We start from the raw sequence: 53,821 nt of genomic DNA, 5'->3' as shown, positions 1-53,821 counted from the left end.
GCTCGACCGCCCCGCGTCCTCCCGGACGAGGGGCGGTCCAGGTTCTTGCTTCAGCATCGGGTACTCCGAAAACCGGTTCCCACTTTTCGGCCCGATGCTTTGCCCTCGCTCATCCCGTGATGCTTTCGAGCCCGCACCATTCGGCAACGAAGAGCGCCATGGCGCCGGTGATGCGCTTCACCGAAGCCAGGCTGACGCGCTCGTCGAAGGCGTGGATGTTCTCGCCCATCGGGCCGTAGCAGAGCGCCGGAATCTTGTCGTAGAGCGCGTGGACGCGGGTATCGAGATAGGCCGCGGTCATGAAGCTCTTGAGCGGCTTGCCGAGCGCCGCCTCATGGGCGCGGGCGAGCACGCCCTCGGCCTCGCTGCCGGGCTCCAGCACATAGCCCTCGGCCCAGAAGCCGTTGAACGTCACCTTCGGCGGGTTGTTCGCGAGGAAGGAATCGCCGCGCGCGGCCTCGCGGATGCAATCCTCGATGCGCTGCGCCGTCTCCTTGGCGGTGACGCCGGGATAGAGCCCGACGCGGCAATCGACGCGGCACCAGCACGGCACGGAAGAAGCCCAATCGCCGCCCTCGATCTTGCCGATATTCAGGTTGATCGGATGCGGATCATCCTCGAAATGCTCGCGACCGGCCTTCTCGCTATTGAATTGCTCCTCGAGCTTGCGCAAAGCCGCGACGACGCGATAGGCGGCGTCGATCGCATTGGCGCCGGTACCCATCTCGCGAACATGGGCGGGGATGCCGCGCACCTCGAACTGGAACCAGAGCACGCCGGCATTGGCGCGGGCCAGCATCTCGTATTCCGGCTCGGGGATCAGCGCGGCCTCGGCGCGGTAGCCGCGCAGATGCGTCATCAGCGCGCCATTGCCGGTGGATTCTTCTTCGACGACAGATTCGACATAGACCGTCGCCGCCGGCTGCATGCCGATGCGGCGCAGCGCATCGAGGCAGAAGAGATTGGCGGCGGAGCCGGCCTTCATGTCGGCGCTGCCACGGCCATACATCCAGTCGCCCTCGATGACAGGGTCGAACGGCGGGTGCTTCCATTGGTCGAGGGGGCCGGCCGGGACGACGTCGACATGGGCCTGCAGGATCAGCGAGCGACCCTTCTCCTCGCGGGGGCGATGGATGCCGACGACGATCGGGGCTTCGGAATGCGTGTCGGAGAAGGGCGCGCCGCCGGGATGGGCCGCGATCGCCTCCCTGTCCATGGCGAAGCGGTCCATTGTGAAGCCGCGCTGCTTCATGGCGCGGAAGATGAAGTCCTGGACCGTGTGCTCCTGCCCGCGAGTCGAGGCGAAACGGACCAGCTCCTGCGTATAGGCGACCTGCTCGTCGAAGCCCGCCTCGACGGCGGCGAGGATTTTTTCGCGAAGGGCGGGATCGAGAGGCATGGGCGGGTCTCCTTTAGGCCAAATCCGTCATGCTCGGCCTTGTGCCGAGCGTCCACGTCTTGCGACATGGATGAAGGGAAAGACGTGGATGGTCGGGACAAGCCCGACCATGACGCGGAGCGTGGTTCACGCCATTAGTGCCCGAAGCGCCCGCCGCCCGGCACCGCCGCCAGCAGTTGCCGCGTATACGCGTGCTGCGGGTCGGCGAAGATCGCCGCCGTCGGCCCGCTCTCGACGATGCGCCCGCGCTGCATCACCGCGATGCGGTCGCATATCTGCGCGGCGACACGTAGATCATGGGTGACGAAGAGGATGGCGAGGCCGAGCCGGGCCTGGATGCCCTTGATCAGCTTGAGAATCTGCGCCTGCACGGAGACGTCGAGCGCCGAGACCGCCTCGTCCGCGACCAGCACGTCCGGTTCGAGCGCCAGCGCGCGGGCGATGCCGACGCGCTGGCGCTGGCCGCCGGAGAATTCATGCGGATAGCGGTCGATGGCGTTGGCGGAGAGGCCGACGAGCTCCAGCAGTTCCTTCGCCCGCGCCAGCGCCTCCTTGCGCGGTGTGCCGTGCGCAACCGGGCCGTCCGAGATGATGCGGCCGACGGTCTGGCGCGGGTTGAGCGAGGCGAAGGGGTCCTGGAAGACCATCTGGATGCGCTTACGCTGGCGGCGCAGTTCGGCGGCCTTCAGCTCGGAAAGGACGAGGTCGCCGAGCGCGATCCGGCCACGATCGGGCTCGATCAGGCGCAGGCAGCAGCGCCCGACCGTCGACTTGCCCGAACCGGACTCGCCGACGAGGCCGAGCGTCTCGCCGCGGACCAGCGCGAAGGAGATGTCGTCGGCCGCCTTGACCTCGCGCGCGACGCCGAAGAGCGAACGCTTGCGATAGGTCTTGCCGAGCCCTTCGACGCTGATCACCGGGGCGGTATCGGGCAGCGGCGGAAGGACGGCCGGCGTGAGTGACGGTACGGCAGCGAGAAGCTTCTGCGTATAGGGATGGGTGGGAGAGCCGAGCACCTGATCGGCCGTGCCCTCCTCGACCAGCACGCCCTTCTCCAGCACGGCGATGCGGTCGGCGATCTCGGCGACGACGCCCATGTCATGGGTGATGAAGAGCACGGCCGTGCCGTGGCGATGGCGCAGATTGTCGATCAGCTTGAGGATCTGCGCCTGCGTGGTGACGTCGAGCGCAGTGGTCGGCTCGTCGGCTATCAGGAGCTTCGGTTCGAGCGCCAGCGCCATCGCGATCATCACGCGCTGACGCTGGCCGCCGGACAATTCATGCGGATAGGCCTTGGCGAGGCGCGGCGGATCGGGCAGGCCGACCTCGGTCAGGAGCTCGAAGGCGCGCGCACGCCGCGTCGCCTTGTCGTGCAGGCCGTGCGCCTCAAAGGTCTCGACGATCTGGTCGGAGATGCGCATGACCGGATTGAGCGAGGTCATCGGCTCCTGGAAGATCATGCCGACCTCCCGGCCGCGCATGTCCTGCATCGCCTGTTCGTCCAGTTTCAGGATGTCGCGACCGGCGAGCCGGATCGCGCCTGCGACCGGCTTCACCGCCTTGGGCAAGAGGCCCATCACGGCATGGGCGATCATCGACTTGCCGGAACCGGATTCGCCGACGACGCAAAGCGTCTCGCCGGGCTGGATAGCGAGGGTGACTTTCTCGACGGCGTTCGGGCGGTCGGCCATTGCCGGCAGCGCCAGCGTCAGCCCTTCGATGGAAAGCGCGGGAGCAGTCATGCGCGCCATCATTCCCGCCCCCTGGCCAGACGCGGGTTCAGGGCATCGTTCAGCCCCTCACCGGCGAGATTGAGCGCGAGCACCGTCAGGAAGATCGCGAAGCCCGGGAAGAACGAGATCCACCAGGCGTCGAGCAGGCGCGTACGGCCGGCACCGACCATATAGCCCCAGCTCATCAGGTTGGGATCGCCCAGGCCCAGGAAGGAGAGCGAGGATTCCAACAGGATCGCCGAGCCGATCATCAGCGAACCCATGACGATGATCGGCGCGATGGTGTTGGGCAGGACCTGGCTGAAGATGATCCGCGGCGTCGACTGGCCGATGGTGACCGCCGCCTGGACATATTCGCGGCTTCGCAATGAGAGCACCTCCCCTCGCACCAGCCGTGCCACAGGTGGCCAGCTCACCACGCCGATCGCCAGCACGATCGAACCGAGCTGCGGTTGCAGGATCGCGACCAGCACGATGGCGAGCGCGAAAGACGGAATGGTCTGGAAGAACTCGGTGAAGCGCATCAGCGCGTCATCGACGAAGCCGCCGGCATAGCCGGCGATGGCGCCGAGCGGCACGCCGATCACCAGCGCGACCAGGGTCGAGACCACGCCGATCATCAACGAGACGCGCGCGCCATGGACGAGGCCGGCTGCAAGGTTGCGGCCGAGCGTATCGGTGCCGAGCGGGAAGCGCTCGTTGGCGAAGGGCGCGAGGAAGGGCCGCGCCACGGGGCGCCAGGGCGATTGCGGATAGAGCGTCGGCGCCAGGATCGCGAAGGCGACGACGGCGAGCAGGATGACGATGCCGATGACGGCGCCGCGATTGCGGACGAAGCGCTTGAGGAAATTCATGCATGCGCCTCGATGCGCGGATCGACGATCCGGTAGACCAGGTCGGTCGCGATGTTGAAGCAGACGACCATCGCCGAGGAGACGAAAAAGACGCCAAGCAGGACTGAATAGTCGCGCTGGACCAGCGCATCGAACATCAGCCGGCCGATGCCGGGCCAGGCGAAGACGGTTTCGGTCAGGACGGCGCCGCCGACAAGCTGGCCGGCCTGCAGGCCCGCCAAGGTCACCACCGGCAAGATCGCGTTGCGGGCGACATGGCGGCGCCAGACTCTGGCCTGCGAGACGCCCTTGGCGCGCGCCGTCTTGACGAAATCGGCCCCTGCGACCTCCAGCATCGAGGCACGCATCATCCGGGCATAGAGCGCGGTGAAGAACAGGCCGAGCGTGAGCGAAGGCAGGACGAGATGCTGGCCTATATCGAGGGCGCGGGCGAGGCCGGTATAGTTCGCGCCGATCGTCTCGTAGCCGACATTGGGCACCATCCCGAGCTTCAGCGCGAAGACGATCTGGCTCATCAGCGCGATCCAGAACAATGGCGTCGCATAGAAGATCAGCGCGAGCGCGGTGATCAGGCTGTCCGACCATTTGCCGGCCCGGCGCGCCGCGAGCGCGCCCATCGCCGTGCCGACGACGAGCGAGACGAGGAAAGCCGCACCGGTGAGCAGCAACGTCGCGGGCAGCCGCTCCATGATCAGGTTGAGCACCGGCTGCTGCTGGCGGTAACTGAAGCCGAGATCGAAGGTGAGATAGCCCTTCAGGTAAAGCCAGAGCTGCATCAGGAAAGGCTGGTCGAGGCCGAAGCGGGCACGCAGCTGTTCGAGCAATTGCGCGTCCGCGGCGCCGGCCTCACCGGCGAGCACCTGCGCGGGATCGCCAGGCGCGGCCCGGATCAGCAGGAAGTTCAGTACCGCAATCGCGAAGAGGACGATGACGCCCTTCACGAGCCGGCCGGCGAGGAATTGCGCGAGGTTCATTCAGGACTTTCGTGAAGCCTGTCATCCCGCGCACGCCGCGGCGCGAAGTGCCGCCGCGCAGACGCGGGACCGTCATCAGGACAGGGCGGCCTTGCAGGCTAACCCCGATACGATCCCGGATCGCCGCCTTGCGGCGCCCGGGACGACGCACCCTTTCGAGCTCGCCTCACTCCTTCCAGGCGTCGCGGAAGCCGTCGTCGACGCCGATGCCGGTTGTGACGAGGTTCTTGACGTTGCAGCGGTAGATGGTCGGGAAGTCCATCTCCAGCAGCCAGAGCACCGGCACCTCGTCGACCAGCAATTGCTGGACCTTGGTATAGAGCTCCTGGCGCTCCTTGTCGGTCGGCGCGATCGCCGCCGCGGCGAAGAGCCTGTCGACCTCGGGATTCACATAGGCGCCCTGGTTGCCGAAGGGGTTGCCCTTGACGATGTTGGTCGAGATGTAGTTCCGCGCCACGCCGATGGCCGGGTCGCCGAGCTGATAAAGGAAGTTGAAGGTCAGGTCGAAATCGCCGTTCGAGGCCTTCTGCGTCCAGCCGGGCACGTCAGTCGTCTCGATGGAGACGTTAATGCCGGCATCGGCGAAGTTCTGCTTGATCGCCTCGGCCCAGCGATTCCAGGTCTCGCCATAAGGCAGGGCCAGGATTTTCAGCGGCTCGCCCTTGTAGCCGGAGGCCTTGATCAGCTCCTTCGCCTTGGCGACGTCGTAGGTATATTTCGGCACATCGGCCGAATAGAACCTGGTCTTGGAGGAGATCGGCCCGGTCGGGAGCTTTCCGAGCCCGTCCCAGACGACATCCCGTCCGAACTCGCGGTCGATCGCATACATCATGCCCTGGCGGAACTGCTTGTTGGCGAGCGGCCCGCCCTTCGCGACGTTGGCAGTCAGCCAGGCATGGGGAGCGAACATCTCCCACCCCTTGGTCGTCACGCAGGTATCGGGCAGCTTGGAGAGGCGCTTGACGTCGTAGACATCGACCGAGCCGCCGGTCAGCACGTCGACCTTGCCCGTCTCGTAGGCAACGGCACGCGCGGCTGCATCGGGAATGATCTGCCAGTAGATCTCGTCGAGGTTCGGCTTGCCCTTCAGCCAGTAATCCTCGTTCTTGACGAGGTGGATATAGGAGCCCTTCTTCCACTCCTTGAACTTGAAGGGGCCAGTGCCGATCGGCGTGTTGTTGGCGGGATTCGCGCGATAATCCGTGCCGTCATAGATGTGCTTGGGGATCATCGGCGCGGAAGCGACCTCCTGCGTCATGATCATCGGGCCGAAAGGCTGCTTGAGCGTGATCTTGACCGTGAGATCGTCGACCTTCTCGATCTTCTCGACCTGGGCGTTGACGGTCGGGCGCCAGCGCGGATGGACCTCGCGCAGGAACTTGTCGAGCGAGAAGACCACGTCGTCTGCGGTAAACGGCTTGCCGTCATGCCATTTGACGCCTTCCTGGAGCTTGAAGGTGTAGGTCTTCGCGTCCGGCGAGATCTCCCAGCTCTTGGCGAGCGAGGGCTGTGGCTCGAGCTTCTCGTTATAGCGCAGCAGCGACTCGTAGATGTTGCCGGCAACCATATTGGTCGGGCCGTTCTGGTTGAGGCCCTGCATCAGCATCGGCGGCTCGGGCTGGACCACGACATGGACCGTCCCGCCCTTCTTCGGCTCCTGGGCCACGGCAGCGCCCAGCACGAAAACTGACGCCGCCAGCGCCAGGCTCAACCGCAATCCACTCATCCCACGCACCATCTGCTCGTTCCCCTGCCTCGTACCGAGATCATATCGTTTGAATCGGGCCTCATAGGACCGGACCGGTACCATCGCACCCGATCATGCGTCTCTTGGCAAGCGCCGCGCCAACTGACCCGCGCTTTAGTGGAGCATGCCCGCGAGGGCACCGCGCATCGAGGCGCTGGAGATGCCGAACAGCCCGGCATAATGCGACTCGAGATCGGTGATCACGAACATCACGGTCGAGATCGAGACGATGCCGATCGCCAGGACGATCGCGGCCAGGCGCCGGCGCGGGATCTGCAGGCCGAAGCTCAGGAAGACCAGCATCAGCCAGAAGGTCAGAACGCTGGTGAACAGTGGCGAGACAGGGCCACGCACATCCTCGATCACGGCCCAGCGCCGCTGCTGCACCTGCTGATAGACCGACCGGCATTCGGTGGCGACATTGACATGGAACGTGTCTGCGGGAGCCAGGCCGTTGATCGCCCGGCCGACCCGGACGATCAGGGCGCCAAGGGACGGATCGGCGCCCTCGCGCGCCATGGCGGCCGTTTCCGGATAGGAGACGCCAGCGGGCTTCTGCTCGTTCGGCCAGGTGCTGGCGATCACGCCGGCGGTATAGCTGCGCAGGTCGAGGCGGATCGAATCCGCCTCCGCCCCGTAACCGCGCAGGCATTCGTCGAGCTGGGCAAGCTGGGCGGCATCGGCATTGCGGTCGCGATAGGCGGTATCGAAAGCTCCCTTGACGCTGGAGAGCTGCAGGCTGAGCACCAGCGCGGCAAAGGTCACGAGCAGGCTCGTCACGAGCCGGATCGCCTCCAGAGTGCGTTCGGAGAGATGCTCCTCGGACAGCCAGTCCCGCAGCTTGACGCCAAAGATGGCGCTGCCGCTCATCAGCGCGCAGAAGAGGAAGGCTGCCAGTGCCTCGGCCATGGTCGCGTTTGACTCCGGGCGGTGCGGTTGCGCCCGCATGCCGGTCCAGAGGGCGTGGGATAGTGGATCATGTCAACGGTACGGCAACGATCTGCGCCGCGGAGGCGGCGTGCTCAGCGCAGGTCTTCGACATAGGTCGCAACGAAGCGGACGAGCTCGCTCTGCCTGGCCGTGCCGGTTTTGGCGAACAGGCGCTGGAGATGGGTCCGTGCGGTAGTCGGTGCGATGCCCAGCCGCTTGGCCGCGATGATCGTATCGAGCCCCTCGACCATCAGGGCGAGCATGCGCTCCTCGGTGGGCGTCAGGCTGCAGGCCTCGCTGACACGGGCGACATTGCGATCGATCGCGGTTTCGGGGTCGTCCACCGTCAGCACGAAGAGTTCGATGCTGGCGATATGGACGGCGTCGACCGCGACCTGCCGCCCGTTGCGCAGCACCAGCGGCAGCCGCGTCTCACCGGCCGTGCTGCCACTGCGACAACGCTTCAGCCAAACCTGCAAACGCGCCATGAAGTCCTTGTCGCTGGCCGTGAAGCGGTCGAGACCGCCCAGCCCGTCGCGGGCGAGCGCTTCCGCGCCGCGGTTGCCAAAGCGCTGGTTCAATTCGGCATCGATGACAAAAACCGGCCTGGAGGCCTTGCCGAACGCATCGGGGCCCATGTCGTGGCGCGGCGGAAACGGGGTGTAGCTCGTCCTGCCGACAATCGAGACGTGAAGCGACATTGCAATATCCATCCCTGCAATCAACGCATCGCCGCATCCTGGCGCCTGGGAAACCAAATTTCGGGCAGATGCGGCTCCGTTCCTCTTGGTCGCGCGGGATCGCGAGCAGGTTCAACGCCTCGTTTTGGCCTGCTATTGGATATCGGACCGAACGCTCGGGATGGCAGCTGCCTACACTGGTTGTCAGGCGGTGAGCGTCAGCCGGTAGGTATAGGTATCGCCGCGGAACAGGCCCTCGACATATTCGAGCATGTCACCGTCGGCGCCATAGCTGCGCCGCTTGATCAGCAGGCAGGGCGCGGGAACCTCGAAGCCGAAGATCGCGCATTCTTCCTCGGTCGGCGCTGCCGCCTCGATCGTCTGGTCACAGCGTGTCAGCGGCAGACCGAGCTCGGCGAGCCGGGCATAGACCGAGCCCGAAAGATCGCTCTCGGCCAGCTCCGGCGCGCGCTCGAGATTGTACCAGGCGACCTCGCGCGACATCGGGATGCCGTCTCCCGAGCGGATGCGGACCAGCTTCAGGAAGCGTGCATGCGACGACAAGCCGAAGATCGAGGCGATCGAGCGATCGGTGACCACGGAGCGCTCGACGATGCGGGAGGACGGTACCCGGCCGAGTTCCTGCATCTCCTCGGTGAAGCCCTTCAGCCGGTCCATGCCGGAATGCAGCCGCGGCCCCGTGCCCTGGACGATCGAGCCCAGGCGCCCCTGCGCGCTCAGCAGCTTGCGCTCGCGCAAGGCGTTGTAGGAGCGCTGCACGGTGGCGCGGCTGATCCTGAGCCGCTCGGCGAGTTGGCGCTCGGCGGGGAGCGTCGTGCCCGGTGGCAAAGTGCCGTCCCCGATCAGTTGAGACAACTGGTCTTCAAGCTGCTGGTAGAGCGGCTTGGCGGTATCGGTGCGCAGATCCAGCAGATTCTGGAAGGGCGGCTTTGGGAACGGCGGTTTAGGCACTGTCATCGTTTGCATGAGCGTGACACAACCCGCGTAGCAGTTCGTGAATGGGAAAATCAAATTCCATGACCGGCAAATCGATATTCGTGCTCGGAAGCTTCGTTGTCGCCTGTTCGGCGAAGGTCCCCCGTTTCCCGCGTCCGGGTGAGTCGCTGGCTGCCGAGACCGTGACGATCGAACCCGGCGGCAAGGGGCTGAACCAGGCGATCATGGCGCGCCGCCTCGGCGCCGAGGTCGACGGCCTGCTCGCCGTCGGCGACGATCTCGCCGCCGCCTTCGCCGCTCCGGCGCTCGAACGCGCTGGATTGCCGCCCTCGATGCTGATCCGCCTTGAAGGCAGCACCGGCAGCGGGATCGGCTTCACCGATGCGACCGGCGAGACCTGCCTCGCCGTCGCTTCCGGCGCCAATCTCGCCCTCACGGCCGAACATGTCGGCGAACGGGCGCAGGCCATCGCCGATGCGGCGCTGGTGACGGCGCAGTTCGAGATCGCTGATGCGCCGATCGAGGCGGCCTTCGCATTGGCGCGGCAAGCCGGCGTCCCGACCCTGCTCAACCCCTCGCCGTTCCGGCCGATCCCCGCCGCGATCATGGCGCTGGCCTCGATCCTGATCGTCAACGAGACCGAGGCCAGCGCTGTCGCAGCCGCGCTCGACCGAGACGAGAACGAGGCAGCGGATCCCCGACGCTTCACAGGAGAGCTCGGGCCGGCTCTGCTGGAACTGGGGCCGCGGCTCGTCATCCTGACCCGGGGTGCGGCTGGGGCCGTTGCCGTGACAGCTGACGCTTCTCCCGTGTCGCAGGAGGGCTTTCGGGTCGAACCCGTCGATGCGCTGGGAGCCGGCGATGCCTTTGCCGCGACGCTGGGCGTCCGACTGGCGATGGGGCTGCCATTGCCGGCCGCACTGCGCGAAGCGGCCGCCGCCGGCGCCCTGACCACCACCCGGCAAGGTGTTTTCGACGCGCTGCCGACCCTGGCCGCCATCGAGGCGTTGACAGCGGATAAAGCCGGCTCGGACCCGTAAAAATGTTTGGAATGTTTTTGGACTTTTCCTGAGCAACCCATGCTGCTAGCTTCGGTGGTGCGTTTCACGCACGCGCCTTTCGTCGCCAGCCGGGATTTCTCATGCCGCGCCCCGATGTCGATACCGTCATGTCCGCGATCGACCGGCTGCTCGCCGGGGCGCTGGATGGGGAGCAGATGCAGGCCGCCGCGGAAACGATGCGGCAGCTGTTCAATGGCTCGAAGGCCTGTTTCGCCGGCTTCGGCCCCAACCCCGAGGACTGGGTGTCCTATGCGACCAATCCCGATCCGGCATTGCAGGATCGCTGCTTCGGCGAGCTCGCTTCCGATTTCGTCGAGATGGGCGGCGCGCTGACCAATATTCCGCTCGGCGTCGTCTACCACGATCACGATGTGTTCGGTGCGGACACCCTGCGCAGCTCGCGCGTCTGGCAGGAATGGATGCGCCCGCAGGACATGTATGGCGGCATGGCCTGCCGGCTCGCCAAGAACGGCCCGGCCTTCTGGTTCTTCGACGTGCAGCGGGGCCGACAGCAGGACGGTTTCGATGCCGAGGATGTCGCTCTGCTCGAAAAGCTCTACCCCATCCTGCGGCGTGTCGTCGAATTGCGCCGCCATATCGGCCAGATAACCATCCAGCGGGACGAAGCGCGCGGCGCGCTCGACCGGATCGCGATGGGGATCGCGATCCTCGATCAGGACATGCGGATCGCCTACGCGAACGAGGGTGCAGACGAGATTCTGGCCGATCCCGATAGCGCGCTCGGCCTGCGCCAGGGCCGCCTCTTCGCGCGCCAGCCGGCCGACCAGCGTCAGCTCAAGCAATTGGTCGAAAGCACGCTGCGGACCGCGCAAGACCCCCTCGCCCATCATCAGGCCAGCATGATCCTGCATGGCGAGGACGGCTCTCATTCGCTTTCCGCCTGCGCCATGCCAGCGCCCCCCTCGGTGACACAGACCCAAACGACCGGCAGGGTCCTGATCGCGCTGCGGCGCCTGGAAACGGCGACCAACCTCGTCGCCTGCGCACGTCAGCTCTTCGATCTCACCGATACCGAAGCCAAATTCGCCTCCGCACTCGCGAGCGGATCATCCCTGACCGAGGCAGCCGAAGCCCAGGGCGTCCGGATTTCGACCGCGCGCACCCATCTGGCGCGCATCTTCCAGAAGACGAACACGCGCCAGCAAAGTCAGCTCGTTTCACTGTTGCGCAGCGCGGCGCTCCCCCTGCGGCCGCGCTGAAACTTCGGCGTCGAGGCCGAATCGGAGCGTGCTCGCGCGCCCGATATCCCCTTCGCCAGGCTACGGAGGGAGGCTAGATCAGCACTCGGAGTGCTTTCGTCATCCAAATGACGGAGATCGATCGGCAATCATCGCGCAAGCGGCGGAAGGCTTGGGCGCCGCTGGTACGCGACGCCCGGATAGGCGCGATGCGTTTGTGCTATCGCGCAGCCGCGCTATTCGCCCGGCTGCGGGCCGTCATAGCCCCCGATGATGACGAGATCGGACTGGCCGGCGCTGCTCAGATGCTTCACCGCCTCCTGATACTCAGGCGAAGCGTAGCAAGCGCGAGCCGTCTCCTCGTCCTTGAACTCGATGACGACGTTGTGCTTGCGGCCCTCGCCGCGGGCGAGCTTGTACTCGCCGCCGCGGACCAGGAACTTCGCCCCATATTTGGCAAAGGCCACCGCGTTGAGTGCGCGATACTTCGCGTAGGCCTCGGCGTTCTCGACGTCGACGCGCGCGATCCAGTAGCCCTTGGCCACGACTCAGGCCCCTTCGACGGCGACGAGATCGATCTCGCCGGCACCTTCGCGCAGCTTCCGCGCCTCGGCATATTCGGACGAGAACAGATAGGCACGGGCCGAGGCGAAGTCGTTGAACTCGATGATGATATTGCGGGCGCGGCCCTCGCCCTCGCCCACAGTCATCTGGCCGCCGCGCACGATCGGCGTACCCCCATAGATCTTCATGACCTCGGAGGCCTTGGCGGCATAACCCGCCCATTTCGTGGCGTCGGTGACCTTGGCACGGCCGATGACATATCCCTTGGGCATGGTCTTATCCGTTATTTGAATCGTGTCCGGGCCGAGAGCTTACGAAGCCGCGACGATCTCGTCCATGACGGCGCCCGCCGCCGCACGCGGGTCTGCCGCGCGGATGATGGGACGCCCGACGACGAGATGGTCGGCGCCGATGCGGATCGCCTCAGCCGGGGTGAGCGTGCGCTTCTGGTCGCCCGCCGCGCTGCCCGAGGGGCGGATGCCGGGCGTGACGATGACCATGTCCTTGCCGATGACCTCGCGCACGATTTCCGCCTCGGCGGCCGAGCAGACGATGCCGTCGATGCCGGCCGTGCGGGCCTGCTCGGCCCGCAGGCGGACGAGGTCGCGCACCGCAAGCCCGTAACCGGCATCGCGCAGGTCGCTGTCGTCATAGGAGGTGAGCGCGGTGACCGCCAGCAGCTTGAGGGCGGCATCGCCGCGCCCTTCGACCGCGCCGCGCATGGTCTGCGGATAGGCATGGACGGTGAGGAAGGTGACGCCGAGCTTGGTCAGCGAGTCCACGCCCTCGGTCACGGTGTTGCCGATGTCATGCAGCTTGAGGTCGAGGAAGACCTTCTTGCCCTCGGCGACGAGCTGGCGCGCGAGATCGAGCCCACCGGCGAAGGCGAGGCGGTAGCCAATCTTGTAGAAGGTGACGCCGTCGCCCAGCGTCGAGACGAGGCGATAGGCATCCCATACAGTGGGTACATCGAGGGCGACGATCAGGCGGTCGCGGACATCGTTGATCTTTTGCATCGCGTAATTCCCTGAGTTTCGAGGGAAGGCGCACGATTCGACACGGGATGCAAGGGCGAGAGCCTCTCCGGCGAGAGGTAGAACATCCTTCTACGCATCGGCGACTTGTCGAGAAATCTATTCCCGCTTTCGGGCCGATCCTCTAGGCGTCGCGCTCCGCTTCCTCGGAGACGCCGACCATGTCCCTGGCTGCCCTGATCGGGTTCCTGCTGCTGACCGGCATGGCGGCCTATGTCCAGACGCTGACCGGCTTCGCATTCGGGCTGATCGCGATGGGCGGCGTCGGGCTGACCGGCCTGCTCTCGCTGCCGGACGCGGCAATGCTCGTCAGTGCGCTCACGCTGGTCAATGCGGTTCAGATGCTGCTCAAGGGCTGGCGCGATGTCGACTGGCGCAAATTCGGGTTGGTGCTGGTCGCGAGCTGGCCCTTCGTCTTCATCGGCTTCCATCTGCTTGAATGGCTCGCCGCGAGCCGCGCCGATCTTCTGCGACTGGCGCTGGGTTTCGTGATCATCGTCTCCAGTCTGCAACTGGCGCGGAAACCGGAACCGCTCAAGCAACCATCCGGAGCGCCGAGCTACCTGTTCTTCGGCAGCATCGCGGGATTGATGAGCGGGATGTTCTCCACTGGCGGCCCGCCGCTGGTCTATCACTTCTACCGCCAGCCGATGCCGATGGTCGTGGTCCGGGAAACGCTGGTGACGATCTTTGCGCTGAACGCCCTGTTCCGCACCGGGCTGGTCATCGCCACCGATCAGATCCCCGCGCCATCGACCCTATCGGGGCTCTTCGCCATCCCGGCGGTGATGCTGGGCACGCATCTGGCTAGGCGCTACCCACCGCCGCTCACTCAGGCCGCGATGCGGCAGATCGTGTTCCTGCTGCTGTTCCTGTCGGGCGTATCGCTCGGCGCGCCGGCGGTCGCTCACATGCTGAAAGGCGCCTTCTGAGGCCGTTGGCCTCAGAACTGCGGCTCCTCCGGGACCTGCGCCGCGAAGACCTGCTGGAAGACCTGTGCCCAGACGTCCGGCGGCTGAGCGCCCGAGACGGCGAGCTTGCCGTCGACGATGAAGAAGGGCACGCCGGTGACGCCGACCTTGCGGGCGTGATCCTCCAGCCCGATCACGGTCTCGCGCAATTCGTCATTGGCGAGTTCGTCGCGGGCGGCCTGTTCGTCGAAGCCCTGCTCGACCGCGATCTGGATCAGCGTCTCGAGATCGCCGATATCGCGCCCGTCCTGCCAATAGGCCTTGAACAGAGCGGCCGTCATGTCGCCGCCGCGCTGCACCGTCGACGCCGCCGCGACCAGCATATGGGCCATGCGCGTGTTGACGCTCTTCGTGACCTTCGCCCAGTTGAAGGTGACGCCGCTCTCCAACGCCGCCTCCGACAGCCGGACCTCGATCTCCTTGCGTTTGCCGGGGCCGAACTTGCTTTCGAGATATTGCGTACGGTCCATGCCCTCCTCGGGCATTTCCGGATTCAGCTCATAGGGCAGCCAGGTGATGGCGAAGCGATCGTTTAGGCCGTAGCGCTCCAGCGCCGTCTCCAGCCGCGTCTTGCCGATGAAGCACCAGGGGCAGGCGATGTCGGAGACGATCGCGAGCGGCATCTTGTCCTGCATGTCGATATCCTCATGCTCGTTTCGGCATCGGCTTTTCCGAAAACCGGATTCCACTTTTCGGGCCGATGCCTTCAGGCCGGCGGGTAGATGTGCTGCCCGCCGTGACGGTCTTCGGCGACCGCTTCCACGCCCGGCGTCTCGCAGCCGGAGAGGAAGGCGGGGCCAACCGGAATCTTGCCGGCACCGCCGGGGATGTCGAGGATATAGGTCGGCTGGCACAGCCCGGAAAGGTTTCCGCGCAGGCTTTTGACCAGCGCCTGCCCCTCTTCCAGCGTCAGCCGGAAATGCGAGGTGCCGGGCGCGAGATCGGGATGGTGCAGATAATAGGGCTTGATGCGGTTCTCGACGAAGGCCCGCATCAGCGCTCCGAGCGTCTCCACATCGGCATTGACGCCCTTGAGCAGCACGGACTGGCTCAGCAGCACATGGCCGGCATCGGCCAGCGTCGCGATCGCGGCCCGGGCTTCGACGGTGAACTCGCGCGGATGGTTGGCGTGGATGGCGATATAGCTCGCCTTGCCGGGGATGCGCAGCGCCCTCGCATAGTCGGGCGTGATCCGGCCAGGATCGACGACGGGTACGCGGGTATGCCAGCGCGCGACCTTGATATGCGGGATCGCGGCGAGACGCTTGGCGACCTCGCGCACGCGGCGGGCGGAAAGGATGAAGGGATCGCCGCCCGTCATGATCACCTCCCAGATCTCGGGACGGGAGGCGAGATAGGCCAGAGCGGCATCGAGCTTCTGGCCCGTCAGCGCATCACCACCGGGTCCGACCATCTCGCGGCGGAAGCAGAAGCGGCAATAGACCGGACAGGCATGGACGAGCTTGAGCAGGGCGCGATCTGGATAGCGATGCACCACGCCCTCGACCGGGGAATGAGCGTCGTCACCGATCGGGTCGGCCAACTCTTGCGGCAGCGTCGTGAGTTCGGCGGCATCGGGGATGAACTGGCGCGCGATCGGATCGGCCGGATCGGTCGGATCGATCAACCCGGCCACGGCCGGCGTCACCGAGACGGCATAGCGCTCCGCCACCTTCTGCAAGGCATCGCGGCGCGCGGGCGCGGCCAAGCCGGCCTCGACGAGCGCGTCGATGCTGCGCAAAGGCTGGCCGCCGGGGGGCAGGTGAACGGTCATGCGCCTCCCCTGCCCGGTTCCGCGACCGGCGTCCAGAGCACATCCTCGATCCGGCGGGCGCCGACGCAGAGCATGACGAGCCGGTCGAAGCCGAGCGCGATGCCGGATGCGGCCGGCATCAGCGAAAGCGCCGCCAGGAAATCCTCATCGAGAGGATAGCGCTCGCCATAGATGCGCTCCTTCTCGTCCATGTCGGCCACGAAGCGGCGGCGCTGCTCGGCCGGGTCGGTGAGCTCGCCGAAGGCATTGGCGAGCTCGACACCGCAGGCATAGAGCTCGAAACGCTCGGCCACGCGCGGATCGCCGGGCTTGGGCCTTGCGAGCGCAGCTTCGCTGATCGGGTATTCGCAGAGGATCGTGGCGTGGCCACGGCCGAGATGCGGTTCGATGCGCTCGGAGAGGATACGGCTGAAGATATCGGACCAGGTGTCGTCGTCGGCAACCCGGATGCCCGCCTCGATCGCATCGGCGGCGAGCCCGCCGCGATCGACCTCCCGATCGGCGGTCACCGTGCGCAGCAGGTCGATACCGGCATGACGCTCGAACGCCTCCTGCAAGGTCAGGCGCTCGGGCTCGGCGAAAGGATCGGCCTCGATACCGCGCCAGCGCAGCGTCGTGGCGCCAGCGGCGCGGGCGGCCTCGGCCAGCAGCGCGGTGCAGTCCTGCATCAAAGCCTCGTAATCCTCGCCGGCGCGATACCATTCCAGCATCGTGAATTCGGGATGGTGCAGGGCCGTGCGCTCGCGATTGCGGAAGACGCGGGCGAAATCGAAGATGCGGCTCTCGCCGGCCGCGAGCAGCTTCTTGGCGGCGAATTCCGGCGAGGTATGCAGGTAATAGGGATGCGGCGCGGCAGCGTTGTCGATCAGCGTCGTGCCGAAGCCGTGCAGATGCGTCTCGTTACCGGGCGAGACCTGCAGGATCGCCGCCTCGACCTCGGTGAAATCGTGGGCCTCGAACCAGCGGCGCAACGCTGTCTTGATCCGCCCCCGCGCCATCAGGGCCGGGCGGCGGTCGGCATGGACATTGGGCCGCCAGAACGGCGTCGGGGACGAACTCATCGAATCTCGCGTCGAATGCGTCGGAAAGCTTTCGTTTCGCGCGCGAATGCGGTAGTTGCGCGGCGACAGAATTCGCATAGCGCGGGGACGGCTCCCGCACCAGCAAGGACATTCACGTGGTCAAGGTCATCGCCTCTTCCGTCCGCAAGGGCAACGTCCTCGAACTCGACGGACATCTCTGCACCGTCATCTCGGCTGAGAGCTTCTTCCCCGGCAAGGGCACCCCGACGACACAGATCGACATGCGCCGCATCGCCGACGGCGTGAAGATGACGCAGCGCTACAAGACGACCGAGCAGGTCGAGCGCGCCTATGTCGAGGATCGCGACTTCACCTATCTCTACCAGGACGGCGAGCAGTACGTCTTCATGAACCCGGAGACCTACGACCAGATCCATGTCGACAAGGACGTGGTCGGCGACGCCGCCCCCTATCTCCAGGAGAACATGAAGGTCTCGCTCTCGGTGTTCGAGGACAAGGCCGTCGCGATCGAACTGCCGCAGCGCGTCACGCTCGAAGTCGTCGAGACCGAGCCGGTGACCAAGGGCCAGACGGCTTCCTCCTCCTACAAGCCGGCGATCCTGTCGAACGGCGTGCGCAGCGCCGTGCCCCCGCATGTCGGCGTCGGCACCCGCGTCGTCGTGATGACCGCCGACGGCTCCTATGTCGAGCGCGCGAAGGATTGATCTGCCAGCGCAGAGCGCCGCAGAAAAATCTCCTCTATAGATTCACGCAGCGGGCCCTTTCCGGGCCCGTTGTCGTTTCCGAGGATTTCCCATGACGCTCACAGTCAAGGCCGCCGCCCTTTCCGGCTTCGTGCAGACGCTCAAGGCGCTCGACGCCATTCTCGACAAGGCCGTCGCCCAGGCCGAGACCCGCAAGATCCAGCCGGAAGTTCTGCTCTCCGCCCGGCTCGCACCGGACATGCTGGCCTTCACGCGCCAGATCCAGCTCTGCTGCGACTTCGCCAAGAACGCGGTCGCGCGCCTCTCCGGCAGCGAGAACCCGCGCTTCCCCGACGAGGAGAAGAGCTTCCCGGAACTCAAGGAGCGCATCGCCAAGACGCTCGCCTTCGTCGCAGCGGCGGACAGCGCTGCGCTCGATGCCGGGCTTGCCCGCGAGGTCACCTTCCCGCGCGGCCCCTCGGCGACCGCAACGATGACGGGCGAGGCCTATCTCACCCGCTTCGCCATCCCGAACTTCTATTTCCACGCCACGACGGCCTACGACATCCTGCGCCAGAACGGCTTCCAGATCGGCAAGCAGGACTTCCTGCTCGGCGTCTTCGACGCTTGAGGCACGCCTTCGGGCATGGGCGCGACGCCTGCCGTCACGACCGAACGCGCCTCTCCCCGGGATGCCGGGGAGATCGCGGAGCTCTATCTGGCCTCGCGCGCGGAAGCCCTGCCCTATCTGCGCCGTGTCCATAGCGACGACGAGGTGCGGGGCTGGATCACGCATGTCAGGCTCGTCAGCGGCGAGACCTGGGTGGCACGGAAGGCCCGGCGCATTCTCGGCTTCCTCTGCCTCGACGGCGAGAATCTCGACCAGCTCTATCTGCTGCCGGGCCAGTTCAGGCGCGGCATCGGCTCGCTGCTGCTTGCGAAGGCGAAAGAGCGCAGCCCGGAACGCCTGACCCTGTTCACCTTCCAGCGGAACACAGCCGCCCGCGCCTTCTACGAGCGCCATGGCTTCCGCCTCGTCGATCTCAACGACGGTGAGCGCAACGAAGAGGGCGAGCCGGACGCGCTCTACGAGTGGCGTCGATCTTTTTCAGGCGAGCCCTTGTAATCGGGAACCGGCGTTCCCATCTCAGGATCACGGCGATGTCGAGAGCGTTCCACAGCTCTCCAGCGCCGTTGAAGACGGCCATGGGCCGAACGTTTGACGCCGGATGTACGCGCACTCGTTCAGGACATGGCCGTTGGTTTATTCCGAGGCCCGTAGCGGATATCCGCTGCGGGTCTTTTCGTTTCAACCTTCCGCCTCGGCCAGATTGGCCGCGACCGTTACATCTTCAATGGCCGAGGGCTGTGTTCAAGACGTGGATGCTCGCTACAAGAGCGAGCATGACGTCACGACTTCTGTCAGCTCTGCAGGAACGGATTGTTCTGCCGCTCCTCGCCCAGCGTGCTCGCCGGGCCATGGCCAGGCAGGAACTGGACATCGTCGCCAAGCGGCAGGAGCTTCGTCTTGATCCCCGAGATCAGCGCTTCGTGGTCGCCATAGGGGAAGTCGGTACGGCCGACCGAGCCGGCGAAGACGGTATCGCCCGCCAGCAGGAAGCGCAGGTCCTTCTGAAAGAAGGTGACATGGCCCGGCGAGTGGCCCGGCACATGCGCGACCTCAAAGGTCAGGTCGCCGAGCGAGACTGTGTCGCCCTCGTCGAGCCAGCGCGTCGGCGTGACCGCCTTCATACCGGGGATATCGAAGCGCAAGCCCTGCTCCGGCAAGGCATCGAGCAGAGGCTTGTCGCCCTCATGCGGTCCGACGATCGGGATCGAGAGCGCCGTGGCCAGTTCGGTCGCGCCGCCGGCATGGTCGAGATGGCCATGGGTCAGCCAGATCGCGACCGGCGTGACGCCGAGCTCCTTGATGGCGGCCTGCAAGCGCGGGACGTCGCCACCGGGATCGACGATCGCGGCCTGGTTCGACTTCGGCTCCCAGACGATCGCGCAATTCTGCTGGAACGGCGTCACCGGAACGACGGCAATCTGGAGCGGCGGCTGCGGGTCGGTCATGGCAGGCCTTTCGAACGTCTCAGATGTTTCTTACCGCCCGCCGCAGCGGTTGGCGATCAGCGCGCGGTAGTTCACCAGCTCGGAATCCATCTCCGCGACATTGCGTTCGCGCTCCGCCCCGCTCTGGCAGGCGGCGAAGACCGAACGGGCCTTCTGGAGATAGGCGACATGGTCGCGATAGGTCCGGCATTGCGTCGCCTGGTCGGCAGTGGCCACTCCCGCGAGCCGCGTCTGCTGCAAGCGGAAACCGGCCTCGTTCTGGAACAGGTCGCGCGAGCAGGTCGCCGGGCGCGGCTGCTGAGCCAGCGCCGGGCCGGCCAGCAGAAGAGCCGCCAGGGTCAGGGCGAGCCTCATCCGAGGTTCAACTCCCTAAAGAAGTCGTTGCCCTTGTCGTCGATGACGATAAAGGCCGGGAAATCCTCGACCTCGATCCGCCAGACCGCCTCCATGCCGAGCTCGGGATATTCGAGCACCTCGACCTTGCGGATGCAGTCCTGAGCGAGACGCGCCGCCGGGCCACCGATCGAGCCGAGATAGAAGCCGCCATGGGCCTTGCAGGCCTCGCGCACGGCGGCCGAGCGGTTGCCCTTGGCCAGCATCACCATCGAGCCGCCGAAGGACTGGAACTGGTCGACGAAGGAATCCATGCGGCCGGCCGTGGTCGGGCCGAAGGAGCCGGAGGCGAAGCCCTCAGGCGTCTTGGCCGGACCGGCGTAATAGACCGGGTGGTTCTTGAAATAGTCGGGCATGCCCTCGCCGCGCTCCAGCCGCTCGCGGATCTTGGCATGGGCGAGATCGCGGGCGACGACGATCGTGCCGGTCAGCGACAGGCGTGTCTTGACCGGATGCTGCGAAAGCGTGGCCAGAATCGCGCTCATCGGCTGGTTGAGATCAATCTTGACGACCGAGCCGCCGAGCGCCGCTTCATCCACATCCGGCAGGTACTTCGAGGGATCGGTCTCCAGCGCCTCCAGGAAGATGCCGTCCTTGGTGATCTTGCCCTTGGCCTGGCGGTCGGCCGAGCAGGAAACGCCGAGGCCGATCGGCAGCGAGGCGCCGTGGCGCGGCAGGCGGATGACGCGTACGTCATGGCAGAAATACTTGCCGCCGAACTGCGCGCCGACGCCGAGCGCCTGCGTCATCTTGTGGACCTCTTCCTCCATCTCGAGGTCGCGGAAGGCATGGCCGGAGGGCGAACCCTTCGTCGGCAGCGCGTCGAGATACTTGGTCGAGGCGAGCTTCACCGTCTTGAGGTTCTGCTCGGCCGAGGTGCCGCCGATGACGATGGCGAGATGGTAGGGCGGGCAGGCCGCCGTGCCGAGCGTCAGGATCTTCTCCTTCAGGAACGCCATCATGCGGTCCTTGGTCAGGAGCGAGGGCGTGGCCTGATAGAGAAAGGTCTTGTTGGCCGAGCCGCCGCCCTTGCAGACGAAGAGGAATTTATAGGCGTCCTCACCCTCGGCATAGATGTCGATCTGCGCCGGCAGGTTGGTCGCTGTGTTCTTCTCCTCGAACATCGAGAGCGGTGCGAGCTGAGAATAGCGCAGGTTGCGCTTGAAATAGGCGTCCGCCACGCCCTCGCCGAGCGCAGCCTCGTCGTCGCCATCGGTCCAGACCTTGCGGCCCTTCTTGCCCATGATGATGGCGGTACCGGTATCCTGGCACATCGGCAGGACGCCGCCGGCGGCGATATTGGCGTTCTTCAGCAGGTCATAGGCGACGAACTTGTCGTTCGAGGTGGCCTCGGGGTCGTCCAGGATCTTGCCGAGCTGGGCGAGATGGCCGGGGCGCAGAAGGTGGTTGATGTCGATGAAGGCCTGTTCGGAGAGCTGGCGGATCGCCTCGCGCGAGACACTCAGGACCTCGCGATCGCCGATCTTCTCGACGCTGACGCCCTCGCTGCCGAGCTTGCGATAGGGCGTCGTGTCCTCGCCGAGCGGGAAGAGATCGACATGCGTATAGGCCATGACCAGCGGCTCCGAAACAAATTGCGCCGCGATCAGAACATGGAAGACGCGACGCCGATCCAGCCGGGGTCATAGCCCGTCGGCCGGGATCGTCCAAGCAGTCTTTAATGCGTTTAAGCCTAGGCCGCCTGCGCGGCCGATTCGGCGAGGATCGCGTAGATCGCCGCGGGATCGCGGACCTTGCGGACCTGTTCCAGAACAGACTGGTTGCGCAAAACGCGCGCGACGCGGGCCAAGGCCTTGAGATGGTCGGCGCCAGCGCCCTCGGGCGCGATCAACACGAAGATGATATCGACGGGCTGACCATCCAGCGCGTCGAAATCGATCGGCTTCTCGGTCTTGGCGAAGAGCCCGATCAGGCGGTCGATGCCGGGCATCCGGCCATGCGGGATAGCAATGCCCTCACCGATGCCGGTGGAGCCGAGACGCTCGCGCTGGAGCAGGGCTTCGAAAAGCTCGCGGTCCGGCAGGCCCGTCAGGGTGGCGGCATGCTGAGCGAGCTCCTGCAGAGCCTGCTTCTTGCCGTTGGCCCGCAGCGGCGAAATCACCGCCGCAGGGCTCAGGAGATCGGTCAGCGTCATTCGCCCGTCCATGCATGTCCCGTGCCGGCCGAATTGCGTCGGCACGGGTCAGGTTCGACGGCCTGAGCGGATCGCCCGCCGGCCTCAGGACAGCGATGCCGGCGGGTCGATCCAGCCGATATTGCCGTCGCGGCGGCGGTATACGATGTTCATGCGGCCATTGCCAGCGTGCCTGAAGACGACGACCGGCGTGCCGGTGAGGTCGAGCTCGGCCACCGCATCGCCCACCGTCCGGACATGCAGGGATTTGGTCGATTCTGCGACGATCACCGGGTTATCCCCGGTCGCGACCCCATCGAAATCCTCGATATCATCGTCGGGAGCGGCGATCACATAGCTGGGGATTTCGATTCCCGCATCGCGGCCGTTGCTTGCCGAACGGTCCTTAAGCCGGCGCTTGTAGCGTCGCAGCCGCTTCTCGATGCGCTCAGCCATCTTGTCGAGGCTGGCATAGGGATCGTGGGCGGTGGCGGAGGCTTCCAGCGTGATCCCGGAGGAGAGGTGCAGGACGCCGTCGGTCCGAAAGGCAGAGCCGTCCTTGTCGACCGTGACGTGGCCCTGGTAGCCACCCTCGTAATATTTGCTGACCGCCGCAGCGACCCGCTCCTCGGCCTGGCCGCGGAGGGCCTCGCCGACATCGAGATTCTTGCCGGAGATTCGCAAGCTCATGGAGTGCTTCCCCTTGGTTTAGCCATGGCCCTGTTCGGCCATCTCTAGGAGCTAAGAACCGGGAGTCGGGGTTGTCAATGAGCCGGCGCATTCATGACGCGCATGCGCGGAATCTTTGGAACAAAATGGCTCAGCGATCGGCGGCCGCCATCGCGACTTTCTCGCGCCTGCGCTCCATCGAGGACGGGATTCTGAGGGATTCGCGATATTTTGCCACGGTGCGCCGGGCGATGTCGATGCCGCCCTCCTTCAGCCGGGTGACGATGGCATCGTCCGAGAGAACCGCGGACGGCCTCTCCTCGTCGATCATCTGCTTGATCCGGAAGCGCACTGCCTCAGCCGAATGCGCCTCGCCGTAACCGGTCGCGGCGATCGCGGCCGAGAAGAAGTACTTCATCTCGAAGACCCCGCGCGAACAGGTCAGGTACTTGTTCGAGGTCACGCGCGAGACGGTCGATTCGTGCATGCCGATCGCATCCGCCACGGTCTTGAGATTGAGCGGGCGCAGATGCTCGACACCATGAGCAAAGAAGCCGTCCTGCTGACGCACGATCTCGCTGGCGACCTTCAGGATCGTCCGGGCGCGCTGTTCCAGCGAACGGGTCAGCCAGTTCGCCGTCTGCAGGCATTCGGCGATGAAGGCCTTGTCCACGTCGCTGCGGGCCGCTTTGGAGACGCGCGCATGGTAGGTCTGGTTGACCAGCAGCCGCGGCAGGGTGTCCGGGTTGAGATCGATCAGCCAGGAGCCGTCCGGCGCAGCGCGAATGAAGACATCGGGCACCACGGTCTCGGCGGCCGAGCCGCCGAAGGCGCGGCCGGGCTTGGGGTCGAGCCGGCGAATCTCACCGACCATGTCGGCGATATCCTCGTCGTCGACGCCGCAGATGCGCTTCAGCGCGGCGAAATCGCGCTTGGCGACGAGATGCAGGTTCGCGACCAGAGCCTGCATGGCCGGATCGAAACGATCGCGATCGCGCAGCTGGATCGCCAGGCATTCGGCGACATCGCGTGCGGCAACGCCGGAGGGGTCGAAGCTCTGGACGACCCGCAGCACGGATTCGACCTTGTCGATGGCGACGCCGAGGCGCTCGGCGATCTCCGCAAGTGGCTCGCCGAGATAGCCGCTGTCGTCGACAGCATCGATGATGTGGCGGCCGATGATGCGCTCGGCCGGCGCGACCACGGCAAGATCGAGCTGCGCGATCAGGTGGTCGTGCAGCGAGGCCTCGGCCGTCAGGCCGCTCTCGAAGCCTTCGGGATCACCATCGAAGGAGCCACCCGTCGCGCCATAGGCGCCGCCGACGATCGGCAGGCTGTCGGCGCCGCCTGCCTCGCTGCGCGCCGGGGTCGGCTGCTCGTTCTGGAAGACATTGTCCAGGCCGGTGCCGAGCCGGCCTTCCATGCCCTCCTGCGTGTGCAGGCTCTCGGCCTTGGCGAAGCTCTCAGCATCGGCGGCGTGAGGGCTGTGGGCAACGTCCGGGCGCGCCGGCAGATCAGCCGCCTCGTCGCGCTCCAGCAGCGGATTGCGCTCGAGCTCGCCCTCGACGAAATTCTGGAGCTCGAGATGGGAGAGTTGCAGGAGCTTGATCGCCTGCAGCAGCTGCGGCGTCATCACCAGGGACTGTCCCTGGCGCAGCTCCATGCGCGGCATCATCGCCATACGCGAAAGGCCCTTCCCGCTCGCGCACCCTCGGCACGCTTCTTGCTTGCGAAAGGAACACTAGCGCCGGCTCACCGCCGCGTCAAAGGCTCTGCCATGCCTGCGCGCAGAAAAATGCTGCGCCGCAACAAACGCGCGATGCAGCGATCCGAGCGCCTCAGAGACGGAAATCCTCGCCAAGATAGACGCGCCGTACGTCCGGGTTGGCAATGATCTCGGCGGGCGAGCCTTCGGTCAGCACCCGCCCGGAATGGATGATATAGGCGCGATCGACGAGGCCGAGGGTCTCACGGACATTGTGATCGGTGATCAGCACGCCGATGCCGCGATCGGTCAATTGCCGCACCAGCGCCTGGATGTCGCCGACCGCGATCGGGTCGATGCCGGCGAAGGGCTCGTCGAGCAGGACGAAGGAAGGCTTGCCGGCGAGCGCGCGCGCGATCTCGCAGCGCCGGCGCTCGCCGCCGGAGAGCGCGATCGAGGGCGCCTTGCGCAGGCGGGAGATGGTGAATTCCTCGAGCAACTGGTCGAGCTGGCGCTCGCGCGCCCTGCGGTCGGGCTCGACCACTTCCAGCACCGCGCGGATATTGTCCTCGACCGACAGGCCGCGGAAGATCGACGCCTCCTGCGGGAGGTAGCCGATGCCGAGGCGCGCGCGCTGATACATCGGCAGGGCAGTGATGTCGTCGCCCTCAAGCGAGATGATGCCGGCATCGGCCGCAACCAGCCCGGTGATCATATAGAAGATCGTGGTCTTGCCGGCGCCGTTTGGCCCGAGCAGGCCGACCGCCTCGCCCTGGCGCAGGTAGAGGCTCGCATCCGAAACGACGGCGCGCCCGCCATAGCTCTTGCGCAGGCCGGCGACGGCAAGAATGCCCGGCCCGCCGATGGCGGTGACCTTGGAGCGGATCTGAAGCTCCCCACCCTGATCCTTGTCGCGATTGCCCAAAAGCCCGCGCAGCCGGCCGAACACGCCCGGCTGTTGCGGTCGCGGAGCCGGCCGCGACGGCGCGGGCGTGGGACGAGGCGCTTCGGAAACGGTCACTGCAGCACGATCAGTTGGTGGGCTTCGGCGCAGGCTGGGCCGGCTTGGCGCCGGAGGTACCCGCATCCTTCTTGTTGGCATCGCCCGAATTCGGGACGAAGAGGCCCTGCACGCGCCCACCCTTCCCGGTCTCGACATTCGCGACACCGGTGACGGTGTTGTAGGTCAGCTTCTCGCCGCGGGTGATGTTCGGCCCGTCATTGAGCGCGACATTGCCGGTCATGATGACGAGATTGTTGGCCCGGTCGAACTCGGCATTGTCCGAGCTCGCAGCCTGCGTCTTCGAAACGACCGTGACCGGCCCCTTGCACAGGATGCGCTTGATCGAGCTGTCATTGCCCGGCGCGCCGGCGGCGCCTGCCGCCGCAGGGGCCGGGGTGGCCGCCGGAGCCTGCGTCGCTCCGCGGCCACCGGGACCGCCACGGCCCTCGTAGAGCACGGTCATCACCGTGCAGCGAACCGTCGTCTCGCCCTGCACGGCGACGACATTGCCGGAGAAGATCGCCTTGTTCTCCTTGTCGAGCACATCGAGCTTGTCGGCGTCGATCTTGATCGGCTCCTTGCTGTCGCCGCCGAGGCCGCCGAGCGGCGAGGACGCGTTCCCGCCGCGCGCCTTGCCTTGCGCCGCCTGGGCGAAGGCCTCCTGCGGCGCACCGAGCAGCGCAAAGCCTGCCGCAAGCAACAGCGCGGCGTCGCGGGCATGCGCGAAACGGAGCATCTGGCCAACCATGGTCATGTCACTGTCTCTTCCCATTCCCGGCGTCGCCTGCCGGCGCGGCTTCTGCGGGGGCAACCCGATTCGCGTTCAGCAGTTCCGGCATCGGCTTGCTGCCCTCGCGCTCGGGGCCGGCGATCGTGCCGGCGGGCGCATTGCGAATGAAGGCCCGCACCCGCCCCTCGAAGACGATCAACTCGCCATTGTTCTTCACGTCAAGGGTGTTGGCGTCCACCGTCGTTTCACCGAGGCTGACCTTGACCGGCTCCTTCGAGTTCACCGTGCCTGATTTGAAGTCGACATCGGCAACCCGCATCTGCATGTCATGGCCGCTCTCGGTGCGGATCTTGACGTCGTCGACGAGGCGCAGCTTCTCCTTCTGGGTGTCGAACAAGCCGGTCTTCGCGTTCACCGTCACCCAGCCCTCGCGCTCCATCTGGATGCGCGCGGTCAGGGCCTGCAGCTCGATCTGCGTCGGGTTCTTGATCTCCTGGTACGCATTGATCGCCGTGACCTGGTAAGGCCGGTTGTCCTTGCGATAGCCCGAGAGCTTCGGCGTCTCCATCTTGACCTTGCCGCCGGTGATGCCGACGGCGCCGATCGAGACATTGGCGAGCTTCCCGCCCAGCGGCGAGAGGAAGGGAATCACGACCAGCCCTATCACCAGCACGACGGCGGCGATCGGAATCACCCGGCGCAGGATCTGCACCAGGCGCGTATGGCGGCGCGCGGCGCCAAAGGCCGCACGCCGACGCAGCGCCTGCGCGGACAGCCTCGCCGCCGGGTCGTTCAAGGTCATTGCCAAAGTCATGCCCCGCGCAATGGCAGCCACTCACGGCATTTTCGTGTCACAGGACAGGCCGCATCGCGCCCCCGCGCAGCTCGTCCGTGCGGGCAGCCGCGCCTCTGCGCGCTTCACCCGCGTGCAGACTGACGCAAGAAGCCTTAGAAATTGTCAAGTGTGCGCGAAAATGTCCGTCTCGCCCCAGCCGGCGAGATCGAGTTCGGCGCGATAGGGCAGGAAGTGGAAACAGGCCTGGGCGAGATGCCCCCGCCCCTCGCGCGCCAGCATGGCTTCCAGCTTCTCGTGCAGCGCGTGGAGATGAAGGACGTCGGAGGCGGCATAGGCAAGTTGCGCCTCGCTGAGCGTATCCGCGCCCCAGTCGGAAGACTGCTGCTGCTTGGAGAGTTCGACGCCGAGCAGTTCGCGCACGAGATCCTTGAGCCCATGCCGGTCGGTATAGGTACGGGTCAGCTTCGAGGCGATCTTGGTGCAGTAAACCGGCGCCGTGACCACGCCGAAAGCCTGCTTGAGCACGGCGACATCGAAGCGGGCGAAATGAAATAGCTTCAGCACCGCCGGATCCTCGAGCAGGCGGATCAGGTTCTTCGGGCGCGCACCATCCTTCGGGATCTGCACGACGTCCGCGGTGCCGTCGCCGCGCGAGAGCTGCACGACACAGAGCCGGTCCCGATGCGGATTGAGGCCAAGCGTCTCGGTGTCGATCGCGACGCTCGATCCGGCGTCGTAGCCGTCCGGCAGGTCGCCGCGATGAAAGCGGATGGTCATGCTCGAAACCTCACTGGGGCTGCACAGAGGCGCCCCTCAACTGCTCTTCGCGATACGGGAAACGACAGGCCGCGTGCTGACAAGCGCCGCGCATTGCGCAGCTAACGGCCAGCCCCGCGTCGTTCAAGCCCTTTCTCATGCGAGATAAACTCTTAGGCGCCTGATTAACCTTTTATTCACCATCCACTTCAGCCCCGAAGCTGACCATGCGACAACTGCTCATCGGAGCTTGCAGCATGTCACTGATCCGCCTGTTCACCGACTTCCACGGCCGCATCGGGCTGCGGACTTTCTGGCTCGGCAGCCTCGCCGTCGCACTGGTGTTGTTGGCCACCCAACACATCGCGCCGCTTGTGACGGCTCCTCGGAATGCGGCGGAGATCACCGCCTTCGCCAAGGCTTTCGCCCTGTTCCCTTGGGCCGCGCTGGCGGCAAAGCGCGCCACGGATCGCGGCAGCATGCCCTTGTTCGGCATCCTGCTGGTCTGCGCGATCGTGCTGCCGGAGCAGTTGAGGCCCGTGCTCTCGATCGGCTGGCGCCCATCGCTCGAAGCAATCTCGACCATGGCCTGGGTCGCCGCCTTCATCGATCTCGGGCTGATGCCCTCCGCTGCCGAAGAGGATAAGGTTGCGGCTGCTGCGGCGAGTGCTAAAGCGGCGGAATGAGCGACGCGCCCACTTCCTCCGCCCCGACCCGTTCCTTCGATCCGACCGATCCGGTCGCCCTGACGCAAGCCCTGGTCCGCTGCCCTTCGGTAACGCCAGAGGAAGGGGGCGCGCTCGCGCTGCTCGACGCCGTACTGACGGCGGAAGGCTATAAGGTCGAGCGACCGGTCTTCAGCGAACCGGGCACGCCCGATGTCGAGAACCTCTACGCGCGCATCGGCGATACGGCCCCGGTCTTCGTGATCGCCGGCCATACCGATGTCGTCCCCGTCGGCGATGAAGCCGCCTGGACGCGCGAGCCCTTCGGCGGCACGATCGAGAATGGTACGCTCTACGGCCGCGGCGCCTGCGACATGAAGGGCGGGCTCGCCGCCATGGTTTCGGCGGCGATCCGCTACCGGCGCGACAACCCCGATGCGCCCGGCTCTATCGCCTTCCTGGTCACCGGCGACGAGGAAGGCCCCTCGGTCAACGGCACGGTCAAGCTACTGGCCTGGGCGCATGAGCGCGGCGAGCGCTTCGACCATTGCATCCTCGGCGAGCCGACCAATCCGGCAACGATGAGCGACATGATCAAGATCGGTCGGCGAGGATCGCTGACCGGCAAGCTCACCGTGCAGGGAACGCAGGGTCATGTCGGCTATCCCCATCTTGCCGACAATCCGATCCGCGGCATGGTCCGCCTGCTCGCCGCCCTCGACGCCACGCCGCTCGACGGCGGCACCGGGCATTTCGACCCGAGCAATCTCGAAGTGACCACGCTCGATGTCGGCAACCCCGCGACGAATGTCATCCCGGCTCAGGCGAAGGCCGCCTTCAACATCCGCTTCAACGATACCTGGACGCCGGAGACGCTGGCCGCCGAACTGGAGCGGCGCCTGCGCGAGGCTGCCGGCAATCAGGTGCGCTACACGCTCGAGATCCAGCCGACCAATGCAGTCGCCTTCCTGACCGAACCCGGTCCCTTCGTCGCGATCGTCGCCGACGCGATCGAGGCCGAGACCGGCAAGCGCCCGGCGCTCTCGACCACGGGCGGCACCTCAGACGCGCGCTTCATCAAGAATTACTGCCCCGTCGTCGAATACGGCGTCGTCGGCAAGACGATGCACCAGATCGACGAATGCGTCGCGGTCGCCGACCTCGTGTCGCTCCAGCGGATCACGCATCGTCTGCTCGCCAGCTATTTTGCAGCGCAGCATCACGCTTGACGCGCAGGAACCACGGCCCAATTATCGCAGTTAGACGAAAGTCTAAGATCGCAGATGTTGGAGACCGTGATGAGGCTGGCAGCCGATGACGTCGCGCGTTCACTGCGCGGCTCCTGGCACCTGATGACCCGTGGGGCCGAAGCCCTGCCCGAACTCGACCTGACGCGAGACGGGTTCTGGCGCTCCTTCCTCGGCTTCGCGCTGATGCTGCCGGCGACGATCGCCATTCTCGCCGCTGTGCGCCTGGCGGCCGGGCTGCCGAACAGCGCTGGGCTGTTCACCGCGCCGACGCTCGTGCTGTCGGTGATCGCGGCGCTGGCGCTGACGATCCTCGCCGTGCCTGCCCTGCTGATCGCCTTGCGCCCTGCCCTGGCTCAGACACCGCGCTTCACCAGCTTCGTCATCGCCTGGAACTGGGCGGGCATCGTCTCGGCTAGCCTGATGGCGGTTCCGGCCGCGGTGTTCGCGATCGGCTGGGCACCGCCGACGCTTGCCGTCGTGCAGTCGCTGTTCTTCGCCGCGATCGTGCTGCGGCTGCGCTATTGCGTGGCGCAGGCGGTCTTCGGGCCGGAACTGCACGGCATCGCCCTGCCGCTGGTCGCGGCCAGCCTGGTACTCGACTACGGCGTCACCCGCCTGTTTGGCCTGTTCTGAAACGCGCCGGCTTCAGGTCGGCTGCTCCACATAGTCGACACCGGCGAGATAAAGCCCACAGGACGGCGCCAGCGCGGCGCATTGCGAGCGGTCGCGCGCGGCCAGCACTTTCCCGACCTTGCTCTCCGGCCAGCGGCCCATCCCGACCATCTTCAGGCAGCCGACGATCGAGCGGACCTGATGATGCAGGAAGGAGCGGGCGTGGACGTAGACCACGATCTCGGAGCCCTCGCGGCGGACATCGCAGCGGTCGAGCGTGCGGATCGGGCTGTTGGCCTGGCATTCGGCGGCACGGAAGGTGGTGAAATCGTGCTGGCCGAGCAGCGCCTTGGCCGCGCGGTCCATCGCCTCGTGATCGAGCTTGACCGGCACATGCCAGACTCGCTCGCGCTCCAGCGCCGGCTGGGCCCGGCGGTCGAGGATGCGATAGACGTAATAACGGCGCCGCGCCGAGATGCGGGCGTCGAAATCGCCGGGCACCAATTCGGCGCTGAGCACGGCGACTGGAATCCGCTTCAGCCGCGCGTTGGTCGCGTCGCGCACGACATCGGTGCGCCATTCCTTGTCGATATCGACATGCGCGACCTGATGGATAGCGTGGACGCCTGCATCGGTCCGACCGGCGCAATGCAGGCGGACGGGATGGCCGCAGAAGGCCTCGACCGCCTCCTCGACGCTCTGCTGCACGGACGGACCGTTGAGCTGCCGCTGCCACCCCGAGAACGGCGTGCCGTCGTACTCGATGACGAGCTTGTAGCGCGGCATCAGAGCTTGCCGCCGGCTCCGAGCCGGGCGCCGCGCAGGAACTCGGCCCCGCTCATCGGCGCCTTGCCGGCGCGCTGGACCTGCAGCAGCTTCACCGCGCCGACGGCACAGGCAACCGTGCCCTCGTCGTCGAGTAGCGTGCCGGGCTCGGCCGCGCCGCCGGCACGGGCCGTGCGCAGGATCTTCAGCCGCTCCGGCCCCTTGCCCAGGTCGATCTCGGCGAAGGCGCCCGGGAAGGGCGAGAGGCCGCGCACGAGATCATGGACCTGTTGCGCCGGCAGCGCCCAGCTCAGCTTCGCCTCGGCATTGGTGATCTTGCTGGCATAGGTCACGCCGTCCTCCGGCTGCGGCGTGAACTGAAGGCCGCCGCGCCCGAGCGCTGCGAGCGCACGCACCATCAGGTCGGCACCGAGAGGGCTCAAACGGTCGTGCAACTCGCCGGCGGTCATGTCCGGGCCGATGGCGAGGCTCTCGACCATGGCGACGGGGCCGGTATCGAGGCCGGCCTCCATCTTCATCACGCAGACGCCGCTCTCGGCATCGCCGGCCATGATCGCGCGCTGGATCGGCGCAGCGCCGCGCCAGCGGGGCAGCAACGAGGCATGGAGGTTGAGGCAGCCAAGCGCGGGCAGGTCGAGGATCGCCTGGGGCAGGATCATGCCATAGGCGACGACGACCGCGACATCGGCCTGGTGCGAGGCGATGATCTCGGCCTGTTCCGGCGTCTTGAGCGTGGCGGGCGTGAAGACCGGGATGCCGAAGCGCTCGGCGGCGCGATGCACCGGCGAGGGCTTCAATTCGAGGCCGCGACCGGCCTGCGCCGGAGCGCGGGTGTAGCAGGAAACGACCTCGTGCCCCTGGCCGACGATCTCGGTCAGCACCGGCACAGCGAAATCCGGCGTGCCCATGAAGATGACGCGCAAACTCATACGCTCACTCTGTCTCCGTAATAACAGTCATCCCGGGCGACCGCATGGAGACCCGAATCCATTCCGGACCCTCTCCTGCCGGCGCTCCGGCATGGATCCCGGATCTGCGCTTCGCTCCGTCCGGGATGACGGCGCGTGAATTGGAAAAGCTCAGGCCGCCGAACGCTTGGCCGCCTTGGCGAATTTCTTGGTGACGCGCTCACGCTTCAGCCGCGAGAGATGGTCGATGAAGAGAATGCCGTCGAGATGGTCGATCTCGTGCTGCAGGCAGGTCGCGAGCAGGCCGTCGGCCGCGATCTCATGCGTCTTGCCGTCGATATCCATGTAGCGGACCTTGACCTCAGCCGGGCGCTCGACCTCCTCGTAATATTCCGGGATTGAGAGGCAGCCCTCCTCATAGGCGCTGAACTCGTCAGACGACCAGGTGACCTCCGGATTGATGAAGACCTGCGGCTTCCGGGGCTCGGGCTCCTCGCCCTCCTTCGCCTCGGGCTTCGACAGGTCGATCGTCACCACGCGCAGCGGCACGCCGATCTGGATTGCCGCGAGCCCGATGCCGGGAGCGTCGTACATCGTCTCGAACATGTCCACGACCAGCGCCTTGACCTCGGGCGTGACGGCCTCGACCGGCTTCGAGACGAGGCGAAGCTGGGCGTCGGGCAGGATGACGAGCGGGCGAACGGACATGGGTTTCCAGGGGAAAAGAGCTATTGAACCCGGGACATAAGCATTTGTGGGAGAGCGGTCAAACTGTTCCGCTTTCGTTCGCTATTCCAGATCGAATCGGCTAGGCTCCTGATATGAATGAGATCGCCTTCACCTTGCTGGAGCGCCCGGTGACCTGGGCCGAGGCCATCATTGGCTTCGGGGCTTTGAGCCTCGTCCTGCTGCTGATGGCGGTGATCGCCGGCTGGCGCGGCGGCCAGAACCGCGCAGTCGAGGCCGCGATGGCGGCCGAGCGCGCCCGCGAGATGGACGACAAGGTCGCGGAGATGAACCGCCAGCAAGCCGAGCTCGCTGGCCGGATGCAGTCCATGGCGGAGATCCTCTCCACCCGGCAGGGTGACCTCGCCCGCCTCGTCGCCGAGCGGATGGACGGGCTGAGCCACAAGGTCGGCCAGGGCCTCGAACGCAATGTCCAGCAGACCACCGAGAGCCTCGGCAAGCTGCAGGAACGGCTGGCGGTGATCGACCATGCCCAGAAGAATCTGACCGACCTCACCTCCGAGGTCGTGACACTCCGGGACGTGCTCGCCAACAAGCAGGCGCGCGGCGCCTATGGCCAGGGCCGGATGGAAGCGATCATCCGCGACGGCCTGCCTGCCGCCTTCTTCGCCTTCCAGCCGCAACTGTCGAACGGCAAGCGGCCGGATTGCCTGGTAACGCTGCCCGGCGACGGGCGCGGCCTCGTCATCGACGCAAAATTCCCGCTGGAGAGCTTCACGCTGCTGCGCGAGGCGCGCGGCGACGAGGCCAGGAAGGCCGCTGGCCAGCGCGTGCGCAGCGATGTCGGCGTGCATGTGAAGGATATCGCCGAACGCTATTTCCTGCCGGGCGAGACGCAGGACGTCGCCCTTCTCTTCGTGCCTTCGGAATCGATCTATGCCGATCTGCACGAGCATTTCGACGATGTCGTGCAGCGGGCGCACCGCGCGCGCATCATGATCGTCTCGCCCTCGCTGCTGGCGCTGGCGATCCAGCTCATGCAGTCGCTGGTGCGCGATGCCCGGATGCGGGAGGAGGCGCAGGTCATCCAGAGCGAGGTCGGCAAGCTGCTCGACGACGTCCGACGTCTCGGCGAACGCGTCGACAAGCTCGACAATCATTTCCGGCAGGCACAGGACGATGTCGGCCAGATCAAGACCTCGGCGGGCAAGGTGACGAGCCGCGCCGAGAAGATCGGCGCGCTCGATTTCGACGACGAGAAGAGCGAGCCGAAACTGCCTTTCGCCAAGGGGCTGGAGCTGAAGCGCGCCGCCGAATAAGGCCATTGGCCTGGCCGCAGAATAGCAGCAACGGGCGAAGGCCGGGCGACGACGGCTCATATTCAGCCCGCAATACAACCAGTGCGAGAATTTTCACTGAACTGCGAAAGCATGCATCCCATGCGTGCAGATAACTACTATATTCCGTTAGATCGCCCTTAAGCATTCTCTGAAAGTTTCGGGAGAAATCGCAGCCCGAATACAATCCCCATGAACCAAGCCGGACGAGCCCGCGGATCACCTCAAAAATAGGCAGGTCCACGATCTTTCACGCCATCGCCTTCTCACCACCGCGGCCTCTTCTCCAAAAGGTTCACCATGGCCCTGAGTATCAAGACCAAGCTGGCGGGCGCGCTCGTCGCGCTGACCCTGTGCGTATTCGCCGTCGGCGCTTGCGGGTTTTTCGCCCTGCGTTCCGTCACGCAGCGGATCGATGAAGTCGTTCAGAACAATGTCGTCCCGATGGAGCAGCTGCGCCTCGTCAGCGACATGTACGCCGTCAACATCGTCGACACGACCTGGAAGGCGCAGAGCAACCAGATCACCTGGACGAACGCGCTGAAGACCGTCCAGGATGCGCTCGTCACGATCGACAAGGGTTGGAAGGCCTATCTGCCCAGCATCAGCGCAGCCGACGAGAAGCAGCTCGCAGATCAGGCAGCGTCGATGATGAAGAAGGGCGATGCCGCCATTGCCAAACTGGTCGGCATCCTGAAGGAGCGTGACGAGAGCGCGCTGCGCATGTTCACCACCGACGAGCTCTACAAGGCGATAGACCCGATTACCGCGAAGCTTGGGGAGCTGACCGCGCTGCAAATGGCACAGGCGCGCGACCAGGGCCTGGAGGCCCGCTCGACCGCCAGCTCCGCCAGCGTACTGCTGCTGGTCGTCGCAGGCGGCGCGCTGCTGCTGGGGGCGCTGGCGCTGGCTTTCGTCATCGCCGGCATCGTGCGGCCGCTCGGCGGCATGACCGATGCGATGAAGCGCCTTGCCCAGGGCGAGCAGGACGTCACGGTCCCCAGCGTCGGCCGGCGCGACGAGATCGGCGACATGGCGGGAGCGCTGCAGATCTTCCAGGAGAACGCCGCCCGCGTGCGAGCGCTTGAAGAGCAGGAGCGTGCTGCCGCCGCGGCCCGCCTCGCCCGGGCGCAGTCGATGGAAGCGGTCGTCTCGGATGTCAGCGAGGTCGTCGCTGCGGCTGCTGCCGGCGATTTCTCGGCGCGGCTCCAGATCGACGACGGTGACGAGCAGATGCAACGACTGGTCGCCGGCATCAACGAGATCAACCGCGTCGTCGACGGCGCCACCACCGAATTCGCCGATATCCTCCAGGCGATCGCTGGCGGCGACCTGACTCGCCAGGTTGGAACCGGCTATCGCGGCCGCTTCGCCGACCTGAAGGGCGCGATCAACGACACGGTCGACCGGCTCTCGACGACGGTCGCGACGATCCAGACGACCTCGGCCGATGTCGGCCTGGCCGCCCGCGAGATCAGCATCGGCGCCGACGACCTATCGAAGCGCACGGAGGAACAAGCCTCATCGCTGGAGCAGACCGCGGCCACGACCGAAGAGCTCGCAGCCTCGGTCAAGGCCTCGGCCCAGGCCTCCCGCTCGGCAGCGAGCGCGGCCGATGAAGCCGCAAGCGCCGCCCAGTCCGGCGGCACCATCGCCGGTCAGGCCGTCGAAGCTATGGCTCGGATCGAGACCGCCTCGCAGAAGATCTCCGACATCATCCGCGTGATCGACGACATTGCCTTCCAGACCAACCTGCTGGCGCTCAACGCCGCCGTCGAGGCGGCTCGCGCCGGCGAGGCCGGCAAGGGTTTCGCCGTCGTGGCCTCGGAAGTGCGGACCCTGGCCCAGCGCTCGGGCGAGGCGGCCAAGGACATCTCGGCCCTGATCTCCTCGTCCAATGCCGAGGTCGGCGAAGGTGTGAAGCTGGTGCGCAAGGCTGGCGAGGCGCTGACGCAGATCCTGCAGGCCTCGCAAAAGGTCGCTGCGACGATCGCCGACATCTCGGCGGCGTCGGGCGAGCAGGCCAACGGCATCGACGAGATGAGCCAGGCCGTCGCGCATCTCGATGAGATGACACAGCAGAATGCCGCGCTGTCGGAACAGAGCGCGGCCTCGGCGAACTCGCTCTCCGGCCGGATCGAGCAACTCAACGCGCTGGTCGCGACTTTCCGCACCAATCAAGGCCAGGCCGCCTCGACACGTGCGCCTGTCTCGACCGGTTCGGAGCCGGAGCGCCTGCGCCAGCTCGCCGAAGCCGCCTTCCATCAATCGCGGCGCCCGGCCGCAATGGAAGCCAGGCCCGCGGAGGTCAAGCCTGCGCCGGCCAAGCGCGTGACCAATGCCCGCAATGGCAGCACGGGCTGGGAGGAGTTCTAGCTCCCCTCCCATTCAACCCTGTTTTCAGGCGCCTCCTGACCCCTGTCAGGAGGCGTTGCTTTGCAGGGTGGCCGACAGCTCCGGCTTCACGTTCAGCGTCTGGAAGACCACGCAATAGCGCTCGGTGAGCTTGAGCAGCGTGTCGAGCTTCTCCTTCGGCGCATCGCTTTCGACATCGAAGAACAGCCGGATCGCCTTGAAGCCGACGGCCGCATCCTTGGCGACGCCGAGCGTGCCGCGGAAGTCGAGATCGCCCTCGGCGCGGACAGCGCCCTTCTTCAGTTCGATCTCCAGCGCGGTCGCGACCGCCTTCAGCGTCACGCCGGCGCAGGCGACCAGCGCCTCCAGCAGCATGTCGCCTGAGCAGAGCTCGGCACCGGAACCGCCTGTGGCGGGATGCAGGCCGGCTAGCGCGATGGCGCGACCGGTCTCGACCTTGCAGGCAATATGCTGGTCATCGAGCTCGCCATGGGCCTTGAGCGTGATGACAGCGGCTTCAGGGTTGGTCCGGTATTCGTCCTTGAGCGGAGCCTGCAAGGCGCGCAGCGCAGCGACATCCATGATCGTGATCCTCCTGAAGCGGCTGCCGCGTTGTAGCGGCTTCAGGCCGCAGCCTCCACCTCCGGCGTGGCCGGCCGGCTCTCCTTTTCGAGCGCCCGGCGCAATTCGCGGCGGAGCGTAACGAAGCCGACAGAGCCCTCCTCGCGCGGACGCGCCAAGAGATTGTCGAGGCTGAAGGCGACCGGCCCTGACTCCCGCGGCAGGACGTGGATGCGATCGGCGAGCCCCAGGGCCTCCTCGACCGAGCCGGTGGCGATGACGACGGCCGGGCGCGCTTGCGTGGAGAGTTCCGGCAGGAAGGCGGCGAGCCGGGCGCGCGCCTCGGCATCGAGGGCTGCAAAGGGCTCGTCGATCAGCAGCAGACGCGGCCTGACCAGCAGGAGGCGAGCGATGGCGAGCCGCAGCAGCCCTTCGGGCGAGAGCGCGGCCGGCCGCTGCGTCGCCTGCCCGGCGAGGCCGAGGCGAACCAGCACGTTGGCGATCAAGCCCTCGCGCTCGAACGGCGTTGCGTTCGGGAGGGCGAAAGCCAGGTTTTCGGTTAGATCGAGCCAGGCAAAGAAGCGTGGCCGAGCACAGAGCAGACCGACCTCGGCCGTCGGGATTGCTCCTTCATCGGCCTTCAGGCCGGCGAAGGCACGTAAGCTTGCTCCCCGTACCTCGGACGGACCGAGCAGGGCGACAACCTCGCCAGCCCTGGGGCGCGCCGGGGCATTCTCGCGAGAGCGGGAGAAATCGTGAAGAGAGGCCGACATCGCAGGCTCCATCCATAGACAAGGCGGAAGGAGCGCCGACGGCATCGAGCCGTCCCGTCGTTCCCGCGCTTTAGCTGCATTTGTTTCGCGCCCGCAAGCTGAGGCTCAAATCGGCGCGTATCCTCTTTTAAGGTCCGAGCGTCCGTTTTGTCAAACGACCTGTAAAGGAATGCCTTCGCCCACATTTCACATCTTTTACGTGTTTAAATTTATCCTCTCACCCGCCCGCGCCGCCATGTTACGAAAGGCGATGCCCGCCGGAACGGAGCTTTCGTGACTGCGCCTCCCATCAAGCCTGCCCTGCCGCTCGCCGAGATGCTGCACAATCCCGACGCAGGCGTCGCGCGGCTGTTCGAGGGGATCAACCGGCGCGACAAGGCCAGGATGCGGCAGGCGCTCATTGCCGGGCTGCGGCAATTGCTCGACGAGGGCCACGCTTCGGCTCGCGCGATCCTCGCCGGGCCGCGTGGCGGGCTTGCCTGCGCGCATCGGCTCTCGGCCGTGATGGATGCGGTGGTGCGGGGACTGCACAGCGCCGCCACCACCTATTTCTATCCGGCCGACAATCCTTCGCAGTCCGAGCGGATCGCGGTCGTCGCCGTCGGCGGGTACGGGCGCGGCACGCTGGCGCCGGGCTCTGATGTCGACCTGCTCTTCCTGTTCCCGCACAAGCAGACGGCCTGGGGCGAGAGCGTGGTCGAGTCCATGCTCTATCCGCTCTGGGATCTGAAGCTGAAGACCGGCCATTCCGTGCGCTCGATCGACGATTGCGTGCGCGAGGCCCGCGCCGACATGACGATCCGCACCGCCCTGCTGGAGGCGCGCTTCCTGGTGGGGGACCGCGCGCTCTTCGACGAGATGGTCCGGCGCTTCGACGCCGAGGTGGTCGAGGGCACGGCGCAGGCCTTCACCGAGGCCAAGCTTGCGGAGCGCGAGCTTCGGGTGCAGCGGGCCGGCGCCTCGCGCTATCTGGTCGAGCCCAACGTCAAGGACGGCAAGGGTGGCTTGCGCGACCTCAACACGCTGTTCTGGATCGCCAAATACGCCTACCGCGTCCATGACGTGCGTGAGCTCGTCGAGGCGGGACTGTTCGACCAGCAGGAATTGCAGATGTTCCAGCGCTCGGAGGAATTCCTCTGGCGCGTACGCTGCTGGCTGCATTTCATCACCGGCCGGGCCGAGGAGCGATTGTCCTTCGACCTGCAAAGGCAGGTCGCAGCCGAGATCGGCTATGCCGGGCGCAGCGGGCAGGCGCCGGTCGAGCGCTTCATGAAGGCCTACTTCCTGATCGCCAAGGATGTCGGCGATCTCACCGCCATCGTCTGCGCAGCGCTGGAGGCACGCCAGCAAAAGCCGCGCGCCACGCTCTCGCGACTGTTCGACACGCTTGCCAAGCGCAAGCGCGAGCGCTCGCTCGGCCATAGCGATTTCAAGCTGACCAGCCAGCGGCTCAATGTCGTCGACGACAGCGCTTTCGAGCGCGATCCGGTCAACCTGCTCCGGCTCTATGCCATCGCCAGCCGCGAGGACCTCGCGATCCATCCCGATGCCAGCCGGCTGGTGACCCAATCGCTCCGGCTGGTGACGCCCGGCCTGCGCAACGAGCCGGAAGCCAACCGCATCTTCCTGGAGATCCTCACCGGCCGGCGCTCGCCGGAGGTGGTGCTCCGGCGCATGAACGAATCCGGTTTGCTCGGACGCTTCGTCCCGGATTTCGGCCGCATCGTCGCAATGATGCAGTTCAACATGTACCACCACTACACGGTGGACGAGCACCTGATCCGCGCCATGGGCGTGCTGGCCGAGATCGATGCCGGCGTGCTGGAGGCCGAGCATCCGCTCGCCAACGAGATCATGCCGACCATCGCCAACCGGCGGGCGCTCTATGTCGCGCTCTTCCTGCACGACATCGCCAAGGGCCGGCCGGAGGACCATTCGATCGCCGGCGCCAGGATCGCCCGCAAGCTCGGCCCGCGCTTCGGCCTCACGCCGGCGCAGACGGAGACCGTCTCCTGGCTTGTCGAACACCATCTCGACATGTCGACGGTGGCGCAGAGCCGCGATCTCGGCGACCCCAAGACGATCGAGAGCTTCGCCGCCACGGTCCAGACTCTGGAGCGCCTGAAGCTGCTGCTGATCCTCACCGTCGCCGATATCAAGGCCGTCGGGCCCGGCGTCTGGAACGGCTGGAAGGGCCAGCTTCTGCGTACGCTCTATTACGAGACGGAACTGGTCCTTACCGGCGGCCATTCGGCGGTCGAGCGCAAGGCGCGCGTGGCGATGAAGCAGGACGAATTGCGCCGGCGCCTGTCCGACTGGGAAGAAGCGGAGCGCGATGCCTATGTCGCGCGTCATTACCCGGCCTACTGGATCAAGGTCGATCCGGACGAGCAGGAGAAGCATGCGCGCTTCCTGCGTGAAGCGGAAGCTGCGGGGCGCACCACCGCGACGATCGTCGAGACCGACCAGTTCCGCGGCGTGACCGAGCTCACCGTGCTTGCTCCGGACCATCCGCGCCTGCTCGCCATCATCACCGGCGCCTGTGCGGCGGCCGGTGGCAACATCGTGGATGCACAGATCTTCACGACCAGCGACGGACTGGTGCTCGACACGATCTCGGTCTCGCGCGCCTTCGACCGCGACGACGACGAATTGCGCCGGGCTGAGCGCATCGCCGCCGCGATCGAGCGGGCGCTCAAGGGCGAGATCAAGATCGCCGATCTCGTGGCGCAGCGCCGGGCGCCGCCGCCGCGCGGCCAGACCTTCCAGGTCGAGCCCGAGGTCGTGATCGACAACGTGCTTTCGGCGCGCCACACGGTGCTGGAGGTCTCCGGCCTCGACCGGCCGGGCCTGCTCTACGATCTCACCACGGCGATCGGTAAGCTCAACCTCAACATCGCCTCGGCCCATATCGCGACCTTCGGCGAAAAGGCGGTCGACGTGTTCTACGTCACCGACCTGACCCATGCGAAGATCGTGACGACCGGCCGGCAACTGACGATCCGCAAGGCGCTCATCGACGTCTTCAAGTTCGAGGGCGAGAAGCCGGCCCCGGCCAAGGCGAAAGTGCCGGCCCGCGCTTGATTTAAACGACCATAAGGCCGATATCCGGCACGAACGCGGCTGAGCCCTCGCAAGGGCGGCGCAGCCAGCCAGGAAAGGGACGTGACGATAAAATGACGCAGAACCCTGCGACGGAAGACCCCAACCTCGAAGCCGGCGCGGATGCGCCCGAACAGGCTGCGGCCACCGAGACGGGCATAGAAACCCAGCTCGCCAAGCTTCAGGCCGAGCGCGACGACCTCAAGGACAAGCTGCTGCGCACGCTCGCCGAGATGGAGAACCTGCGCCGCCGTACCGAGCGCGAAATCGCCGATGCCAAGGCTTATGCGGTGACCAGCTTCGCGCGCGACATGCTCGGTTCCTCGGACAATCTGCGCCGGGCGCTGGAAAGTGTGCCGGGCGATGCGATGAAGACGGCCGATGCCGCCGTGAAGGCGCTGCATGAGGGCGTCGAGCTGACCGAGCGCGAGCTGCTCAAGACGCTCGAGCGCCACGGCGTGCGCCGGATCGATCCCCAGGGCGAGAAATTCGACCCCAACCTGCACCAGGCGATGTTCGAGGCGCCCGACGCCACGATCGCCAAGGGGCTGGTCTCGAAGGTCGTGCAGATCGGCTACAAGATCGGCGAGCGCGTGCTGCGCCCGGCCCTGGTCGGCGTCTCCGCAGGCGCTCCCAAGGCTCCGGAAGCGCCGGCCGGCGAACCGACCCAGCACTGACGCCGTGTTCGAGGTTGCCGGCGTCGCCATCTTCGCGCTGACCGGCGCCCTCGTCGCCGCCCGCAAGGGCATGGATCCGTTCGGCTTCATCCTGCTGGCGGTCGTGACCGGCGTCGGCGGCGGCACCTTGCGGGACGTCCTGCTCGGGCGCGGCATCTTCTGGGTGCGCGACCCCAGCGACGTCATCACCTGCACCGTCGTCGCGCTCTGCGCCTGGCTGCTGGCCTATCTCCGGCCCGGCGTGCTGGAAGGCTGGGGCGGCCGCAAGCTGCTGATCTGGGCCGACGCCGCCGGTCTCTCACTTTTCGCCGTCATCGGCACGCTCAAGGGCCTCGACGCGGCCGTGCCCGTGCTCTCGGCCGTCGCGCTCGGCGCGATGACCGGAACCTTCGGCGGCATCCTGCGCGATATCCTCGCCGGCGACCGGCCGATGGTGCTGTGGAGCCGCGATTTCTACGTGACCGCAGCCACGGCAGGTGCCGCCATGACGGCGCTGCTCGTCGGCCTCGGCTTCTCCGGTCCGATCGTGATGTTTGGCGGCCTCGCAGCCTGTTTCGGCCTGCGAGCCGGCTCCCTGCTGTTCGGATGGTCCTTCCCGAGCCTACCTGGCAAATCGGCCGACTAGGATTTCGGCTTCGTCACCCGCCTCAGCGTCAGGTTGATACGCCCGCCCTCGGGCAGCAGCGTGGATGAGCCCGTCAGGATGCGGTCGATGCCGTGATAGGCCAGCCGCGCCTCCCCGCCGAAAAGCAGTACGTCGCCCGAGGCAAGCTTGAGCGAGGTCGTCTTGCCGCCGCGCGTCGTGCCGCCGATGCGAAAGAGCGCGGCGTCGCCGAGCGAGACCGACAGCACTGGCGCGTCGAAATCCTGCTCGTCGCGGTCCTGATGCAAACCCATCTTGGCGCCAGCCGCATAGAAATTGACCAGGCAGGCCTCAGGCGGATGCGGATAACCGGCCAGTTCCCGCCAGAGGTCGAGCAGCGGAGCCGGCATGATCGGCCAGGGTTCGCCGGTCTCAGGATGGTCCGGCTGGTAGCGATAGCCGTTGATATCCGAGACCCAGCCAAGCGAACCACAATTGGTCATGCGGACCGAGAAGGGCGTGCCGGACTTGGGCATGCGCGGCTGGAAGAACGGCGCCTTGCGCGCCACCGCGCGCAACTCCGCCACCAACGCCGCCTGCTCCTCCGGCGCCAGCTTGCCCGGCCAGTGGACCACGCCTGGCGCGACGACGACCCGCGTCATGGTCAGAGCGCGTCGAGGCCGAGCACGTCGGCCATGGAATAGAGCTTCGGCTCGCGCCCCCTGCCCCAGAGAGCGGCCTTGATCGCGCCTTGCGCAAAGAGGCTGCGATCCTCCGCGACATGGGCAAGTTCGAGCCGCTCGCCGGCACCTGCGAAGATCACCTTGTGATCGCCGACGACCGTGCCGCCGCGCAGAGCCGCGAAGCCAATCGTGCCAGCCTCACGCGCGCCGGTGATGCCGTCGCGGCCGGCGACACGCGTCTGCGCGAGATCGACCGCGCGACCCTCCGCCGCTGCCTCGCCGAGCAGGACGGCGGTGCCGGAGGGCGCGTCGACCTTCATGCGGTGATGCATCTCGACGATCTCGATGTCCCAGTCGGTGCCGAGCGTCGCGGCGACCTTGCGCACCAAGGCCGCCAGCAGGTTGACGCCGAGGCTCATATTGCCGGAGCGGACGATGGGCGTGCGCTTCGCTGCCTCGGCCAGCTCGGCCAGATGCTTGGGCTCTAGCCCGGTCGTGCCGACGACATGCAATATCCCGGCCTCGGCCGCCAGCTTGGCAAAGGCGACCGTCGGGTCCGGCGCCGTGAAATCGAGAACGCCATCGGCAGCGGCGAAGGCCGCAGCCGCATCGCTCGTCACCTTGACGCCGGAGGCTGGGAGGCCCGCAAGAATGCTGGCGTCCTCGCCAAGCGCGGCAGAGCCCGGTCGCTCGATAGCGGCCACGAGCGTGCAGCCCTGCGCCTGATCGATGGCGCGGATCAGCATCCGGCCCATCCGCCCGGCGGCACCGACGACGACGAGACGCATATCACTCATGGAAGGCGGGCTCCGGCTGACCTTATTCGCCAGTAGCGCAATAGGCCGGGCTCCGCCAGCGGCACACCCGAAAGCCGGGCAAAGCAAAACGGCCGGGTCGCCCCGGCCGCTTCGTATTCTCACGCTGTCGGCACTCAGGCCGCCTGCTGGATGCCCGAGAGCTTCCAGGCGCCACCGCGCTCGCGCACGAAGGTCCAGTACTCGCTGACCTCCTGGGCTTGCGTCGCGCTGCCGTCGACGACCTTGCCGGACTTGCGGTCGTAAGCCGCGTTGATCAGGCTGAAGCGCATCGCAACGGTGGCATAATCCAGATCGCCCTCGCGCCAGGCCTGCGACAGGTCGCCCTGCAGCAGCTTGACGTCGGAGACGCGGTCGGCGACGCCGCGGCGGGCATTGTCGCTGAGGTCCTCGTCGAAATAGCCGAACATCTCCGGCGTCGTGCGCTGGCGCAGGCCAGCCTCGTCCTCGTTCGAGTAGGCGGTGTTGATCTCGCCGAGCAAGCGCTCGAACGCGTTGAAATCATCACCGGCAAGCTCGATCTGTTGCGGCTGCACCGCCGCGGCGGCAGCGCCGCCGCCGAAACCACCCATGCGAGCCGCCTGCTGCGGCTGCGGGGCGTCATAACCCTGGCGGGCATAGGGCGCGCCCGCACCGGCGAGCTGCGGCTCGGAGCGGCGGCGGAAGAAGCGGATGGCGAGCATGACGATGCCGACGATCAGGCCGATCTGCAGCAGGAAGCCGAGCATGCCGGCGAGCGAGGCCAGGCCACCGAAGAAGCCGGAGCCCGAGAGCATGCCGAACAGACCCGCGCCGAGAAGACCGGCGCCGATGCCCATCATCATGTTGCGCGCGAAGGACGGGCGAGCCGCCTGCGCAGCCGCACCGGCGGCCGAGGGGCCGGCCATGGACGGCGAAGCCGGCGAAGACGGAGCCGAACGCTGGAAGGTCTGGGCGCCGCCCGGCGTCGTGCTGGTCGACGGCGGCGCGCTGTTGGTGAACGATCCGCGGCTGCCCGAGCTGCGGCCACCACCCGGACGGGCTTCGGCAACGAGCGGCACGAGCAACAGGGCCCCGGTGATCAGGGCGACGGCACGTCCACGACGGGCGAGCGAAATCAGAGACATTGTTCCTCCCGGAGCCCACCATGGGCCCACCGGGACACAATATGGAGAGAGGCCACATCCCACGCAAGGCCCCATCCGGCTAACAGGCTGAAATGCCTTACTATTTCAATCCGGTACATAATTATTCGTTGCGAACGGGCCGATGTGCTAATGTTCCGCGCCGTCTCGCCATGCGAGGCGCAGGGAGAGCGCCATGACCGGATCCGGACCTAGGCCTCGCCGACACCGCGTGCTGAGCTGGATGCTCGCACTCGCTGTCCTGTTCCTGTTCAGCGAAGCTGCCGCTGCCGCCGAACCGGCGATCGCGCTCGACAAGCCGCGCCTCGCGCAGGCGCCGGAGCCGCTCTGCTTCTGCTGGAACGGCGGCCGCAAGATCGCCGAGGGTTCCAAATCCTGCATCAGGACCACGCAAGGCCCCCGGGTCGCCACCTGCGGGCGGGTGGTCAACATGATGTCCTGGGAGGTCTCGGAAACGGCCTGCCCGGAAAGCTGAGGCCTCTGCACCGGGTTTCATCAGCACAAACAAAAGCGCCGCCGGGGTCGCTCCCGGCGGCGCAGCTTTTATTGCTCTTGTGGTCCTAGCGACTTCGAGCCTGACCGATTGTCAGAACGCTCCCAGAACGATCGCCATCATGAAAACGAAGGCCGCACCCATGATCAATCGGTCGAGACGTAGCGTGACACTCATCACACCCTCCTGTGTCATTGACCTGTCGCGGACGGTAGCAGAACTGACGAAGGCCGCAAGGGGGCGGCATCGTGGCGGGGCTGGGACACAGGCTAGATCACCCTTAATCAAGGGTTAAACTGTTGATTAGATTTGGGGATATTTCTAGCTGCGCGATTTCGCCGCGAGCACTGTCCGGCGCTTCGCCACGCCTGCGCCATGATTAACCTCGGCGCTCCCCACGCTGATCTTCCCGACATCACCGAGACGGCTCCAGCCCGCGAAAACAGCGCCGGTTAAGGCCGAAAAGGGGAGATTAAGGCCCCGTTCACCACGGCGCCAAAGTTAATGCGCCTGTGGCGGCCCGGACGCAGTCGGTTGAGAAACCGTTCACCAAGCGCTTCGCATTTGAATGGTCATGCGACGCGCACATCTCGCCCTCATCGCACTCGGCCTCGCCGGCGCAACCGGCCTGGCGGGCTGCGGCAAGTTCCAGAAGCCCCAGCGCGCCGCCTGGCGCGACCAGGCGGAAGCACAGTGCATGGCCTCCCGCCAGGTGCAGCTCTCCTCCTATGTCAGCCTGCGCGGCAAGCCGATCGACGGACCCGGAACCTGCGGCATGCAGCAGCCCCTGAAGGTCACGGCACTACAGAACGGCAGCGTCAGCCTGACGAGCCCTGCCCTACTGGCCTGCCCGGTCGTGGCGACCACCGACCAGTGGTTCGCGGAGGTCGTGCAGCCCGCCGCGATGAACATCCTTGGCGCGCAGGTGATCGAGATCCGGTCCGGCTCCTATTCCTGCCGCGCCATGAACAATGGCACGGCGACGACGCGCACCTCCGAGCACGCTTTCGGCAATGCCGTCGACGTGTTCTCCTTCCGGCTGAACGACAACCGCGTCGTCACGGTCAAGGAGGGCTGGCGCGGCTCACCCGAGGAGCAGAACTTCCTGAGGGAGATCTTCGTCGGCGCCTGCAATTATTTCGGCACGGTGCTCGGCCCAGGCGCCGACCCGATGCATTACGACCATCTCCACATCGATCTTGCCCGGCATTCCAAGGGCCGGCACATCTGCAAGCCGATCATCAAGTACACGCCGAACTACAACCTGCCGCCGCCGGATCCGGCGCGCCCCTATATCTCCGCGCAGGGCGCTCCCGCGCCTCAATCCCAGCGCAACAGCCAAACCGCCACCGCCTATTCCGGCGAGCCGATGCTGCGCCAGCCGAGCGGCGGCATGCGCCCGCCGGGCGCAGTGCAGGGCGGCTATCCTGTCGCGAACAATGGACGCGGACAGGACAGCAGCCTCGACGCGCAGCAGCGTTTCCTGGAGCAATACGACGCGCGCCACCAACAGGGGCGCTACCAGCCGCAGCCCCTGCCGAGCGAGCGGCGCGGGCCGCTTTCCCTGCCCGGCGCCGTCGAGCCCTCGGAGGAGGAAACCGCTTTCGGCGATGGCGGCAGCTCCGGCTTCGTCGATCAGCAGGGCTCGGAGGAAGCTCTGCCGATCAGCCCCGAGCGCGACCCGTTCGCCTATAGTTCGGCGCGCGTGCCGCCGCGACGCTGAGGGATCTTTTCAGCGCGAGACCAGCACCTGCCGGCATTCCGGCGGCAGGGCATCGAGCGACATCGGTGGCTTCGGCTTGGGCTTGGGCCCCGGCTTGGGCTTCGGCGGGTTGAAGATGGCCTGATGCTGGCGCTCGACCCAGCCGCTGAGCTCGGTGCCGCAGCCATCGCCGAAATTCGGCGGCTCCTGCCCCTGACAGCTCGCCATGCCGGCCGGGCAGGCCAGACGGATATGGAAATGGTAGTTGTGGCCCCAGATCGGCCTGACCTTGTCCAGCCAGCTCTTGTCGGCACCGGCCTCGCGGCAGAGCGCGACCTTGATCGCCGGGTTGACGAAGATGCGCTCGACCTTGGGCTCGGCCGCGACCGCACGGATCAACCGGGTATGGGCCGGGGTCCAGTTGCGCGGATCGACGTCGCGCCAATCCGAACGAGCCATGTTGACCGCCGACATGTTCTCGCGCTGCTCGCGATCGAGCCGGCCGCGCGGCATCGGCGTGAGCCAGACATCGGCGTCTAGCCCGATCTGGTGAGAGGCGTGACCGGTCAGCATCGGGCCCCCACGCGGCTGCGACATGTCGCCGACGAGCAGGCCCGCCCAGCCGGTGATGCGCGGCACGTCGCGGGCGAGCTTCTCCAGGTAGTCGATCAGGGCGGGATGGCCCCAGTTGCGGTTGCGGTTGAGCCGCATGACCTGCCAGCTCGGCCCATCGACCGGCAGTGCCTCGGCACCGGCAAGGCAGCCGCGTGCATAGGAGCCGATGGCGCGGGCCTGCATGCTCGCCGGTCCGGTCTTCTGACCGAAAAGCGAGCGGGCAGCGTCGGGCCACGCCGCGATATTGGCGGCGCGGGTCTTCGCTTCCTGGTCGGCGGTCGACTGGGCGAGTGCCGCCGTCGACAAGAGGGCAAGCGCGGCGAGAGAACCTGCGATTCGGGAGATGTTGCGCATGGCCAGAGAATCGCCGCGACCATCCATGCCGGTCAAGCGCGACGGCTGGACAAGCGCCGCGGCGAATTGCAGCCTTGCGCACCGGCGCCGCAGAGCGCCCACAAGGGAGGACATCGATGACGGCCAGGATCGACCGCCGCAGCATTCTCGCGGGCGCAGGCGCCCTTCTCGCGATGCCCAGCGCGAGCTTCGGCCAGCAGTCCTGGCCACAGGGGCGGGTCGTCAAGCTCGTCGTGCCGTTCACGCCCGGCGGCGCGACCGATGTGCTCGGCCGCCTCATCGCGGACAAGCTCAGCCAGACATGGGGCAGCGGCGTCATCGTCGAGAACCGGCCGGGCGCCGGAAGCAATATCGGGACGGAAGCCGTCGCCAAGGCTGAACCCAATGGCGAGACGCTGCTGATCGTCTCAGTCGGGCTTGCGACGAACCAGTATCTCTATTCCAAGATCAACTACGATCCGATCAAGGATTTCGCGCCGATCACGATGGTCGCGCTGGTGCCGAACCTGCTCGTGGTCCGCAACGACCTGCCGGTGAAGAGCGTCGCCGAGCTCATCGCCCATGCCAAGGCCAATCCGGGCAAGCTCACCTATGCGTCCTCCGGCGTCGGCACCTCATTGCATCTCTCCGGCGAGCTCTTCCAGAAGCTGACGGGGACGAAGATGGTCCATGTTCCCTATCGCGGCTCCGCACAGGCGATCCAGGACCTGATGGGCGGCCGTGTCGACCTGATCTTCGACAACATCACCTCCGCGCTGCCGCAGGCGAAGGCCGGCGCGATCCGCGGGCTCGGCGTGACCACGGCGAAACGGGCGCCGACCGCTCCCGAGTTCCCGCCGATCGCGGAGACGGTGCCGGGCTTCGACGTATCCTCATGGTTTGCTCTGTTCGCGCCGGCCAAGACACCGCCCGCGATCATCGCCAAGATCCAGGCCGATACCAAAGCCGGCGTCACCGATCCGGCGCTTCGTGCGAAGATGGATGCGCTGGCGGCCGAGCCCGGCGGCTGGACGCAGGATGAGCTCGCCGCCTTCCTGCGTTCCGAGCTGAAGAAATGGGGCGACCTGATCAAGGAGGTCGGTATCAAGGCCGATTGACGGCGACGTTATAGCATCGGACCGAAAAGTGGATTCCACTTTTCGGACAAATCCGATGCGATAACATATCGATAGATCATCGTTATCGCGACCTATCGGTCGCGCGAGGATCTACGGAACCGGCGCTTCCCGGCCGGCGTTTCCCGCTGGACCGCGCCCGAAACGGGCGCCTCCAAACGGGAGTTCGCCATGTCCACCGTGCTCATCATCGTGCTGCTCATCCTGCTCCTCGGAGGCGGCGGCTATTACGGCCATCGCAGCTATGGGTCGGCAGGGCTCGGCGGCGTTCTGGGCCTCGTGCTCGTGATCGTCCTGATCCTGTGGCTGCTCGGCGCCATCGGCGGCGCGCGGATCGCCTGAGCGCGACAGTCCAGCCGTCAGTTGAGCTGCAAGAGGGGCTTCGCGATCGGGATCTGGGATTTCCCACGGCCCGATCGCCTTGAGCCTCAGGAACGATTGTCCCAGACGGCCACTGCAGCGGCCAGATCCTCGAGCGCGACGCCCACCGACTTGAACAGCGTGATGCCGCCGCCCTCGACCGGGCCGGCGATCCGGCCATGGCAGAGATCGGCCAGCGTGCCCGCCACCTTGTCGGCGCTATAGCTGCCCTCGGCGATAGCGACGGCAACGTCGCCACCCTCGTCGATCGCCTTGCTGGAATCGACGATGACGCGGGCACGATGCAATGCGTCGGCATCCGCCTCGCGCATCTGCATGGTGAAGCCGCCGATCAGATCGAGATGGGCCTCGCGCTTCAGCCAGTGACCATGGATCAGCGGTTCGGTCGCGTTGGTCGCACAGGAGATGATGTCGGCCGTGCGGGCCGCGCCTTCGAGATCGGTCGTGGCGCGGGCCGTGATGCCATCTTTTGCCAGCTCGGCGACGGTCGCCTCTGCGGCTTCAGGTCTCCGCGCCCAGACCGCGATCTCGGTCAGCGGGCGGACGGAGCGATGCGCCTTGATGATGAAGGGTGCGAGCGCGCCGGCGCCGACCATCAGCATGCGGCTGGCTTCGGGGTTCGACATGTAGCGCGAAGCCAGCGCGGAGGCTGCGGCCGTGCGCCAGGTCGTCAGCCGGTTGCCGTCCATCACCGCGAGCGGCTTGCCGCTCGTGCCGTCCATCAGGAGATAGGCGCCCATGACGCCCGGCAGATTGCGCTTGCCGTTGCCGAAGAAGACCGAGACGATCTTGGTGCCGATATAGGGATTGGCGACATCCGGCCCGCTCCAGGCCGGCATGGTCAGCAGGATCGCATCGGTCTCGCCCGGCCGCTCGATCGCATACTGGCCGCGCTTGGGTGCGATCACTTCGCTACGGAAGGCGTCGTCGAGGATGTCGATCAGGCCGGGATAGCTCAGGGCCGCATCGATCTCGGCCACGTCGAAAAGTCGCATCAATTCCGTCCGTTGGTCAGTGCCGGCAGCGCGGAATCGGGCACGGCCGAGCGCAGTGCCTGGGTTTCGGAGCGCAACGCCTCGGCCTCGCGGCGGCTGCGGCGCGCCGCCCTGCGGTGCTTGCCCTGCGCGATCCAGGAAGCGAGGCCGCCGACGAGCACGCCGATGGCGATGGCCGCGAGCACCACCAGGAAGAGCGGGACCTCGTAGGAGAGCATCGGCAGGTCGCGGCTGAAGGGATCGAGCGAGACGCGCACCGCGCCGCGATTGGCGACCGAAAACAGCACGATCACCAGCGCGATGGGAACCAGCACCAGCGCCTTGAAGAAGGCCTTCATCACAATCTCCGTATGCTGCGGGAGCGGCGCCTGCGATCAGTCCTTGCCGTTGAGGCGCAGCCGCAGCTCTTTGCCCGTCTTGAAGACGGGGACGAACTTCTCCTCGACCTCGACCGCATCGCCGGTGCGGGGGTTGCGGCCGATGCGCGCCGAGCGGCCCTTGCGCGAGAAGGCGCCGAAGCCACGCAGCTCCACCCGGTCGCCACGCGCCAGAGCTTTCACGACCTCGTCCAGGATAGCCGAGACGATGTTCTCGATATCGCGCTGGTAGAGGTGGGTGTTGCGGTCGGCGATCCGCTGAACGAGTTCGGATTTAATCATCGCTGGAGTATAACCATTTGTATCAACATCACTTTTCAGCGGCAGGCTGCCAGAGCGCCAAGGGCGCGTCAAGCCGCAAGCCGACCGGCTGGTCCGCCGCCCGCGCGATCGTCGCGGCGAGCGCATCGAGGCCGGCGCCGCGCGCCATCGCCTCGGCCAGGCTCCACAGGCCGAAGGAGGAGGATTCGCTGCGGCGACGCCAGTCGCGGACCTTCAAGTCCTTGGCAACGCTCTTCTCGCTCTCCATCCAGGCGATGGCGTCCTGCTCGCCGCCGATCTGGTCGATGAGCTTCAGGTTCAGCGCCTGGCGGCCGGAATGCACACGTCCATCCGAAACCGTTGCCACCTCGCCCTCGGCGAGGTGGCGGCGGTCGCGCACCATGTCCTTGAACCAGGCGTAATTGTCATTGACGACGCGCTGCAGGGCTTCGCGCGCCTCGGGCGAGGTCGGCTCGAAGCCGCTCGGCGCCGCCTTGAGCGGGCTCGACTTGATCGACTCGACCTTGACGCCCACCGTATCGAGCAATTGCGAGACGTTCGGGAACTGGAAGAGCACGCCGATCGAGCCGACCAGCGAGGTCTGGCGGGCGACGATGCGGTCGGCGCCCATCGCGGCGATATAACCGCCAGAGGCCGCGAGGCCGTCGACGACCGCAACCATCGGCTTCTTGGCGGCGAGCTGGCGCAGTGCCGTATGCAGCGCCTCGGAACCGGAGGTCGTGCCGCCAGGGCTGTCGATGCGCAGCACCACGGCCGAGACCGACTTGCTGTCCTCGACCGACTTGATCAGGTCGAGAGTGCGGCGGTCACCCGAGATGAATCCGGAAATCGTGATCCGCGCGATGTGGGGGCTCGACAGGCTGCCGGGGCCGTCACCCTTCCAGGCGAAGCCGCCGACCACTGCCGCCACGATGACGCCGAGCACGGCAAGCACGCGCCAGAGCGTCAGCTTGCGGCGCAGGCTGCGGCGGTCTGCGAGCAGATCGGCATCGGACGACATCGGGAGGCTCCTGGACCATGTTCCAACGGAACATGCTCAGCTTTTTGATTGTGCGCGAATTCTTTTTCGTTCCACCGAAATCGGCCGAACGGAAAGCGCGCAGCGACTGGGTCCGTGATGTAGACCCGCCGCAGCGGGCGGGCAAGGCGGAGGTGCAACCTCAGGCCGCGACCGAGGCGCGCGCCCGGTCGAGCGCGAGCAGCGCAAGCCCGCTGGCGACCGAGCGGAAGGCATCGCCGATATGCACCTTGCCCGCACCGAAGCGCCGGTCGAACAGGCTGCGGACCGCCGGCACATAGGAGGTGCCGCCGGTCATGAAGACCGCCTCGATGCGATCACCGCCGATCCCGGCCTCGGCCAGTGCACGGTCGAGCGCGGTTTCGATCGCGCCGACGTCCTCGGCGATCCAGCGCTCGAAATCGGCGCGGCGGATAGGCTTTACGATGCTGACGCCCATCTGGCTGAAGCTCAGCGTCGTCTCCTCCTTGTCGGAGAGCGCGACCTTGGCGGCGGAGACGGCGCGATAAAGCTCGTAGCCGAGATCATATTCGATCACCGTCAGCAGGTCCTCGAGCTTGCCGGGCTCGACGGCTTCGCGGATCAGGGCGTTGAGCTCGGCCATGGTCTCGCGGCTCTTCATCAGCGAGAGCTTGTGCCATTGCGCGAAGGCGGCGTGATAATGGGCCGGCACCGGCAGAAGCTTGCCGAAGGAACGGTAGTCCGTGCCCTTGCCGAGCGCCGGCGAGACCGCATGCTCGATGATGCGGTAATCGAAGGTGTCGCCGGCGACGCCGACACCGGCATGCGAGAGCGGAATCGCCTCCAGGCCGCCGCGCTTGCCGGGCTCGAAGCGCATCACCGAGAAGTCGCTGGTACCGCCGCCGAAATCCGCGACCAGCATGGTCTGGGGCGTCTTCAGGTCACGCGCGTACCAATAGGCGGCGCCGAGTGGTTCGTAAGCGAAATCCACCTGCTTCATGCCGGCCTTGCCGTAGGAGCCCTCCAGGCGGCCGACTGCCAGTTCCTCGTCCGGACGCTCGCCGGCGAAGACGACCGGGCGGCCGGAAACCAGCGGCAGCGCGTCATGGCCGGGCAGGTCCGTCGTGAGATCGGAGAGGAAGACGCCGATCAGGTCCTCCAGCTTGAAGAGCTTGCCGAAGAGACGGGTCTCCTGGAAGGCGCGGCTGGAAAGATGTGTCTTCAGCGATTGCAGGAAGCGATGCTCGGTCGTCATCCCCAGGGCCATGTCGAGCGCATCGGGGCCGCTGACATGGGTGATGCGGGTCTCGGGCGGGCGCCCCTCACGCCAGAACATCAGCGCCGAGCGATACGCATCGACCGCGCCCTGCCTGGTGGCGAAGGAGCGCGTCACGACCGATCCGTCGGCGCCAGCCAGCGCGACGACGCTGTTGGTGGTGCCGAAGTCGATGCCGATGGCGGCAGGGGTCATGGCGCTTCTCCTCTTGCGGGGCATGTCCAAATTGTCATTCCGGGGCTTCGCTTCAGCGAAGAACCCGGAACCACGACGGGACGAGCGTTCCCCGCCGTGATGGCCAGGGCTCACCCAGTTGTGGGTTCCGGGTTCGGCCCTGTGGCGCGCCCCGGAATGACAACGTGGTTTCGAAACAAAAGCCCGCGCGGATCGCTCCGCGCGGGCCGAATTCAAAGGCCGGCCGCTTTCGCGGCCGAAACCTCACTTCTTGTCGGTGGCCTTCTTGAGCGCA

Annotated in this window: 57 protein-coding genes (1 of these 57 cut by a window edge); 18 read left to right on the top strand and 39 right to left on the bottom strand. The window is 66.5% G+C overall.

Features of this window, described 5'->3' with window-relative positions:
- The 9 genes from Q0Q36_RS03765 to Q0Q36_RS03725 form a co-directional block, all read right to left on the bottom strand.
- On the bottom strand, positions 1-57 hold the 5' portion of the coding sequence (locus Q0Q36_RS03765) for a DMT family transporter (RefSeq protein WP_293795637.1). It extends 864 nt beyond the left edge of the window; the window shows 57 of its 921 coding nt (coding positions 1-57); it begins with the start codon at positions 55-57; its stop codon lies off the left edge, out of view.
- A 52-nt stretch (positions 58-109) separates the two neighbouring features.
- Positions 110-1,399, bottom strand: coding sequence for an ArgE/DapE family deacylase (locus tag Q0Q36_RS03760; RefSeq protein WP_293795636.1), 1,290 nt, complete (start codon positions 1,397-1,399; stop codon positions 110-112).
- 134 nt (positions 1,400-1,533) lie between these two features.
- The gene (locus Q0Q36_RS03755) at positions 1,534-3,141 is read right to left on the bottom strand and encodes an ABC transporter ATP-binding protein (RefSeq protein WP_293795633.1); all 1,608 of its coding nucleotides are present in this window, start codon (positions 3,139-3,141) and stop codon (positions 1,534-1,536) included.
- Positions 3,142-3,149: 8 nt separating this feature from the next.
- Entirely contained in the window at positions 3,150-3,986 is an 837-nt protein-coding gene (locus Q0Q36_RS03750; protein ID WP_293795631.1) for an ABC transporter permease, read from the bottom strand.
- Entirely contained in the window at positions 3,983-4,960 is a 978-nt protein-coding gene (locus Q0Q36_RS03745; RefSeq protein ID WP_293795629.1) for an ABC transporter permease, read from the bottom strand. Before Q0Q36_RS03745 ends, Q0Q36_RS03750 begins: the two co-directional genes overlap by 4 nt.
- A gap of 166 nt (positions 4,961-5,126) precedes the next feature.
- The gene (locus Q0Q36_RS03740; RefSeq protein ID WP_293795628.1) at positions 5,127-6,698 is read right to left on the bottom strand and encodes an ABC transporter substrate-binding protein; all 1,572 of its coding nucleotides are present in this window, start codon (positions 6,696-6,698) and stop codon (positions 5,127-5,129) included.
- A gap of 123 nt (positions 6,699-6,821) precedes the next feature.
- Positions 6,822-7,616, bottom strand: coding sequence for a hypothetical protein (locus Q0Q36_RS03735; protein ID WP_293795626.1), 795 nt, complete (start codon positions 7,614-7,616; stop codon positions 6,822-6,824).
- Positions 7,617-7,729: 113 nt separating this feature from the next.
- The gene (locus tag Q0Q36_RS03730; protein ID WP_293795624.1) at positions 7,730-8,338 is read right to left on the bottom strand and encodes a helix-turn-helix transcriptional regulator; all 609 of its coding nucleotides are present in this window, start codon (positions 8,336-8,338) and stop codon (positions 7,730-7,732) included.
- 183 nt (positions 8,339-8,521) lie between these two features.
- On the bottom strand, positions 8,522-9,295 hold the full coding sequence (locus Q0Q36_RS03725; protein ID WP_293795623.1) for a GntR family transcriptional regulator: 774 nt from the start codon (positions 9,293-9,295) through the stop codon (positions 8,522-8,524).
- A 59-nt stretch (positions 9,296-9,354) separates the two neighbouring features.
- On the opposite strand from Q0Q36_RS03725, the gene Q0Q36_RS03720 reads away from it, so the two are divergent.
- Together Q0Q36_RS03720 and Q0Q36_RS03715 are read left to right on the top strand one after the other, a co-directional pair.
- Positions 9,355-10,314: a PfkB family carbohydrate kinase gene (locus tag Q0Q36_RS03720; RefSeq protein ID WP_293795622.1), complete on the top strand. Its 960-nt coding sequence runs from the start codon at positions 9,355-9,357 to the stop codon at positions 10,312-10,314.
- 101 nt (positions 10,315-10,415) lie between these two features.
- Positions 10,416-11,555 (top strand): hypothetical protein, encoded by a 1,140-nt coding sequence (locus tag Q0Q36_RS03715; RefSeq protein ID WP_293795620.1) that lies wholly within the window; start codon positions 10,416-10,418, stop codon positions 11,553-11,555.
- A 215-nt stretch (positions 11,556-11,770) separates the two neighbouring features.
- On the opposite strand, the gene Q0Q36_RS03710 is transcribed toward Q0Q36_RS03715, so the two are convergent.
- The 3 genes from Q0Q36_RS03710 to pyrF are packed head-to-tail and all read right to left on the bottom strand — an operon-like array spanning position 11,771 to position 13,114.
- Positions 11,771-12,079: a DUF1330 domain-containing protein gene (locus Q0Q36_RS03710; protein ID WP_199089204.1), complete on the bottom strand. Its 309-nt coding sequence runs from the start codon at positions 12,077-12,079 to the stop codon at positions 11,771-11,773.
- Between the two features lie 3 nt (positions 12,080-12,082).
- Positions 12,083-12,370 (bottom strand): DUF1330 domain-containing protein, encoded by a 288-nt coding sequence (locus Q0Q36_RS03705; RefSeq protein ID WP_293795618.1) that lies wholly within the window; start codon positions 12,368-12,370, stop codon positions 12,083-12,085.
- A 39-nt stretch (positions 12,371-12,409) separates the two neighbouring features.
- On the bottom strand, positions 12,410-13,114 hold the full coding sequence (gene pyrF / locus Q0Q36_RS03700) for an orotidine-5'-phosphate decarboxylase (RefSeq protein ID WP_293795617.1): 705 nt from the start codon (positions 13,112-13,114) through the stop codon (positions 12,410-12,412).
- A gap of 179 nt (positions 13,115-13,293) precedes the next feature.
- Here pyrF and Q0Q36_RS03695 point away from each other — a divergent pair, with 179 nt between their 5' ends.
- A complete protein-coding gene (locus Q0Q36_RS03695; RefSeq protein WP_293795616.1) occupies positions 13,294-14,064 on the top strand; it encodes a sulfite exporter TauE/SafE family protein in 771 nt (256 codons plus the stop codon).
- An 11-nt stretch (positions 14,065-14,075) separates the two neighbouring features.
- Here Q0Q36_RS03695 and Q0Q36_RS03690 read toward each other — a convergent pair whose 3' ends face one another.
- The 3 genes from Q0Q36_RS03690 to epmA form a co-directional block, all read right to left on the bottom strand.
- A complete protein-coding gene (locus tag Q0Q36_RS03690; protein WP_293795615.1) occupies positions 14,076-14,738 on the bottom strand; it encodes a DsbA family oxidoreductase in 663 nt (220 codons plus the stop codon).
- 71 nt (positions 14,739-14,809) lie between these two features.
- The gene (locus Q0Q36_RS03685) at positions 14,810-15,877 is read right to left on the bottom strand and encodes a lysine-2,3-aminomutase-like protein (RefSeq protein WP_293795613.1); all 1,068 of its coding nucleotides are present in this window, start codon (positions 15,875-15,877) and stop codon (positions 14,810-14,812) included.
- Positions 15,874-16,938 carry an EF-P lysine aminoacylase EpmA gene (gene epmA / locus Q0Q36_RS03680; protein WP_293795610.1) on the bottom strand — a complete coding sequence of 355 codons (1,065 nt, stop codon included), beginning with the start codon at positions 16,936-16,938 and terminating at the stop codon, positions 15,874-15,876. The genes Q0Q36_RS03685 and epmA overlap by 4 nt, the downstream gene beginning before the upstream one ends.
- A 116-nt stretch (positions 16,939-17,054) precedes the next feature.
- Here epmA and efp point away from each other — a divergent pair, with 116 nt between their 5' ends.
- The 3 genes from efp to Q0Q36_RS03665 all read left to right on the top strand — a co-directional run bounded on the left by efp (position 17,055) and on the right by Q0Q36_RS03665 (position 18,729).
- Positions 17,055-17,624, top strand: a complete 570-nt coding sequence (gene efp / locus Q0Q36_RS03675) for an elongation factor P (RefSeq protein ID WP_038360488.1) — start codon at positions 17,055-17,057, stop codon at positions 17,622-17,624.
- Positions 17,625-17,715: 91 nt separating this feature from the next.
- The gene (locus Q0Q36_RS03670) at positions 17,716-18,234 is read left to right on the top strand and encodes a DUF1993 family protein (protein ID WP_293795606.1); all 519 of its coding nucleotides are present in this window, start codon (positions 17,716-17,718) and stop codon (positions 18,232-18,234) included.
- A 15-nt stretch (positions 18,235-18,249) separates the two neighbouring features.
- Positions 18,250-18,729 (top strand): GNAT family N-acetyltransferase, encoded by a 480-nt coding sequence (locus tag Q0Q36_RS03665; protein WP_293795604.1) that lies wholly within the window; start codon positions 18,250-18,252, stop codon positions 18,727-18,729.
- Positions 18,730-19,025: 296 nt separating this feature from the next.
- Here the strand turns inward: Q0Q36_RS03665 and Q0Q36_RS03660 are convergent, their stop codons facing one another.
- The 10 genes from Q0Q36_RS03660 to Q0Q36_RS03615 all read right to left on the bottom strand — a co-directional run bounded on the left by Q0Q36_RS03660 (position 19,026) and on the right by Q0Q36_RS03615 (position 27,886).
- Positions 19,026-19,679: an MBL fold metallo-hydrolase gene (locus Q0Q36_RS03660; RefSeq protein WP_293795603.1), complete on the bottom strand. Its 654-nt coding sequence runs from the start codon at positions 19,677-19,679 to the stop codon at positions 19,026-19,028.
- Positions 19,680-19,709: 30 nt separating this feature from the next.
- Complete coding sequence (locus Q0Q36_RS03655; RefSeq protein ID WP_293795601.1) at positions 19,710-20,033, bottom strand: hypothetical protein; 324 nt, start codon at positions 20,031-20,033, stop codon at positions 19,710-19,712.
- Entirely contained in the window at positions 20,030-21,646 is a 1,617-nt protein-coding gene (locus Q0Q36_RS03650) for a fumarate hydratase (RefSeq protein ID WP_293795600.1), read from the bottom strand. The genes Q0Q36_RS03655 and Q0Q36_RS03650 overlap by 4 nt, the downstream gene beginning before the upstream one ends.
- Positions 21,647-21,765: 119 nt before the next feature.
- Positions 21,766-22,227: a PTS IIA-like nitrogen regulatory protein PtsN gene (gene ptsN / locus Q0Q36_RS03645; RefSeq protein ID WP_293795599.1), complete on the bottom strand. Its 462-nt coding sequence runs from the start codon at positions 22,225-22,227 to the stop codon at positions 21,766-21,768.
- A gap of 84 nt (positions 22,228-22,311) precedes the next feature.
- Positions 22,312-22,896: a ribosome-associated translation inhibitor RaiA gene (raiA, locus tag Q0Q36_RS03640; protein WP_293795597.1), complete on the bottom strand. Its 585-nt coding sequence runs from the start codon at positions 22,894-22,896 to the stop codon at positions 22,312-22,314.
- Between the two features lie 130 nt (positions 22,897-23,026).
- Positions 23,027-24,556 carry an RNA polymerase factor sigma-54 gene (gene rpoN, locus Q0Q36_RS03635; protein WP_293795596.1) on the bottom strand — a complete coding sequence of 510 codons (1,530 nt, stop codon included), beginning with the start codon at positions 24,554-24,556 and terminating at the stop codon, positions 23,027-23,029.
- Positions 24,557-24,713: 157 nt separating this feature from the next.
- On the bottom strand, positions 24,714-25,667 hold the full coding sequence (gene lptB / locus Q0Q36_RS03630) for an LPS export ABC transporter ATP-binding protein (protein ID WP_293795594.1): 954 nt from the start codon (positions 25,665-25,667) through the stop codon (positions 24,714-24,716).
- The gene (locus Q0Q36_RS03625; protein WP_293795592.1) at positions 25,612-26,337 is read right to left on the bottom strand and encodes an LptA/OstA family protein; all 726 of its coding nucleotides are present in this window, start codon (positions 26,335-26,337) and stop codon (positions 25,612-25,614) included. Before Q0Q36_RS03625 ends, lptB begins: the two co-directional genes overlap by 56 nt.
- A gap of 1 nt (position 26,338) precedes the next feature.
- Positions 26,339-27,115, bottom strand: coding sequence for an LPS export ABC transporter periplasmic protein LptC (lptC, locus tag Q0Q36_RS03620; RefSeq protein WP_293795590.1), 777 nt, complete (start codon positions 27,113-27,115; stop codon positions 26,339-26,341).
- 156 nt (positions 27,116-27,271) lie between these two features.
- On the bottom strand, positions 27,272-27,886 hold the full coding sequence (locus tag Q0Q36_RS03615) for a ribonuclease D (protein ID WP_293795589.1): 615 nt from the start codon (positions 27,884-27,886) through the stop codon (positions 27,272-27,274).
- A 236-nt stretch (positions 27,887-28,122) separates the two neighbouring features.
- Between Q0Q36_RS03615 and Q0Q36_RS03610 the strand changes: the two genes are divergently transcribed.
- The 3 genes from Q0Q36_RS03610 to Q0Q36_RS03600 all read left to right on the top strand — a co-directional run bounded on the left by Q0Q36_RS03610 (position 28,123) and on the right by Q0Q36_RS03600 (position 30,413).
- Positions 28,123-28,551 carry a DUF805 domain-containing protein gene (locus Q0Q36_RS03610; RefSeq protein ID WP_293795588.1) on the top strand — a complete coding sequence of 143 codons (429 nt, stop codon included), beginning with the start codon at positions 28,123-28,125 and terminating at the stop codon, positions 28,549-28,551.
- On the top strand, positions 28,548-29,759 hold the full coding sequence (dapE, locus tag Q0Q36_RS03605) for a succinyl-diaminopimelate desuccinylase (protein WP_293795586.1): 1,212 nt from the start codon (positions 28,548-28,550) through the stop codon (positions 29,757-29,759). The genes Q0Q36_RS03610 and dapE overlap by 4 nt, the downstream gene beginning before the upstream one ends.
- Before the next feature lie 69 nt (positions 29,760-29,828).
- Complete coding sequence (locus tag Q0Q36_RS03600; RefSeq protein ID WP_293795585.1) at positions 29,829-30,413, top strand: hypothetical protein; 585 nt, start codon at positions 29,829-29,831, stop codon at positions 30,411-30,413.
- Between the two features lie 12 nt (positions 30,414-30,425).
- Here the strand turns inward: Q0Q36_RS03600 and truA are convergent, their stop codons facing one another.
- The 3 genes from truA to def form a co-directional block, all read right to left on the bottom strand.
- Positions 30,426-31,178, bottom strand: a complete 753-nt coding sequence (truA, locus tag Q0Q36_RS03595) for a tRNA pseudouridine(38-40) synthase TruA (RefSeq protein ID WP_293795583.1) — start codon at positions 31,176-31,178, stop codon at positions 30,426-30,428.
- The gene (gene fmt / locus Q0Q36_RS03590) at positions 31,178-32,107 is read right to left on the bottom strand and encodes a methionyl-tRNA formyltransferase (RefSeq protein ID WP_293795580.1); all 930 of its coding nucleotides are present in this window, start codon (positions 32,105-32,107) and stop codon (positions 31,178-31,180) included. The genes truA and fmt overlap by 1 nt, the downstream gene beginning before the upstream one ends.
- 150 nt (positions 32,108-32,257) lie before the next feature.
- Positions 32,258-32,794: a peptide deformylase gene (def, locus tag Q0Q36_RS03585; protein ID WP_293795577.1), complete on the bottom strand. Its 537-nt coding sequence runs from the start codon at positions 32,792-32,794 to the stop codon at positions 32,258-32,260.
- Positions 32,795-32,907: 113 nt separating this feature from the next.
- On the opposite strand from def, the gene Q0Q36_RS03580 reads away from it, so the two are divergent.
- Together Q0Q36_RS03580 and Q0Q36_RS03575 are read left to right on the top strand one after the other, a co-directional pair.
- Entirely contained in the window at positions 32,908-34,092 is a 1,185-nt protein-coding gene (locus tag Q0Q36_RS03580; RefSeq protein ID WP_293795574.1) for a DNA recombination protein RmuC, read from the top strand.
- A gap of 318 nt (positions 34,093-34,410) precedes the next feature.
- Positions 34,411-36,486, top strand: coding sequence for a methyl-accepting chemotaxis protein (locus Q0Q36_RS03575; RefSeq protein ID WP_293795572.1), 2,076 nt, complete (start codon positions 34,411-34,413; stop codon positions 36,484-36,486).
- A 45-nt stretch (positions 36,487-36,531) separates the two neighbouring features.
- Here Q0Q36_RS03575 and Q0Q36_RS03570 read toward each other — a convergent pair whose 3' ends face one another.
- Both Q0Q36_RS03570 and Q0Q36_RS03565 read right to left on the bottom strand, forming a co-directional pair.
- Entirely contained in the window at positions 36,532-37,047 is a 516-nt protein-coding gene (locus Q0Q36_RS03570; RefSeq protein ID WP_293795571.1) for an OsmC family protein, read from the bottom strand.
- 41 nt (positions 37,048-37,088) lie between these two features.
- On the bottom strand, positions 37,089-37,799 hold the full coding sequence (locus tag Q0Q36_RS03565; protein WP_293795569.1) for an ATP-binding cassette domain-containing protein: 711 nt from the start codon (positions 37,797-37,799) through the stop codon (positions 37,089-37,091).
- Between the two features lie 315 nt (positions 37,800-38,114).
- Between Q0Q36_RS03565 and Q0Q36_RS03560 the strand changes: the two genes are divergently transcribed.
- The 3 genes from Q0Q36_RS03560 to Q0Q36_RS03550 all read left to right on the top strand — a co-directional run bounded on the left by Q0Q36_RS03560 (position 38,115) and on the right by Q0Q36_RS03550 (position 42,203).
- Positions 38,115-40,883, top strand: a complete 2,769-nt coding sequence (locus tag Q0Q36_RS03560) for a [protein-PII] uridylyltransferase (protein ID WP_293795797.1) — start codon at positions 38,115-38,117, stop codon at positions 40,881-40,883.
- 92 nt (positions 40,884-40,975) lie between these two features.
- Complete coding sequence (grpE, locus tag Q0Q36_RS03555; protein WP_293795567.1) at positions 40,976-41,578, top strand: nucleotide exchange factor GrpE; 603 nt, start codon at positions 40,976-40,978, stop codon at positions 41,576-41,578.
- A gap of 4 nt (positions 41,579-41,582) precedes the next feature.
- Positions 41,583-42,203, top strand: a complete 621-nt coding sequence (locus Q0Q36_RS03550; protein WP_293795566.1) for a trimeric intracellular cation channel family protein — start codon at positions 41,583-41,585, stop codon at positions 42,201-42,203.
- Here Q0Q36_RS03550 and Q0Q36_RS03545 read toward each other — a convergent pair.
- The 3 genes from Q0Q36_RS03545 to Q0Q36_RS03535 form a co-directional block, all read right to left on the bottom strand.
- Positions 42,200-42,823, bottom strand: coding sequence for an alpha-ketoglutarate-dependent dioxygenase AlkB (locus tag Q0Q36_RS03545; RefSeq protein WP_293795565.1), 624 nt, complete (start codon positions 42,821-42,823; stop codon positions 42,200-42,202). The genes Q0Q36_RS03550 and Q0Q36_RS03545 overlap by 4 nt on opposite strands.
- Positions 42,824-42,825: 2 nt before the next feature.
- Positions 42,826-43,632, bottom strand: a complete 807-nt coding sequence (gene dapB, locus Q0Q36_RS03540; protein WP_293795796.1) for a 4-hydroxy-tetrahydrodipicolinate reductase — start codon at positions 43,630-43,632, stop codon at positions 42,826-42,828.
- A 143-nt stretch (positions 43,633-43,775) separates the two neighbouring features.
- Positions 43,776-44,765, bottom strand: a complete 990-nt coding sequence (locus Q0Q36_RS03535) for a TIM44-like domain-containing protein (RefSeq protein ID WP_293795564.1) — start codon at positions 44,763-44,765, stop codon at positions 43,776-43,778.
- A 229-nt stretch (positions 44,766-44,994) separates the two neighbouring features.
- On the opposite strand from Q0Q36_RS03535, the gene Q0Q36_RS03530 reads away from it, so the two are divergent.
- Both Q0Q36_RS03530 and Q0Q36_RS03525 read left to right on the top strand, forming a co-directional pair.
- Positions 44,995-45,258, top strand: a complete 264-nt coding sequence (locus Q0Q36_RS03530) for a hypothetical protein (protein ID WP_293795563.1) — start codon at positions 44,995-44,997, stop codon at positions 45,256-45,258.
- A 592-nt stretch (positions 45,259-45,850) separates the two neighbouring features.
- Positions 45,851-46,999, top strand: coding sequence for an extensin family protein (locus Q0Q36_RS03525; protein ID WP_293795561.1), 1,149 nt, complete (start codon positions 45,851-45,853; stop codon positions 46,997-46,999).
- Positions 47,000-47,008: 9 nt separating this feature from the next.
- Here the strand turns inward: Q0Q36_RS03525 and mepA are convergent, their stop codons facing one another.
- Positions 47,009-47,953 carry a penicillin-insensitive murein endopeptidase gene (mepA, locus tag Q0Q36_RS03520; protein WP_293795794.1) on the bottom strand — a complete coding sequence of 315 codons (945 nt, stop codon included), beginning with the start codon at positions 47,951-47,953 and terminating at the stop codon, positions 47,009-47,011.
- 110 nt (positions 47,954-48,063) lie between these two features.
- On the opposite strand from mepA, the gene Q0Q36_RS03515 reads away from it, so the two are divergent.
- Both Q0Q36_RS03515 and Q0Q36_RS03510 read left to right on the top strand, forming a co-directional pair.
- The gene (locus tag Q0Q36_RS03515) at positions 48,064-49,044 is read left to right on the top strand and encodes a tripartite tricarboxylate transporter substrate binding protein (protein ID WP_293795560.1); all 981 of its coding nucleotides are present in this window, start codon (positions 48,064-48,066) and stop codon (positions 49,042-49,044) included.
- Between the two features lie 189 nt (positions 49,045-49,233).
- The gene (locus Q0Q36_RS03510) at positions 49,234-49,404 is read left to right on the top strand and encodes a DUF3309 family protein (protein WP_265058024.1); all 171 of its coding nucleotides are present in this window, start codon (positions 49,234-49,236) and stop codon (positions 49,402-49,404) included.
- Positions 49,405-49,490: 86 nt separating this feature from the next.
- Here Q0Q36_RS03510 and Q0Q36_RS03505 read toward each other — a convergent pair whose 3' ends face one another.
- From Q0Q36_RS03505 to Q0Q36_RS03485, 5 genes are all read right to left on the bottom strand, one after another.
- Complete coding sequence (locus tag Q0Q36_RS03505) at positions 49,491-50,438, bottom strand: ornithine cyclodeaminase family protein (RefSeq protein WP_293795559.1); 948 nt, start codon at positions 50,436-50,438, stop codon at positions 49,491-49,493.
- Positions 50,438-50,776 (bottom strand): LapA family protein, encoded by a 339-nt coding sequence (locus Q0Q36_RS03500; protein ID WP_293795557.1) that lies wholly within the window; start codon positions 50,774-50,776, stop codon positions 50,438-50,440. The genes Q0Q36_RS03505 and Q0Q36_RS03500 overlap by 1 nt, the downstream gene beginning before the upstream one ends.
- A 36-nt stretch (positions 50,777-50,812) precedes the next feature.
- The gene (ihfB, locus tag Q0Q36_RS03495) at positions 50,813-51,097 is read right to left on the bottom strand and encodes an integration host factor subunit beta (protein ID WP_047576935.1); all 285 of its coding nucleotides are present in this window, start codon (positions 51,095-51,097) and stop codon (positions 50,813-50,815) included.
- Positions 51,098-51,125: 28 nt separating this feature from the next.
- Positions 51,126-52,097, bottom strand: coding sequence for a signal peptide peptidase SppA (gene sppA, locus Q0Q36_RS03490; RefSeq protein WP_293795547.1), 972 nt, complete (start codon positions 52,095-52,097; stop codon positions 51,126-51,128).
- A gap of 160 nt (positions 52,098-52,257) precedes the next feature.
- On the bottom strand, positions 52,258-53,547 hold the full coding sequence (locus tag Q0Q36_RS03485; RefSeq protein WP_293795546.1) for an Hsp70 family protein: 1,290 nt from the start codon (positions 53,545-53,547) through the stop codon (positions 52,258-52,260).
- Between the last annotated feature and the right edge of the window lie 274 nt (positions 53,548-53,821).

This window comes from uncultured Allobosea sp., from assembly GCF_945957345.1.
GTDB lineage: Bacteria > Pseudomonadota > Alphaproteobacteria > Rhizobiales > Beijerinckiaceae > Allobosea.
Note: the sequence above shows the minus strand (reverse complement) of the source record. Positions and strands in the feature narration are given on the sequence as shown.

What these genes read in the sequence shown, in the direction of transcription:
- Q0Q36_RS03755 (WP_293795633.1), bottom strand. Translation starts at nt 3,141, where the DNA reads ATGACTGCTCCCGCGCTTTCCATCGAAGGGCTGACGCTGGCGCTGCCG.
- Q0Q36_RS03625 (WP_293795592.1), bottom strand. Translation starts at nt 26,337, where the DNA reads ATGACCATGGTTGGCCAGATGCTCCGTTTCGCGCATGCCCGCGACGCC.
- Q0Q36_RS03575 (WP_293795572.1), top strand. Translation starts at nt 34,411, where the DNA reads ATGGCCCTGAGTATCAAGACCAAGCTGGCGGGCGCGCTCGTCGCGCTG.
- Q0Q36_RS03760 (WP_293795636.1), bottom strand. Translation starts at nt 1,399, where the DNA reads ATGCCTCTCGATCCCGCCCTTCGCGAAAAAATCCTCGCCGCCGTCGAG.
- Q0Q36_RS03745 (WP_293795629.1), bottom strand. Translation starts at nt 4,960, where the DNA reads ATGAACCTCGCGCAATTCCTCGCCGGCCGGCTCGTGAAGGGCGTCATC.
- raiA (WP_293795597.1), bottom strand. Translation starts at nt 22,896, where the DNA reads ATGAGCTTGCGAATCTCCGGCAAGAATCTCGATGTCGGCGAGGCCCTC.
- Q0Q36_RS03655 (WP_293795601.1), bottom strand. Translation starts at nt 20,033, where the DNA reads ATGAGGCTCGCCCTGACCCTGGCGGCTCTTCTGCTGGCCGGCCCGGCG.
- grpE (WP_293795567.1), top strand. Translation starts at nt 40,976, where the DNA reads ATGACGCAGAACCCTGCGACGGAAGACCCCAACCTCGAAGCCGGCGCG.
- Q0Q36_RS03735 (WP_293795626.1), bottom strand. Translation starts at nt 7,616, where the DNA reads ATGGCCGAGGCACTGGCAGCCTTCCTCTTCTGCGCGCTGATGAGCGGC.
- Q0Q36_RS03535 (WP_293795564.1), bottom strand. Translation starts at nt 44,765, where the DNA reads ATGTCTCTGATTTCGCTCGCCCGTCGTGGACGTGCCGTCGCCCTGATC.
- Q0Q36_RS03500 (WP_293795557.1), bottom strand. Translation starts at nt 50,776, where the DNA reads ATGAAGGCCTTCTTCAAGGCGCTGGTGCTGGTTCCCATCGCGCTGGTG.
- Q0Q36_RS03525 (WP_293795561.1), top strand. Translation starts at nt 45,851, where the DNA reads ATGCGACGCGCACATCTCGCCCTCATCGCACTCGGCCTCGCCGGCGCA.
- Q0Q36_RS03695 (WP_293795616.1), top strand. Translation starts at nt 13,294, where the DNA reads ATGTCCCTGGCTGCCCTGATCGGGTTCCTGCTGCTGACCGGCATGGCG.
- Q0Q36_RS03615 (WP_293795589.1), bottom strand. Translation starts at nt 27,886, where the DNA reads ATGACCATCCGCTTTCATCGCGGCGACCTGCCGGACGGCTACGACGCC.
- Q0Q36_RS03565 (WP_293795569.1), bottom strand. Translation starts at nt 37,799, where the DNA reads ATGTCGGCCTCTCTTCACGATTTCTCCCGCTCTCGCGAGAATGCCCCG.
- dapB (WP_293795796.1), bottom strand. Translation starts at nt 43,632, where the DNA reads ATGCGTCTCGTCGTCGTCGGTGCCGCCGGGCGGATGGGCCGGATGCTG.
- Q0Q36_RS03750 (WP_293795631.1), bottom strand. Translation starts at nt 3,986, where the DNA reads ATGAATTTCCTCAAGCGCTTCGTCCGCAATCGCGGCGCCGTCATCGGC.
- Q0Q36_RS03670 (WP_293795606.1), top strand. Translation starts at nt 17,716, where the DNA reads ATGACGCTCACAGTCAAGGCCGCCGCCCTTTCCGGCTTCGTGCAGACG.
- Q0Q36_RS03485 (WP_293795546.1), bottom strand. Translation starts at nt 53,547, where the DNA reads ATGACCCCTGCCGCCATCGGCATCGACTTCGGCACCACCAACAGCGTC.
- truA (WP_293795583.1), bottom strand. Translation starts at nt 31,178, where the DNA reads ATGCCGCGCTACAAGCTCGTCATCGAGTACGACGGCACGCCGTTCTCG.
- Q0Q36_RS03545 (WP_293795565.1), bottom strand. Translation starts at nt 42,823, where the DNA reads ATGACGCGGGTCGTCGTCGCGCCAGGCGTGGTCCACTGGCCGGGCAAG.
- sppA (WP_293795547.1), bottom strand. Translation starts at nt 52,097, where the DNA reads ATGTCGTCCGATGCCGATCTGCTCGCAGACCGCCGCAGCCTGCGCCGC.
- Q0Q36_RS03580 (WP_293795574.1), top strand. Translation starts at nt 32,908, where the DNA reads ATGAATGAGATCGCCTTCACCTTGCTGGAGCGCCCGGTGACCTGGGCC.
- Q0Q36_RS03715 (WP_293795620.1), top strand. Translation starts at nt 10,416, where the DNA reads ATGCCGCGCCCCGATGTCGATACCGTCATGTCCGCGATCGACCGGCTG.
- dapE (WP_293795586.1), top strand. Translation starts at nt 28,548, where the DNA reads ATGAGCGACGCGCCCACTTCCTCCGCCCCGACCCGTTCCTTCGATCCG.
- Q0Q36_RS03650 (WP_293795600.1), bottom strand. Translation starts at nt 21,646, where the DNA reads ATGGCCTATACGCATGTCGATCTCTTCCCGCTCGGCGAGGACACGACG.
- rpoN (WP_293795596.1), bottom strand. Translation starts at nt 24,556, where the DNA reads ATGGCGATGATGCCGCGCATGGAGCTGCGCCAGGGACAGTCCCTGGTG.
- Q0Q36_RS03720 (WP_293795622.1), top strand. Translation starts at nt 9,355, where the DNA reads ATGACCGGCAAATCGATATTCGTGCTCGGAAGCTTCGTTGTCGCCTGT.
- Q0Q36_RS03690 (WP_293795615.1), bottom strand. Translation starts at nt 14,738, where the DNA reads ATGCAGGACAAGATGCCGCTCGCGATCGTCTCCGACATCGCCTGCCCC.
- pyrF (WP_293795617.1), bottom strand. Translation starts at nt 13,114, where the DNA reads ATGCAAAAGATCAACGATGTCCGCGACCGCCTGATCGTCGCCCTCGAT.
- Q0Q36_RS03730 (WP_293795624.1), bottom strand. Translation starts at nt 8,338, where the DNA reads ATGTCGCTTCACGTCTCGATTGTCGGCAGGACGAGCTACACCCCGTTT.
- def (WP_293795577.1), bottom strand. Translation starts at nt 32,794, where the DNA reads ATGTCCGTTCGCCCGCTCGTCATCCTGCCCGACGCCCAGCTTCGCCTC.
- Q0Q36_RS03740 (WP_293795628.1), bottom strand. Translation starts at nt 6,698, where the DNA reads ATGGTGCGTGGGATGAGTGGATTGCGGTTGAGCCTGGCGCTGGCGGCG.
- Q0Q36_RS03610 (WP_293795588.1), top strand. Translation starts at nt 28,123, where the DNA reads ATGTCACTGATCCGCCTGTTCACCGACTTCCACGGCCGCATCGGGCTG.
- Q0Q36_RS03570 (WP_293795571.1), bottom strand. Translation starts at nt 37,047, where the DNA reads ATGGATGTCGCTGCGCTGCGCGCCTTGCAGGCTCCGCTCAAGGACGAA.
- epmA (WP_293795610.1), bottom strand. Translation starts at nt 16,938, where the DNA reads ATGAGTTCGTCCCCGACGCCGTTCTGGCGGCCCAATGTCCATGCCGAC.
- fmt (WP_293795580.1), bottom strand. Translation starts at nt 32,107, where the DNA reads ATGAGTTTGCGCGTCATCTTCATGGGCACGCCGGATTTCGCTGTGCCG.
- Q0Q36_RS03660 (WP_293795603.1), bottom strand. Translation starts at nt 19,679, where the DNA reads ATGACCGACCCGCAGCCGCCGCTCCAGATTGCCGTCGTTCCGGTGACG.
- Q0Q36_RS03560 (WP_293795797.1), top strand. Translation starts at nt 38,115, where the DNA reads ATGCTGCACAATCCCGACGCAGGCGTCGCGCGGCTGTTCGAGGGGATC.
- Q0Q36_RS03665 (WP_293795604.1), top strand. Translation starts at nt 18,250, where the DNA reads ATGGGCGCGACGCCTGCCGTCACGACCGAACGCGCCTCTCCCCGGGAT.
- Q0Q36_RS03725 (WP_293795623.1), bottom strand. Translation starts at nt 9,295, where the DNA reads ATGACAGTGCCTAAACCGCCGTTCCCAAAGCCGCCCTTCCAGAATCTG.
- Q0Q36_RS03515 (WP_293795560.1), top strand. Translation starts at nt 48,064, where the DNA reads ATGACGGCCAGGATCGACCGCCGCAGCATTCTCGCGGGCGCAGGCGCC.
- Q0Q36_RS03600 (WP_293795585.1), top strand. Translation starts at nt 29,829, where the DNA reads ATGAGGCTGGCAGCCGATGACGTCGCGCGTTCACTGCGCGGCTCCTGG.
- lptB (WP_293795594.1), bottom strand. Translation starts at nt 25,667, where the DNA reads ATGCGGGTACCTCCGGCGCCAAGCCGGCCCAGCCTGCGCCGAAGCCCA.
- Q0Q36_RS03510 (WP_265058024.1), top strand. Translation starts at nt 49,234, where the DNA reads ATGTCCACCGTGCTCATCATCGTGCTGCTCATCCTGCTCCTCGGAGGC.
- ptsN (WP_293795599.1), bottom strand. Translation starts at nt 22,227, where the DNA reads ATGACGCTGACCGATCTCCTGAGCCCTGCGGCGGTGATTTCGCCGCTG.
- Q0Q36_RS03505 (WP_293795559.1), bottom strand. Translation starts at nt 50,438, where the DNA reads ATGCGACTTTTCGACGTGGCCGAGATCGATGCGGCCCTGAGCTATCCC.
- Q0Q36_RS03705 (WP_293795618.1), bottom strand. Translation starts at nt 12,370, where the DNA reads ATGCCCAAGGGATATGTCATCGGCCGTGCCAAGGTCACCGACGCCACG.
- Q0Q36_RS03685 (WP_293795613.1), bottom strand. Translation starts at nt 15,877, where the DNA reads ATGACCGTTCACCTGCCCCCCGGCGGCCAGCCTTTGCGCAGCATCGAC.
- ihfB (WP_047576935.1), bottom strand. Translation starts at nt 51,097, where the DNA reads ATGATTAAATCCGAACTCGTTCAGCGGATCGCCGACCGCAACACCCAC.
- lptC (WP_293795590.1), bottom strand. Translation starts at nt 27,115, where the DNA reads ATGACCTTGAACGACCCGGCGGCGAGGCTGTCCGCGCAGGCGCTGCGT.